This is a genomic window from Streptosporangium sp. NPDC002721 (genome assembly GCF_042888905.1).
In the GTDB taxonomy this organism is placed as follows: domain Bacteria; phylum Actinomycetota; class Actinomycetes; order Streptosporangiales; family Streptosporangiaceae; genus Streptosporangium.
In genome coordinates this window covers 1-57,671 of record NZ_JBIAQI010000045.1, presented here as the reverse complement: position 1 = coordinate 57,671, position 57,671 = coordinate 1, and the positions used below count along the sequence as shown (strand labels likewise).

The window sequence follows — 57,671 nt, the reverse complement described above, 5'->3', positions numbered from 1 at the left end:
GGAGTCCGACGACATCGACGCCTCGGTGGCGGCCAACTCCGAGCTGCACGCGCTGGTCACCGAGCTGTCCGGCAACGCGGTGCTGGCGGAACTCGCCTCGCAGGTCTCCCGCCGCGTACGGTGGTACCACACGCCGGTGGCCCGCCAGCGCGGCCGCGACTCCTGGGAGGAGCACGCCCAGCTGATCAACGCCATCGAGGCGCGCGACGAGACCAGGGCCGCGGAGATCATGCGCGAGCACACCGAGCACACCCGCTCCTCCTACCTGGACCAGCGAGCCTCCGAACCCGCCGAGCCCGAGGAGCCCGTGCCCGCCGCCCGCCGGCGGCGCCCGCGCTCGCTCAGCGCGAGCTGACCCTCCCTCCCCTCGGCGCACGGCACGAGCCGCCCCTCCGCGGCCGGCGCTGACCGATCACGACCCCTTCCCCTCCCGCTCGCGCCGGTGTCCGATCCGGCGCGAGCCCTTCTCTCCCGTACGGACCCGGCACCGGTCGGAGATCACCCCGATCCGGTACGGGCCGCCCTGATCCGGTACGCGACGATCTCGCACGCCCCGATCCGGGAGGGCAGGCCCCGATCCGGGAAGGCACGTCCGGGCGGGCACCTTCGGGCAGGCGTCTCCGGGAAAGCGCGGACGAACCCGCGCGGACCGGCACCCGAACCCCCCGGAGACCGGCGCCGACGAATCACACGAACCGGCACCGGGTAATTCGTACGGCCCGGAACCGGCTGATTCGTGCCAGCCGGGAAAAGCGCGGGGATCCCGCGCGGGCCCACACGAGATAGGCCCTTCTATGCCGTTCCCGCACGGTCCGAGCAGCTCACGGACCAGTTGACACAGAATTCACGGGTGACCCGTTTGGGGGAAACACCCGGGGCAGATACTTGACGAAAGAATTGGTGGTGATGATCGATGAGATCATTCTTCAGGAAGTTCCGATTTCTCACCTCCGCACCGGCGGGCTATTCCGCCGACGGCCGGATGATGGGGCTCGGCCTGGCGACGGCCATGCGGAAGTACGGCTCGGCGGAGAACGCCGAACGCCATCTGCGCCGCTGGGCGACCGAGCAGCGGACCGACGGGATCGACGTTCCCAAATGAGCGAGCGGGAGGTCTCCGCCGGGGAGACCACCCGCTCGCGACGGCCGGCCGCGCCTCAGCCGTCCGCGTGCGCCTCACTCCGCCTCGCGGCGGGGTCGGCGGGATCGGTGACGTCGGGAGAACCGGAGGGGCCGGTCGCCGGGCCGGAGGGACCGGTCTCCGGATCCCCTGCGGAGTCGTTCTGGCCCACCGGGGCACGACCGCGGTCGTTCCTCGACTTGACGAGGCTCGCCACGGTGGTGATGGCCAGCGTGCCGACGATGACCCCGAGGGAGACCAGGATGGGAATCTCCGGCGCCCAGGAGACGCCGTCGTGGTGGAGCGCCTCGAAGATGAGCTTGACCCCGATGAAGGCCAGGACGATCGACAGGCCCTTGCTGAGATAGACCAGGCGGTCGAGCAACCCTCCGATCAGGAAGAACAGCTGCCGCAGCCCCATCAGCGCGAAGGCGTTGGCGGTGAACACCAGGTAGGGCTCCTTGGTCAGCCCGAAGATGGCCGGGATGGAGTCGAGGGCGAACAGCAGGTCCGTGGTCCCGATCGCCACCATCACGATCAGCATCGGGGTGACGGCGCGACGGCCGTTGACCATCACCGAGAGCGACGAGCCGTGGTAGGTCTCCGTGGTGGGGACGAACCGCCGGACCGTGCGCAGCGCGATGTTCTCGGAGAACTCCGCCTCCTCGTCCTCATGGCCGATGAGCTTCCACGCGGTGTAGATGAGGAAGGCCCCGAAGATGTAGAAGAGCCAGTCGAAGCGGGCCACGGCCTCCGCCCCGGCGGCGATGAAGATGCCGCGCATGACGAGTGCCAGGACGATGCCGATCAGGAGCACCTTCTGCCGGTAGCGGTCCGGCACCGAGAAGCGGCTCATGATCAGCAGGAAGACGAACAGGTTGTCGACGCTGAGGGAGTACTCGGTGATCCAGCCGGCGAAGAACTCGCCGCCGTGCGACGGCCCCGTGACCACCAGCAGCCCGATGCCGAAGGCTATGGCGAGCGACACGTAGAAGATCACCCAGAACGTGCACTCGCGGAACGTGGGCTTTCGCGGGTTACGCGCCACGAGGTAGAAGTCGATGGCCAGCACGAGGCCGAACCCGGCGATCGTGACCAGCCACACCCAGGTGGGAATGTTCAACGCGCTCCTTTCCGTGCGCGGCGGCGTTCCTTGGCGAGCCACAGCGCCTCAGCGTGCTCAACGTAGGCGGCGAGTAGTTCGCGCGCCCGCGGATTGCGCTCTCTCAGGCGCATCAACCAGTGGGGCATGAGCCTCTCGTGCAACCAGAGGAAGCCAATCGCGAAGCCGAGGCTCACCATGGCCTGGTAGGCCAGGAATCCCGCCACCCCTCCGGGCAGGCTGACGTGACCGAAGACGGCCAGGCCGGTGATCGTCTCCTGGAACAGCCGGGCGAGGGGGAAGCCGGCCAGCCAGTACAGACCCGCGGGGGCGAACAGCCCCGGTCTGAACAGGTTCCGGCTGAGCAGGATGGAGTATCCGGTCCCGAGGAGGCCCAGGGGGAGGGCCAGCGTCAGCGCGGAGATCGCGGCCCAGCCGGCGGACTGCCCTGCGAGCAGGGTCAGCCCACCGGCCACGGCGCCGGCGACGATTCCGATCAGCGCCCCGGGAAGGGCGAGTTCAGCTTGTCGCATCGGCACGGTCTCAGCCCACGACCACACCGAAGGCGAACAGGCTGTAGAGCAGCATCCCCAGATAGAAGACCGCCCCGAAGCCGATGATCAGGTTGGTCCAGATCTTCGGCCGGATCGGTTTGGGCAGCATCCGGTTGTTCACCAGCAGGAGCGTCACGCAGTAGGCGCCCATGGCGAACGTGGACAGGAACGCCAGCGTGTCGAGGATCCCGCTCGGGCCGTCGGCCGGGCCGAACAGCAGGATGAGGATGCCGAACGCGATGACGCCCCACAGGAAGGCGGCGTACAGGCGGGACATGCCGAGCTTCTTCGCACCGCGCACGAAGTGGAAGCTCATGTCCGCCTGCCCCCGGGAGAAGGAGTCGAACAGGCCCAGCGTGGCGTTCAGACCGATCAGCGCGATGAAGCCGAGGAAGACGACCCCCAGCACCGAGCTGCCCGCCGAGGCGAAGGAGTCGGCCATCGCGTACAGCGCCGCCTCCCGCTCCCCGGACTCGATCACGTTGCGGACGTTGGGGGTGTTTCTCGTCGCCGCCTGGGCGATCACGGTGAAGGAGACGGTGACCAGCATCGTGATGCCCCAGAAGAGCAGGAGCGCGTCGAAGGTGACCCAGCGCCGCCACCCCTTCCACTTGCGCATCTCCTCGGGGTTGTCCGTGTCGAACATGAAGCCGCGCGAGGGCATGGCCTCTTCCTCGCCGGCGTGCCGGAGACCTCGGACGGCCGGGATGTGGGCTCCCATGCCGGCTCCGGAGTCACGCAGGTGCAGGGTGTACCACATCTGCTGCATTCCGGACGGCCCAGCGAAGGCGATCGCTCCCACGATCACCGGGAACCACGCCTCCGACATCGCCTCCTGCGGCAGGTAGCCGAAGGCGAACATCCCGGTGACCGTGCTCACCACGTCGCCCCAGGTGCCGACCATGGCCGCGACCACGGCGGTCCCGACGACGAGCGTGCCGATCAGGATCGACAGCACGCTCTCCAGCAGGCTGTAGATCACCTTCGCCAGGCTGAAGACGACCCCGACGAGTATCAGGCCCGCGACCGCTGTTATCACCCATGGGATGCCGGTGATCTGCTCGAAGGCGGCGGCCCCCGCGGACAGATGACCCGGCCAGATGTAGACGAGGATCGCGACGACGAAGAAGAACCACATCAGGGGCTTGAAGACCCGGGCGGCGCCGAAGAAGATGCTCTCCCCCGTCGCCATGGCGTAACGGGCCATCTCCAGCATGACCACTGCCTGGAGGGTGACGCCGATGAGGAACAGCCACCGGATCTCCGGCCCGAACAGCAGGACCAGCCGAGGCCACATGTACGACTCGCCCATGCCCACGCCGAGCGCGACGAGGAACACCGTCGGCCCGAGGATGTGGATCGACGGGGGAGCGTCGGGCAGGGTGCGTATGGGCATCGGCTCCAGCCCGCCCGCCCGCCATACTTTTTCTTCCTGGCCGGATGCGGCGGCGGCTTCGCCGGGCTCCGCTGTATCCGGTGTTCTCGATGTGTCCACCTGCGGACCTCCTGGGGGGTTGGTTGATCCTGCGAGTGCCCCGATTCGCCCCCTCGCTCATGAGACGCGGCTCAGCCGCGCAGCAACCCTGCGGCCCTCGCCCAGCGATACTTGGCACCGAGCACGGCCACGGGCTTCTCCGTGGTGTACGGGTAGGCGATCACCCCGTTCGCGAACAGATGGTCACAGGCCTGCTCGACCTCGACGTCGCCGGCGAGCGAGGCGACCACGGGCTTGTCGTTGCCCTTGGCCCGCTCCTCGGCCACCACCCGCGCCACCAGCTCGGCGAAGACCATCGGCGGGGTGACGATCGTGTGCCAGTAGCCGATCACCAGCGCGTGCACGCGGGGGTCGGCCAGGCCCAGCCTGATGGTGTTCTCGTAGGTGCTCGGCGGCTCGCCACCGGTGATGTCGACGGGGTTGCCCGCCGCCCCGAAGGGCGGGATGTAGGCACGGAAGGCCTCGTCGAGATCCGGCGGGATCTCCATGAGGCTCAGCCCGTTGTCGACGCAGGCGTCGGAGAGCAGCACGCCCGAGCCGCCCGCCCCGGTGATGATGACGACGTTCTCGCCCTTGGGGGCGGGCATCAGCGGCAGCGCCCTGGCGTACTCGAGCATGTCGTTGAGGCCCGGGGCCCGCACGACGCCCGCCTGGCGGAGGATGTCGTCGTAGACCTTGTCGTCGCCGGCCAGCGCCCCGGTGTGCGAGCCCGCGGCCCGCGCGCCCATCGCGGTGCGCCCGGCCTTGAGCACGATCACCGGCTTCTTGGCGACCATCCGCTGGGCCGCCTCGACGAATCCGCGCCCGTCCTTGAGGTCCTCCAGGTGCATGGCCACGCAGTTGGTGTTGTCGTCCTGCTCGAAGAAGGTGAGCAGGTCGTCCTCGTCGACGTCGGCCTTGTTGCCGACCCCGACGATCGCCGAGACGCCCATCCCGGTGGTGCGGCTGAAGCCGAGGATGGCCATGCCGATGCCGCCGCTCTGGGAGGTGAGCGCGACCCCGCCCTTCACGTCGTAGGGCGTGCAGAACGTGGCGCACAGGTTTTCCGGCGTGTAGTAGTAGCCGTAGATGTTGGGGCCGAGCATCCGCACGCCGTGCTTGCGGGCGATCTCGACGATCTCCTGCTGGCCCTCGACGTTGCCCGTCTCGGCGAACCCCGACGGGATCATGATGGCTCCCGCCACCCCCTTGCGCCCGGCGTCCTCCAGCGCCGCTGGCACGAACTTGGCCGGGATGGCGAAGACCGCCACGTCGACCTCGCCCGGCACGTCGGCGATGCTGGGGTAGGCGGGCAGCCCGAGGATCTCCGGGGCCTTGGGGTTGATCGGGTAGATGTGGCCCCGGTAGCCGCCGTTGATCAGGTTGCGCATGACCGAGTTGCCGATCTTGCCGGTCTCGCCGGAGGCCCCGATCACCGCGACGGCGCGCGGCTTGAAGATCCGGTTCATCCCGGCGAGGATCTCCTCGCGCGAGAGCCGGGCGGGCGCGGCGACGGGGTCGGCGTCCAGGATGATGCGCACGTCGGCGGCCGTCGCGCCCTCGGCGGTGGCGAAGACGGGGTTCAGGTCCACCTCCGCGATCTCGGGGAAGTCACCGACGAGCGCGCCGACTCGCTCGATCATGCTCGCCAGCGCCCCCCTGTCGGCCGCCTCCGCACCACGGACACCGCGCAACACCTCGGCCGCCCTGATGTCGTCCAGCATCCCGAGTGCATCATCACCCGAGAGGGGGGCCAGCCGGAAGGTCACGTCCTTGAGGACTTCGACGAGCACCCCGCCGAGACCGAAGGCGACGACCTTGCCGAAGGTCTGGTCGGTGACCGCGCCGATGATCACCTCGTGCCCGGCGCCGACCATGGCCTGCACCTGGACGCCGTCGATCGACGCCTCGGGGTCGTAGGCGCGGGCGGAGGCCAGGATCCGGTCGTAGCCGGCGCGCACCGCGTCGAGGTCGGCCACGCCGACGAGCACCCCGCCCGCCTCGGTCTTGTGCAGGATGTCGGGAGACACGATCTTGAGCACCACCGGCAGGCCGATCTCCCCGGCGAGCGACACCGCCTCCTCGGCCGAGGTCGCCACCCCCTCACCGGGGGTCGAGATGCCGTACGCCTGGCAGATCCTCCTGCCCTCGGGGGCGGTCAGCGCGGTGCGGCCCTCGGCACGGGCCTTGTCCAGCACCTCGCGTACGGCGGCCTGGTCATGCGCCATCAGATGACTCCGTTCGTCTTCAGCTCGGCCAGCTCCTCGACGGACAGGCCGAGGCCGGCGTAGATCTCGGTGTTGTGCTCGCCGAGCAGGGGCGGCGCGGTGACGTCCACCGGCGAGTCGGACAGGTGCAGCGGGCTGCCGACCGTCACGAAGGAGCCGCGCTGGGGGTGGTCGACCTCGACCAGCGCGCCCTCCTGCCGCAGGCTCTCGTCCTCCAGCAGCTCCTTGGTGGACAGGATCGGGCCGCAGGGGATGTTGGCGGCGTTGAGCAGGTCGAGGACCTCCCACTTGTCGCGGGTGATGCTCCACTCCTCGATGAGCTGGAACATCTTGTCGAGGTTGGGAAGGCGCGCCTCGGGGGTGGCCCACTCGGGGTCGTTGGCCAGCTCCGGGCGCCCGATGATCCCGGCGAGCGGCGCCCAGCCGACCGGCTGCACGATGACGTAGATGTAGTCGTTGGGACCGCCGGGGGCGCACCGCACCGCCCAGCCGGGCTGGCCGCCGCCCGAGGCGTTGCCCGAGCGCGGCACCTCGTCGCCGAAGGTCTTGTTGGGATACTCCGACAGGGGCCCGTGGCCGAGCCGCTGCTGGTCGCGGAGCTTGACCCGGCACAGGTTGAGCACGGCGTGCTGCATCGCCACCTGGACGCGCTGGCCGCGCCCGGTCTGCTCGCGCTGGTAGAGGGCGGCCAGGATGCCCGCGACGGCGTGGATGCCGGTGCCGGAGTCGCCGATCTGGGCGCCGGTGGCCAGCGGCGGGCCGTCCTCGAAGCCGGTGGTGCTCATCGAGCCGCCCATCGCCTGGGCGATCACCTCGTACGCCTTGAACTTGGCGTAGCGTCCCGGGCCGAAACCCTTGATCGAGGCGTAGACCAGCCGCGGGTTGAGCTCCTGGAGGCGGTCCCAGGAGAAGCCCATCCGGTCGACCGCGCCGGGCCCGAAGTTCTCCACCAGGATGTCGGAGTCACGCACCAGCTCGGTGAAGAGCTGCTTGCCGCGATCGCTCTTCATGTTGAGGGTGATGCTGCGCTTGTTGCAGTTGAGCATCGTGAAGTAGAGGCTGTCGACGTCGGGGACGTCGCGCAGCTGCTTGCGGGTGATGTCTCCGGAGGGCGCCTCCAGCTTGATCACGTCGGCGCCGAGCCAGGCCAGGAGCTGCGTACAGGACGGACCCGACTGCACGTGGGTCATGTCGAGGACGCGGACACCTTCCAGTGCCTTCATGGGGTCCCCCTCACTTGTACATGGTCTGGTTCATGGTTCCGGGCGCGTAGACGTCCGGATCGACCCATACGTTGATCAGGGCGGGCTTGCCCGACTCGCGGGCGCGCTCCAGCGCGGGCCTGATGTCGGCGGGGTCCCTGACCTCCTCGCCGTGACCGCCCAGCATCCGGGCGAACTCGTCGTACCGGACGTCGCCGAGGGTGTTGCCGACGCGGCCGCGGTTCTCGCCGTACTTGGCGGCCTGGCCGTAGCGGATCTGGTTCATCGAGGAGTTGTTGCCGATGACGCCGATGAACGGCAGGTTGAAGCGGACCATCGTCTCGAAGTCCCAGCCGGTGAGGCTGAACGCCCCGTCCCCGAAGAGGCAGAGCACCTCCTTGTCGGGCCTGGCGTACTTGGCGGCCATGGCGAAGGCGACGCCGACGCCGAGGGTGCCGAGCGGCCCGGGGTCCATCCAGTGGCCCGGCGACTTGGGCTGGACGACCTGGCCGGAGAAGGTGACGATGTCGCCGCCGTCGCCGATGTAGATGGTGTCCTCGGTGAGGAACTCGTTGATCTCGTGGACCAGGCGGTAGGGGTCGATCGGCTGCGAGTCCGACAGCTGGCGGGGCAGCCGCTTCTCGTAGGCCGCGGTCTCGACCGCGCGCAGCTCCTCCAGCCACTCCTTGCGCCGGGTCGCGCCGTTCTCGACGCGGCCGGAGGCGGCCTGGGTGGCCGCGGCCAGGATCAGCCCGGCGTCGCCGACGATGCCCAGGTCGACGTCGCGGTTCTTGCCGACGGTGCGGTAGTCGAGGTCGATCTGGACCACCGTCGCCGAGGGCGACAGGCGCTTGCCGTAGCCCATCCGGAAGTCGAACGGGGTGCCGACGATGATGATCAGGTCGGCGTTGGTGAAGGCGTAGCGCCGGGAGAGCTGGAAGTGGTGCGGGTCGCCGGGGGGCAGCGTGCCGCGGGCCGAGCCGTTCATGTAGGCGGGGACGTTGAGCGCGCGGACGAAGTCGATCGCGTCGTCGGTGCCCCGGGTGGTCCAGACCTGGCTGCCCAGCAGGACGCAGGGCTTCTCCGCGTGGGCCAGCAGGTCGGCGAGGCGCTCGACGGCCTCGGGGTCGCCGGCCTGGCGCACCGAGGCGCGGTAGCGGCCGGCCTCGGGGATGCGCGCCTTGGAGACCGGGACGCTGGCGTCGAGGACGTCGCGCGGGATCTCCAGGAAGGACGGCCCCGGAGCGCCGTGGTAGCACTCCCTGAAGGCCATCGAGACGATGTCGGCCACCCGCTCGGTCGAGGGGACCGTGGCCGCGAACTTGGTGATCGGGGTCATCATGTCGACGTGGGGCAGGTCCTGCAACGAGCCCATCTTGTGCTGGCTCAGAGCCCCCTGCCCCCCGATGAGCAGCATGGGGCTCTCCGCCCTGAAGGCGTTGGCCACACCGGTCACCGCGTCGGTGGTGCCCGGCCCGGCCGTCACGACCGCGCAACCCGGCTTGCCGGTGATCCGGGCGTAGCCGTCGGCCGCGTGCGCCGCCACCTGCTCGTGGCGGACGTCGATGACCTCGATGCCCTCGTCGATGCAACCGTCGTAGATGTCGATGATGTGGCCGCCGCAGAGCGTGAAGATCACATCGATCCCCTCCGCCTTCAGCGCCTTCGCCACCAGGTGGCCTCCGGAGATGGTTTCCGGCGCCGTGTCCGCTGGCTGCGTCATTCTGATGGTCCTCTCGATTGTGTTCTCCATACTGCATACCGTATGAGGGCAATGGTTACCCCCGGGGTCCGAGGATGTCTAGACCCTTTGTGCGGGCAGTGGGACGAGCTCGACCGGCTCGCCCCCCCATCCGGGCGGGACGACCGCGAGCGCGTCGGCGAGCGCGGCCCCCCACAGCGATCCCGGCCGGTCGTGCCCGACGGGCACCGCGCCGCGCCCGCCGCGCCGCACCGCGACCATGCGGGTGTCGGCGTGGTGCGGCCGTACGTGACCGGCCAGCGCGGACCGCTCGCGCGGGGCCTCGGGACCTCCCGCGAGCGCCCGGACCGCCGGGGCGAGCAGCGTCAGCGCGGCGACCAGCGCGGCGTACGGATTGCCCGGCAGCCCGGCCACCAGGCGCCCGCCGGGAAGCCTGGCGAGGAGCTGCGGGTGGCCGGGACGCACCGCGACGCCGTCGACGAGGATCTCCGCCCCGAGCCCGGCGAGCACCGCCCGCAGGTGGTCGGCGGGGCCCTTCGACGAGGCGCCGCAGACCACGACCACCTGGCCCGGCGGGCCGTCCGCGGCCCCCGAGAGCGCGTCGGCCAGCGCCCGCGCCCCGTCGGGCAGCCACCGCGGCGCCTCGGTCACCCCGCCCGCCCATTCGACGAGCCCCGGCAGCATGGGACCGATCGCGTCGCGCACCCGCCCCGGGCCCGGCAGCCCGCGCGTCACCACCTCGTCGCCCGTGACCAGCACGGACACCAGCGGTCTGGGCCGCACGCGGAGCACGTCGTGCCCGAGCCCCGCCGCGAGGCCGAGCACCGCGGGCGTGACCGCCGAACCGGCGGTGAGCACCACGGCCCCCAGCGGGCAGTCCTCGCCGCGCCGCCGGATGTGCCTGCCGGGCTCGACCGCCCCCGGCGCGGCCGACACCCATTCGCGGGCCGGCTCACCGGCCGGCCGGGGCTCCCCTCCCGGGGGCGCGAACCGGCCGAGCGGCGGCGTGAACCGGCCCGGCGGCGCGGACCGCCCTCCCGCCCCGCCCTCCCGCGCCCCGCCGGTCCGTACGGCCCGTACGGCTCGTACGGCCAGCTCGTAGGGCAGCACCGCCTCGGCGCCCTCGGGCACCGGGGCGCCGGTGGCGATCTCCACCGCCGTGCCGGGCGCGAGCGCGGCCCCGAAGGGCGCGCCCCCGGCGAGCACGAGGCCCGCGATCCGCCAGGGCGGGTCGCCCGCGACCGCGTAGCCGTCCATCGCGGCCACGTCGGCCCCCGGCACCGGGACGAGGGCGTGCAGCGGCGCGGCCAGGCGGCAGCCGTACGCCAGATGCAGGGGGAGGTCGACCGGGGCGAGCGGCCCGGCGGCGGACGCCGCGATCTCGCGGGCCGACTCCCAAGGGAGGGCCCCCGCGTGGGCGCCGTGGCGCGAGGCTCCCGGCCCCGACGGGGGCGCGGCGTCCGGATCGCGAGACGGCGCTTTATGGACGGCTTCGTGGACGGCTTCGTGGACGGTGGATCTGGGGACGGCCATCGGCGGCTCCTTGACCGGATTTTTTCCATACTGTATACCGAATGCACTATGGACGCGAGGACGGAGCCTCTTGTGAAAGTCGCTGTTCTTGGCGCCGGCGCCATAGGCGCCTACGTCGGCGCCGCCCTGTGCAGGGCAGGCGCCGAGGTGCATCTGATCGCCCGCGGAGAGCACCTCGCGGCGATGCGCGAATCGGGAGTGCGCGTGCTCAGCCCGCGCGGAGACTTCACCGCCCACCCCCACACCACCGACGACCCCCGCGAGATCGGGCCGGTGGACCACGTCTTCCTCGGCCTCAAGGCCAACTCCTACGCGGCGGCCGGGCCCATGATCCAGCCGCTGCTCCACGAGACCACCGGCCTCATCGCGGCCCAGAACGGCATCCCGTGGTGGTATTTCCACCGGCTGCCCGGCCCCTACGAGGGCCACGTGATCCAGAGCGTCGACCCCGGCGGGGCGGTCACCTCCGCGCTGCCGCTGGAGCGCGCCATCGGATGCGTCGTCTACGCGGCGACGGAGATCGAGGCGCCCGGCGTGATCCGCCACCTGGAGGGCACCCGCTTCTCCATCGGGGAGCCCGACGGCTCCCTCTCCTCGCGCTGCGTCGACTTCAGCACCGCCATGGTCGAGGGCGGCCTGAAGTGTCCCGTCGAGACGGACCTGCGGCGCGACATCTGGATCAAGCTCATGGGCAACATCGCCTTCAACCCGATCAGCGCGCTCACCCGGGCGACCATGGCGGGCATCTGCCGCCATCGCGGGACCCGCGACCTCGTCGTCACCATGATGCGCGAGACCGTCGACGTGGCCCGCCGGGTGGGCTGCGAGCCCGACATCTCGATCGAGCGCCGCATCGCGGGCGCCGAGCGGGCCGGCGAGCACAAGACCTCCACCCTCCAGGACCTGGAGAAGGGCAAGCCCCTGGAGCTCGACGTGCTCCTCGCCGCCGTCGTGGAACTCGCCGACCTGACCGGGGCCGAGGTCCCCACGCTGCGGGCGATCCACGCCGTCGCCGACCTCCTGGACGAGCGGGCCAGAGAAAATCTTGCCGCCGCCAGCTGAGGCGACATACCGTAGACTGTATACAGGACTGTCGAAAGGATGCGGCAATGAAGAGGGACCGCGGGGACCGCGCCGAGCACTACGACCGGCTCACCCATCCCCTTGTCCGTGAGAACGGCGTGCTGCGCCGCGCCACCTGGGAAGAGGCGTTGCAACGGGCCGCGGAGGGCTTCCGCCGCAATGTCGAGCAACACGGACCCGACTCCTTCGCGATGCTGTCGTGCGCCCGTTCCACCAACGAGATGAACTACGTGGGCCAGAAGTTCACCCGGGTCGTGATCGGCACCAACAACGTCGACTCCTGCAACCGCACCTGCCACGCCCCGAGCGTGGCGGGCCTGTCCGCGGCCTTCGGCAGCGGCGGCGGCACCTCCTCCTACCAGGAGGTGGAGGACGCCGACGTGATCGTGATGTGGGGCTCGGCGGCGCGCAACGCGCACCCGATCTTCTTCCACCACGTGCTCAAGGGGATAAGGAAGGGCGCCCGCATGTTCGCGGTCGACCCCCGCCGCACGGGCACCGCCGAGTGGGCCGACCTCTGGATGGGCCTCAACGTGGGCACCGACATCCCGCTCGCGCACGCGGTGGCCCGGGAGATCATCCACGCCGGGCTGCACAACACCTCGTTCATCGAGCGCGCCACCGAGGGCTTCGCGGAGTTCGCCGCCTCGGTCGAGCCGTGGACGCTCCCGGTGGCCGAGCAGGTCACCGGCGTGCCCGCGGCCGCCATCCGGGAGCTCGCGCACGCCTACGCCAGGGCCGACCGCGCCCAGCTGTGCTGGACGCTCGGCATCACCGAGCACCACAACGCCACCGACAACGTGCGCGCCCTCATCAACCTGGCGCTGCTCACCGGCCACGTCGGGCGCTACGGTTCGGGCCTGTCCCCGCTGCGCGGCCAGAACAACGTGCAGGGCGGCGGCGACATGGGGGCCATCCCCAACCGGCTGCCCGGCTTCCAGGACATCCTCGACCCGGAGATCCGCGTCAAGTTCGAGCAGGCGTGGGAGAAGCCCATCCAGCCGCGCTACGGCCGCAACCTCACCGAGATGCTGGAGGGGATGGCCGAGGGCGAGGTCACCACCTGCTACCTCATCGGGGAGAACCCGGTGCAGTCCGAGGCCGACTCGCTGAGCTGCGTCAAGCGGCTCAGCATGCTCGACCACCTGGTCGTGCAGGACATCTTCCTGACCAAGACCGCCCAGATGGCCGACGTGGTGCTCCCGGCGGGCGCGGCCTGGTGCGAGAGCGAGGGCACCTTCACCAACAGCGAGCGGCGGGTGCAGCGGGTCCGCAAGGCGCTCCAGGCGCCGGGCGAGGCCCGCGACGACATCTGGATCCTCTGCGAGCTCGCCCGCCGCCTGGGCCACGACTGGAACTACACCGGCGCCGAGGAGGTCTGGGACGAGCTGCGGGCCCTGTCCCCCGCCCACACCGGCATGACCTACGAAAGGCTCGACAAGCTCCAGGGCATCCAGTGGCCCTGCCCGTCCGAGGACTCCCTCGAACCGCCCTTCCTGCACGGGCGGCTCTGGGAGAGCGACCCGGCCCGGCGGGGCAGGGCCGCGCCGTTCGCGGTGCTCGAGCACTCCCCGCCGGTCGACCTGCTCGACGACGAGTATCCCCTGCGGCTCACCACCGGCCGCCGCCTCGACTCCTACAACACCGGCGTGCAGTCGTCCGGGTTCGCCTCCCCGCTGCGCAGGGGCGAGAACATCGAGCTCTGCCCCGAGGACGCCGCGCGGCTGGGGGTGAGTCCTGGCGAGGAGGTGAGGATCAGCTCCCGGCGGGGATCGGTCGTCGCCCCCGTCCACATCGACCCGGCCCTGCGTCCCGGCCTGGTCTTCATGACGATGCACTTCCCCGACGAGGTCGACACCAACGCCCTCACCATCGAGGCCACCTGCCCGATCGCGGGCACCGCGGAGTTCAAGGCCGCCGCCGTGCGCGTCGACAAGCTCGTACCCGCGAAGGCCGGGTGACGGGGGCGTGGATCTGCGGTTCAGAGACGCCGAGCCCTCGGCCGAGGAGCGCGCCGCCGTCGACGCGTTCCTCGGTGCCCCTCCCAGCGGCTGGGAGGGCGGCGCCCGCTCCGACGACGACCTGCGGGTCGCCGTCGGCGGGCACGGGGCCCGCGAGCGGCGCGACCTCCTGCTCCCCGCGCTGCACGCGGTCAACGACAGGATCGGGTGGATCAGCGAGGGAGCCCTCGACTACATCTGCCGCCGCCTCACCGTGCCGCCCGCCGAGGCGTACGGGGTGGCGACGTTCTACTCGTTGTTCTCGACGAAGCCGCGACCGGCGCGGGTGCTGCACGTCTGCACCGACCTGGCCTGCCAGGCGCGCGGCGCCGACGCGGTGCGGCGGAGCACCGAGGAGCGGCTCGGCCCTCCGGGCATGTCCTGGCAGCCGAGCCCCTGTCTCGGCCTGTGCGAGCGGGCCCCGGCCGCGCTCGCCCTGCAGGCCGGCGAGTTCCCGAGCGCGACCGTGTACGGCCCCGCCGAACCGGCACCGGCCCCCACCGGCGGCGCGGACGCGAACGGCGCCGCGAACGGGACCGGCGGAGCGGACGACATCGGCGGAGCCAACGGCAACGGCGCCAACGGAGCCGGCCGGGTCCACGGCGCCGTCGGTAATACGGGCGGCGCGAGCGACACAGGCACCGTCGGCGACGCGGGCGGCGCGAGCGGCACGGCCGGCGCGAGCACCGTCGGCGACGCGAGCACCGTCGGCGGCGCGAACGACACGGGCGGCCTGAGCGGCACGGGCGGTGTCGGCGACGCGGGCGACACCCGCGCCGCGGAAGGCACGAGCGGCACGGGTGGCGGCGGGGCGGGCCGCGGGGATCTCCGCAGGCTCGCCGGCCTCAGCGGCATGGACGCCACCGGCGGCCCCCTGGCCGAGCGCGAGGAGCCCCCCGCCGAGCACGCCGTCCCGCAGGCGGGCGACCCCTCCCTCGTGCTGCTGCGCCGGGTGGGGCTCGTCGACCCGGCGAGCCTGGACGACTACCGGGCCGCGGGCGGCTACGCCGCGCTGCGCGAGGCGGTCAGGATCGGCCCCGCCGGCGTCATCCGCGAGGTGCTCGAATCCGGCCTCGTCGGGCGGGGCGGGGCGGCGTTCCCCACCGGGCGCAAGTGGGAGGCCACCGCCCGCCAGCTCGACCATCCCCACTACCTGGTCTGCAACGCCGACGAGAGCGAGCCGGGCACCTTCAAGGACCGCGTGGTCATGGAGGGCGACCCGTACGCCCTGGTGGAGGCGATGACCATCGCCGCGTACGCCACCGGCTGTCCCAAGGGTTACCTCTACATCCGCGGGGAGTATCCCCGGGCGATCGGCCGGATGGCGCACGCCATCGACGTCGCCCGCTCGCGCGGCCTGCTCGGGGCCGACGTCATGGGGCAGGGCTTCGCCTTCGACATCGAGATCAGGCGCGGCGCGGGCGCCTACATCTGCGGCGAGGAGACCGCGATCTTCAACTCGATCGAGGGCTTCCGCGGCGAGCCGCGCAGCAAGCCGCCCTTCCCCGTGGAGAAGGGCCTGTTCGGCAAGCCCACCGTGGTCAACAACGTCGAGACCCTGGTCAACGTGCTGCCCATCCTGTCCGGCGGGGCCGCCGCCTACGCGGCGACCGGCACGGAGGGCTCGACGGGCACCAAGCTGTTCTGCGTCTCGGGCACGGTCGCCAGGCCGGGCGTCTACGAGCTGCCGTTCGGCGCCACCCTGCGCGAGCTGCTCGACCTGTCCGGGGGCGCGACCGGCAGGCTCCGGGCGGTGTTGCTGGGCGGCGCGGCCGGCGGGTTCGTCCGCCCGGACGAGCTCGACATCCCGCTCACCTTCGAGGGCACCCGCGCGGCCGGCACGACCCTGGGCTCGGGCGTGGTCCTGGTGCTCGACGACAGCGTCGACCTGGCCCACATCCTCCTGCGCATCGCGGAGTTCTTCCGCGACGAGTCGTGCGGTCAGTGCGTGCCCTGCCGGGTGGGCACCGTGCGGCAGGAGGAGGCCCTGCACCGGCTGAGCCGCAGGCCCACCGCCGGCGACATCGCGCTGCTGCGGGAGGTCGGCCAGGCCATGCGCGACGCCTCGATCTGCGGGCTCGGCCAGACCGCCTGGAACGCCGTCGAGTCGGCCATCGACCGGCTGGGCGTCTTCTCCCCCTCGGAGGCATCATGAGTGTTCCCCTGCAGCCGCCCCGGCGGCTGATCGAGATAACCGTCGACGGCGACCCGGTCCGCGTGCCGGAGGGCTCGACCGTGCTGGACGCCTGCTCGGCGGCGGGCAAGGACATCCCGACCCTCTGCTACGGCGACACCCTCACCCCGAAGAACGCCTGCCGGGTCTGCGTGGTCGAGGTCGAGGGCGCCCGTACGCTCGCGCCCGCCTGCTCGCGCCGGGCCGAGCCCGGCATGGTCGTCGGCACCGCGACCGAGCGCGCCCGGCACAGCCGCAAGATCGTCCTGGAGCTGCTGGCCTCGACGGCCGACCTGTCCACCACGCCGCGCGCGGCCGAGTGGATCGAGGAGTACGGCGCGCGACCGGACCGCTTCGGCGAGGAGGCCGCCACGGTCGCGCAGCCCGCGAAGGTCGACAACGACCTCTACGTGCGCGACTACTCCAAGTGCATCCTCTGCTACAAGTGCGTCGACGCCTGCGGCGACCAGTGGCAGAACAGCTTCGCCATCTCGGTCGCCGGGCGGGGCTTCGACGCGATGATCTCCACCGAGCACGACGCCCCGCTCACCGACTCGGCCTGCGTCTACTGCGGCAACTGCGTGGAGGTCTGCCCCACCGGGGCGCTGTCGTTCAAGAGCGAGTTCGACATGCGCGCCGCGGGCAGCTGGGACGAGTCCCGGCAGACCGAGACGACGACGATCTGCAGCTACTGCGGGGTCGGCTGCAACCTGACCCTGCACGTGCAGGACAACCGGATCGTCAAGGTGAGCTCGCCGCACGACAACCCGGTCACCCACGGCAACCTGTGCATCAAGGGCCGCTTCGGCTTCCAGCACGTCCAGAACGTGGCCACCTCGGAGGACACGCTCCCCCTCTCCGGCCCTGGTTCCCGGCCCGCCTCCGAACCGGTCTCCGGCGCGCGAACGGCCTCCGCCGATGGGTAGGGTCACCGTCAAGCGCCGGGTCCTGCGGCTGCGGGAGGCCGCGGCCGCCCACCGGGTCGACGTGCTGGCGGCCGAGGAGCCGCTGGAGATCCGGCTCGACGGGAAGCCGCTCACGATCACCATGCGCACGCCGGGCGACGACTTCGACCTGGCGGCGGGCTTCCTGGTGAGCGAGGGCGTGGTCACCTCCGCCGAGGAGGTCACCGCGATCCGCTACTGCGCGGGGGCCACCGCCGACGGTTCCAACACCTACAACGTGCTCGACGTCAGGCTGGCCGCGGGCACCTCTCCCCCGGCCACCTCGCTGGAGCGCAACTTCTACACCACCTCCTCGTGCGGGGTGTGCGGCAAGGCCTCGCTCGACGCGGTCCGCACGGTCGCCAAGTGGCGGGTGGACGGCGACCCGGCGCCGGTCACGGCCGAGGTGATCGCGGCGCTGCCCGACCGGCTCCGCGCGGCCCAGCGGGTGTTCGACCGGACCGGCGGGCTGCACGCCGCGGGCCTGTTCACGCTCGGCGGCGACGCGCTCTGCGTGCGCGAGGACGTGGGCCGGCACAACGCGGTGGACAAGCTGGTGGGCTGGGCGCTGCGCGACGGGCGCCTGCCGCTCGCCTCGACCGTGCTCATGGTGTCGGGACGCGCCTCCTTCGAGCTGGTCCAGAAGGCGGTGATGGCCGGCATCCCGATCCTCGCCGCCGTCTCGGCCCCCTCCTCGCTGGCCGTGGAGCTCGCCGCCGAGACGGGGCTGACACTCATCGGGTTCGTCAGGGGCAGCTCGATGAACGTCTACACCGGGGAGGGACGCGTCGATCTGGTCCCCGGCTGAGCCCGGGCCGCACCTCCCGGCCACCAGCAGGGCCGAGCGCCCACCCCCTCGGGCGTGGCGGCCCGCCGGGAGCCGGGAGGTGCGGCCCGACCTCCCTCACCGAACCGGAACCGCCGCGTTCGCCCCCACCGACCGCCGGGCCGGGGAGCGGCGGCTCCCCAGCCCGGCGACGAGAGCCCGGCCCGCGATACTCGCCCCCTTCGCCGGCCGGGCTCTCTGACGTCCGCGGCCCGGAGGTCCCGGCTCTCGGACCGTCCTGTCCCGGGGTGCCGTACGGTGCCTCCCCACGCACGGAACGGTGGTCGTCCAGGATGACCGCGACCTTCATGTCGGGGGTGCCTCCCCGCGCGCGGAACGGTGCCTCCTCGCACGGAACGGTGTCTTCCCGCGCGGAACGGTTTCTTCGGCGGGCGTCGCACGGACCCCGATTTTGACAACCGTTTTCATTTACGCGCATACTAGTTGGCATGATGTCCGAGTCCTCCCGACGTATCCGCATACGTAATGCCAGCCTGGCTGCGTCCGCCGCCCTTCTCGCCACCATCACCGCCTGTGGTACCGAGACCGGCTCGACCAGCGGCGGCTCGCCCGGGGGGGCGTCGAGCGTTTCCACGGACGGGAAACCCGCCGTCACCGCGGCCATCTATCCCCTGCAGTGGCTCGCCGAGCGGGTGGGCGGCCCCGACGCGACCGTCACCGGCCTGACCAAGCCCGGCGTCGAACCACATGATCTTGAGCTCTCCCCCCTCCAGGTCGCCGGGCTGGAGAAGACGAGGCTCGTCGTCTACATCAAGGGCGTCCAGCCCGCGGTGGACGAGGCCGTCGAGCAGCACGCCGCCGACCGGGCCTTCGACGCGGCCACCGCGGTCGCCCACCTCCCCGCGGCGGCGGAGGAGGAGCACCACGAGGAGGAGGAGGGGCACGGCCACGAGGAGGTCGACTACGATCCCCACCTCTGGCTCGACCCGGCCCGCTTCGCGACGGTCGCCACCAAGCTCGGCGAGACGCTGGCCGGCGCCGACCCCGCGCACGCCCAGGGCTACCGCGACCGCGCCGCCGCCACCGCCGCCGACCTCACCACCCTGGACCAGGAGCTGACCAAGGGCCTGGCCACCTGTTCCTCGGACGCGATCGTCACCAGCCACGCCGCGTTCGGCTACCTCGCCGACCGCTACAAGCTGCACCAGATCGGCATCAGCGGCCTCGACCCCGACGCCGAACCCTCTCCCGCTCGCCTCGCCGAGGTGGCAAAAGTGGCCAAGCAGGAGAAAGTAACTACGATTTTCACCGAAACCCTCGTCAGCCCGAAGGTCGCCGAGATTCTCGCCCAGGAGGTAGGTGCGAAGACCGCGGTCCTCGATCCGGTGGAAAGCCAGCCGTCGAACGGCGACTACCTGTCCGCCATGCGCCAGAACCTCTCCACACTCCAGGCAGCGCTCAGCTGCTCGTAAAGGTCACATGTGACGTCCAGCAAAACGGTTTTCACCATGAACGGCGGCCAGGTCAGCCTGGACCGCCGTCCGGTGCTTCGCGGGATCGACCTGTCCGTCGAACCCGGTGAGGCGGTGGCGGTGCTCGGCGCGAACGGGTCGGGGAAGTCGACCCTCATCCGCGCCCTGCTCGGTCTCGTCCCCCTCTCCGGCGGCGAGACCCTCCTGTACGACAGGCCCCCCGCCCGGTTCCGCGAGTGGTGGCGGATCGGCTACGTACCCCAGCGGCTCTCGGTGGGCGGGGGCGTGCCGACCACGATCCGCGAGGTCGTCGCCTCCGGCAGGATCGCCAGGCAGCGCCGCCTGCGCCCGACCGGCGCGGCCGACCGCGAGGCGACCGACAGGGCCCTGGCGGCCGTCGGCCTGACCCACCGCGCCTCCGACCCGGTACAGGCGCTGTCCGGCGGGCAGCAGCAGCGGGTGCTGATCGCCCGCGCCCTCGCCGGGGAGCCCGACACCTTCGTCATGGACGAGCCCACGGCGGGCGTCGACTCCGAGAGCCAGCTGCTCCTCGCGGAAACCCTGTCCGCGCTCGTCGCGCAGGGCAAGACGGTCCTGCTGGTCGCGCACGAGCTCGGCCCGCTGGAGCCCCTGATCACCCGGGCGGTGGTCCTGCGGGACGGGTACGTCTGCCACGACGGCCCGCCGCCCCGGGCGGTCGGCACGCACGCGCTGCCCGGCCACGACCACGTGCACCCGCACGCCGAGGAGGAGCCCGTGAGCCCGCTCGACTGGAGGCCCGTCTCGTGATCGAGCTTCTGCAGTTCGACTTCATGCAGCGGGCACTGATCGCCGCCCTCCTGGTCGGCCTGGCCGCCCCCGCCATCGGCACGTTCATGGTCCAGCGCCGCCTGGCCCTGCTGGGCGACGGCATCGGGCACGTCGCGCTGACCGGCGTGGCCCTGGGCTTCCTGACCGGGACGGCCCCGGTGCTGACGGCCGTGCTGGTCTCGATCCTGGGCGCCGTCGCCATCGAGCTGGTCCGCGAGCGAGGCAGGACCAGCGGGGACGTGGCGCTCGCCCTGCTGTTCTACGGCGGCATCGCCGGGGGTGTGCTGCTCATCTCGCTGGCTCCCGGGGGGAGCAACGCCACGCTGATGTCCTACCTGTTCGGCTCGATCAGCAGCGTCGCCGTCGAGGACGTGTGGGTGATCGGCCTGCTGGCGGTGGCGGTGCTCGGCGTGGTGACCGTCTTCGGGCGGGAACTCTATGTACTGTGCCAGGACGAGGAGGTCGCCAGGGCCAGCGGCCTGCCGGTCCGCTTTCTCAGCCTGCTGATCGCCGTGACCGCCGCGCTGACCGTGGTCATCGCCATGCGCGTCGTAGGATTGCTTCTGGTGAGCGCGCTGATGGTGGTGCCGGTGGCGACCAGCCAGCAGCTCACCCGGGGGTTCGTGAGCACGATGTTCCTTTCCATGCTGTTTGGGATGATCTCTACGGTCGGCGGTCTGACGTCCTCCTTCTACATCGAGGTCCCGCCGGGCGCGATCATCGTCATCGTCGCTCTCGCGGGGTTCGTCCTCGCCCTCGGGCTCGGTAGATTCGTACGTCGAAGCCGACCTCAGGAGTCCAGCCCATGAGCAACAGGCGTGACGCCGTCCACGCGATCCTCCGCCAGAGCGAGGGTTTCCGCAGCGCGCAGGACGTCTACGCGGAGATGCGCGCGGAAGGCGCCAAGATCGGACTGACCACCGTCTACCGGGCCCTGCAGGCACTCGCCGACACCGGCCACGTCGACGTGCTGAGGACCGACGACGGCGAGTCGGTCTACCGGGCGTGCGCCAGCGGCGACCACCACCACCACCTGGTCTGCCGCAGGTGCGGCCGTACGGTGGAGGTGGCCGGGCCCGCGGTGGAGCGCTGGGCCGAGGCCATCGGTTCCGAGCACGGGTTCACCGAGATCACCCACACGCTGGAGATCTTCGGGACCTGCGCCTCCTGCTCCACCGCCGCCAAGCCGCTCCGCGAGCCGAGCCGAGCCGAGCCGAGCCGAGCCTGAGCGGACATCCCGGCGAACCGCTCCACGCGCCGAGCCGCACCCGAGCGGGCGTCCCGGCGCGACGGAACACGTACGAGAAGAGCGATTTCAGGACGCGACGCGCACATCACGGCTCACCAGGACACGCTTCGCGGAAAACCTTGTCGCCCGGGGACGCGCCACGATGACGGGCCCCCGGGAGGGGGCGCCGGAGGTCCACGGGAGAGATACGCTTCCGACACGGCGAGCCGCCGTACGCGCCTCCACGTTGCAATCGCTTCTACAGGAGTCAACATGCCATTCGGACATGACATGGTGCACTCACTCGCCACCGCGGTCGACCTGGTGAACACCTCCCCCTCCACCGGAGGCGAGGACACCCTGACCGACCTGCGGAAACTCGGCGACTTCGTGGCGCGCTGGGAGGTCAGCGGGATCGGGGAGCTGGACGCCGCCGACCTGACCCAGGTGCGCGCGCTGCGCGAGGCCTTCCACAAGGTCTTCACCGCCCCCGACCAGCCCACCGCGGTCATCCGGCTGAACACCCTGCTGAGCGGGACCCGCATCACCCCGCGCCTGGCGGAGCACGACGGCCACCCCCTGCACGTCCACTACTTCGCGCCGGACGCCTCGCTGCACGAGCACCTCGCGGCCGACATCGGGGTCGCCCTGGCCCACCTGCTCGTCGAGGGCGAGTGGGAGCGCCTGCGCACCTGCTCTGCGCCCGACTGCGACCACGTCTTCGTGGACGAGTCGCGCAACCGCTCGCGGGTCTACTGCGACAGCCGCACCTGCGGGAACCGGATGCACGTCGCCGCCTACCGCGCCCGGCGCCGGGCCTGACGTCACTCTCCGCTAATACCTATTGACTGAGTAGGTAATGCCGGTAGGTTGTGAACGTGATGCCACCTACCCCCGAGGAGAGCCCATGAGCGTCACCGACGAGCTGCTCGCCAACGCCGAGCGTTACGCGGAGACCTTCACCAAGGGGCATCTGCCCCTGCCGCCCGCGCGCGGGGTCGCCGTGCTGGCCTGCATGGACGCCCGCCTCGATCCGTACGCCCTGCTCGGGCTCTCGGAGGGCGACGCGCACGTCATCCGCAACGCGGGCGGCGTGGTGACCGCCGACGAGCGCCGCAGCCTGGCCATCAGCCAGCGCCTGCTCGGCACCAGGGAGATCATCCTCATCCACCACACCGACTGCGGCATGCTCACCTTCACCGACGACGACTTCAAGCGGCAGATCCAGGCCGAGGTCGGGGTGAAGCCCGACTGGGCGGCCGAGGCCTTCACCGACCTCGACGAGGACGTCGTCCAGTCCCTCCACCGGATCAGGAACGACCCCTTCATCCCGCACACCGACTCGGTGCGCGGCTTCGTCTACGAGGTGGAGACCGGCCGCCTGCGCGAGGTCAAGGCCTGACGGCCGGGGCACCTGGACGACGCGGGAGCGGGGCCCGGCGCGTCTGGTCCCGACGGTCGCCCGGGAGGCGTCCCCCGGCGTGGGACGTCACCCGGAACACGACATCACCGCGTGGCGGCGCCCGGGAGACCGGAGGTGTCCCGGGCGGACGGGACCGCGTTCGGCACCGCTCCCCCGTACCTCCTGTCGCGCTTGGCGTACGTCTCGCAGGCCTCCCACAGGTCGCGGCGGTCGAAGTCGGGCCACAGCCGGTTGAGGAAGACCATCTCGGCGTACGCCGTCTGCCAGATCAGGAAGTTGGAGATCCGCTGCTCGCCCGAGGACCGTACGAAAAGGTCGACGTCGGGGATCTGCGGCTCGTCGAGGTATCGGGCGAAGGTCTCCTCCTTCACCCGGCCCGGCTTGACGCGCCCGTCGGCGATGTCCTGGGCCAGGCGCAGGGCGGCGTCCACGATCTCGGCGCGGCCGCCGTAGTTGACGCAGAACTGCAGGGTCAGCGTGGAGTTGCCCTCGGTCATCTCCTCGGCGTCGCGCAGTTCCTGGATCACGCTCCTCCACAGCCGCCCGGGGCGGCCCGCCCAGCGGACCCGTACGCCCATCGCGTGCAGCTGGTCCCTGCGGCGGCGGATGACGTCGCGGTTGAAACCCATCAGGAAGCGGACCTCGTCGGGGGAGCGCTTCCAGTTCTCCGTGGAGAAGGCGTAGGCCGACAGGTAGGGGATGCCGAGCTCGATCGCGCCCTCGATCACGTCGAAGAGCGACGCCTCGCCCGCCTTGTGGCCCTCGGTGCGGGGCAGGCCGCGCTGCTTGGCCCACCGCCCGTTGCCGTCCATCACGATCGCCACGTGCCGGGGCACGAGGTCGCGCGGGATCGGGGGCGGGGTGGCGCCTGAGGGGTGCGGGACGGGTGGGCGGACGTTCACGTGGCGAGCTCCCTTTCTACGTGTCTAAGAGAGCGTATGCCGTGTTCGAGGTGCCACTGGAGGTATGCCGCGACCAGGCCGCTGCACTCGGCGCGGTGCCGGGCGACGGAGGCGTCGGCGGTGAGCCAGTCTCCCTTGAGCAGCGCCGCCATCAGGGCGAGGGTCTCCCCCTCGGGCACCGCCGCGCCCGCGGGACGGCAGGCCCCGCACACCACTCCCCCGGCCACGATGGCGAAGGCCCGCACCGAGACGGCCTTGCACCGGGCGCAGGCCTCCAGCGCGGGGGCGTAACCGGCGACGGCGAGGGAGCGCAGGAAGTAGGCGTCCAGGACGAGCCTGGCCTCGTGGTCGCCCGAGCCGAGCGTGCGCAGGCCGCCGACGAGCAGCAGGAACTGGCGCAGCGCCGGCTCCTTCTCCCCCATGACCAGGCGGTCGGCGGTCTCCAGCATCGCGGTGCCCGCCGTGTAGCGGGGGTAGTCGGAGACGAGCGGCTCGCCGTAGGGCCGGATGGTCTCGGCCTGGGTGATCATGTCGAGCGTGCGGCCGGTGTGGAGCTGGAGGTCGACGTGAGTAAAAGGTTCGAGCCTGCCCCCAAATCGTGATGTTGTCCGCCGGACCCCCTTCGCGACCGCCCGGATCTTGCCCAGCCGCCGGGTCAGGACGGTGACGATCCGGTCGGCCTCTCCCAGCTTGTGGGTGCGCAGCACGATTCCGTCGTCACGGTACAGACTCACCCGGACAGTGTAGTGGGACCATCCGCTTGGCAGAGGTGGAAGCATGATCAAACGACACGGACAGATCACCGGTGCGTGTTGTTCACCCAAAACTCACTAAACTTTGGCCTCTGGCGAAATGCCACCCCCGCTTACACCGCCCCACACCCGCCTTCCGCACGAAAGGGTGCCATGCCCCGCGTGGTCCTGCTGGGCTCATCGCCCGGCCCCGATGCCGCTCCCGGCCAGGCGACGCCCGCCGCGTTGACCCTGCCCGCGCTTCCCGGCTGCCCCACGGTGATCGGCAAGCTGCACGGCCAGCTCGCCTCACTCGACCCCGAGCCGGTGACGATCGTCCGCTCCGGCGACGCCGCCGCCCACCGGGGCTTCCCCGGCAGCCTCGTCGAGACCTCCGACCTGGCCGGCGACCTGCGTGCCGTGGCCGACGCCGTCGAGGGCGCCACCGAGAACCTGCTCTTCCTGCCGGCCAACTCGCTGATCCACGACGAGCTGATCTACCAGATCACCAAGTCGAAGCGCGGGGCCCTCGCGCTGATCACCAAGGAGCCCCGGGAGGAGGACGAGAACGGCGACGTCATCGTCCCCGACGTCCCGATCGACGAGGCGCTGCCGGAGATCGGCGACCGCAGGCTGGAGGGCCTGCCCGTCCGGGTGCGTGCCCGCAAGTCCCGGGTCATCTCGGTGGGCTCGGCCTACCACGGGGTGACCAGGCCCAACTCGGTCCTGCTCGGCCCGCTGCACCTGCACCACAAGCACGCGCCCGTCCTCGCCGAGGCCGCCCGCGAGCTGGCCGACATGGCCCACCTGCTGGGCCCTGACGACGACCTGGTCCAGCTGCTGGTCCTGGGCCTGGTGCGCAAGGGCGTCTCCGTCGGCATCCGCGGCCGCCGCGACCTGTTCTTCCGCCGGGTGTCCTCCCCCGAGGAGGCCGCCGAGGCGCTGGCCGAGATGTCCACGTTCGACGAGGACAAGGCCCGGCTGAACAACGCGGTGAAGGGCGCCGACGGCTTCTTCACCACGTACTTCGTCAGCACCTACTCCCGGTTCATCGCCCGCTGGGCGGCCAGGCGGGGGCTCACCCCCAACCAGGTCACGCTGATCTCGATCGCGCTGGGCGTGGCGGCGGCGCTGTGCTTCGCCACCGGCGAGCGGGCCGGGATGGTCGCGGGCGGCGTGCTGATCTACTTCGCGTTCGTGTTCGACTGCGTGGACGGCCAGGTCGCGCGCTACGCCCGCAAGTTCGGCGTGCTGGGGGCGTGGCTGGACGCCACGTTCGACCGGTTCAAGGAGTACGTGGTCTTCGCCGGCCTGGCGGTCGGCGCGGCGGTCTCCGGGGTGGGCGACGTCTGGACGCTGGCGCTGATCGCGCTCGGCGTGCAGTCCATCAAGCACCTCCTCGACTTCTCCTACGGCGCGGCCAACCGGCGCAAGCCCCCCTCGCCGCTGCCCTCGGTGTCGCTCTCGGTCAGCGCCGACACCGGCCTGCGCCAGGCGCTGGAGGAGCGCAAGAACGCCAGGACCGGCGGGATCCGCAACCTGCTGAAGATGTGGGGCAGGGCCGGCAGGTACCGCTCCGTGCACTGGGCCCGCAAGATGATCGTGTTCCCCATCGGTGAGCGCTTCGCCGCCATCGCGATCGTCAGCGCCCTGTTCGACGCCAGGATCACCTTCCTGACCCTGATCATCTGGGGCGGCATCGGGGCCGCCTACTCGCTCACCGGACGCCTGATGAGGTCTCTCGCATGATCACCCAGCCGCAGACGATCCCCGCTCCGGATCCGTACGAGGAGCGGCTGCGCGTGCAGACCGCCCGGCTGCTCGCCTACCGCGACGACGGCCCGCTGGTCACGCTGCTGCGTGACAAGGTCGGCCCCGGCCTGCCCCCGGTGCCCGCCTCGCTCGCCGCGCTACTGGCGATCATCGTGATGGCCGTGACCGGGATGCTGGTGAACGGGCCGATCCTGCTCGTCCCGGTGCTGGTCATGATCGTCCTGGTGCTGCCCACCGCGGCCCGCGACCACCTGGGCAAGCTCGACTGGCTGACGCCGCCGCTGATCCGGGCGGCCGAGTTCCTCACGATCATCCTGATCGGCCTCGCGGCCGACGCGCCCAAGTGGCTGCTGTACGTGCTGATCTACGTGATCGGCTACCACACCTACGACACGGTGTACCGGACGCGGCAGAGCATCTGGCCGGCTCCCTGGGTGTTCCAGGCCGGGCTGGGCTGGGAGCTGCGGCTGCTGCTGGTCGGCGCCGGCGCCGCGCTGGGCGTGCTGACGTGGGTGCTGGCCGTGCTCACCCTCTACCTCGGCGTGCTGTTCGCGGTCGAGAGCGTGACGAGCTGGGTCGGCCTGGACAAGCAGACGGCGAACGCCGCCCAGGCGAGCGACGACCTGGAGACCTCCCCCGAGGAGGCCCAGGAGCAGGCCACCGGCGAGGCCGACCAGACCTGACCGGAGTCCTCCCCCCGAGGAGGCTCAGGAGCAGGCCGACCAGACCGCACCCGAACCTCGCGAACGGCGAACGCCGCCGGACAGATCGTCTGTCCGGCGGCGTTCTCGCGTCCGGGCTAGCGCGACACCCCGCCTGCCGCGAGGCCGGGCCGATCCAGGCGGTATACAGGTCTGCGTGGAACTGGACAGGCTGGATCGCGACATCATCGGGGCCCTCGTCGAGGACGCCCGCGCCACGTACGCGGAGATCGGGCAGCGGGTGGGCCTGTCGGCGTCGGCGGTGAAACGCCGGGTGGATCGGCTGCGCGAGACCGGCGCGATCACCGGGTTCACCGCCCGGGTGGAGCCCGCGGCGCTCGGCTGGACCACCGAGGCCTACGTGGAGCTGTTCTGCGCGGGCAAGACCTCGCCGTCGGAGATCGGGGTGGCCGTCGGCCGCCACCCCGAGGTGGTCTCGGCGTGCACGATCACCGGCGAGGCCGACGCGCTGCTGCACATCAGGGCCACCGACGTGCGGCACGTGGAGAGGGTGATCGAACGCATCGCCGCGGAGCCGTTCGTGGTGCGGACCAAGAGCTCCATCGTGCTCTCCCGCCTGATCGAGGCGCCCCTGGTCACCTCGCGCAGCGAGCCGTTCGTCGCGCCGCACAACGAATCGACGTTCCTGACCTGAAGTGCGCAAGAAACCCGCGTCAGGACGCAAACGCACCCTCTTGGCCTGCGAGAACGCCGTTCCTAGGCTGATGACGCCGCCGTCGGGACCCTGACGGCGGCTGTCACCACGACCTTTACCTGCGGGGTTACCCATGACGAGGCACTACCTCATGTGTCGGCCCGACCACTTCGCGGTCGAGTACGCGATCAACCCGTGGATGCATCCCGAGGCCGGTGCCGACCGCGAGCTGGCGATCAGGCAGTGGGAGACCCTCAGGAGCGCCTACGAGGAGCTCGGGCACCGCGTCAGCCTCATCGACCCGGTCGAGGGCCTGCCGGACATGGTCTTCGCCGCCAACGGCGCGCTGGTCGTGGACGGCCGCGTGTACGGCGCGCGCTTCACCCACCCGCAGCGCGCGGCCGAGGGGCCCGCGTACCTGAGGTGGTTCCTCGACAACGGCTACGAGCGGGTCCGCGAGGCGGCCTTCACCAACGAGGGCGAGGGCGACTTCCTCACGCTGGACCACCTGGTCCTGGCCGGGACCGGGTTCCGCACCGACATCACCGCGCACAAGGAGGCCCAGGAGTTCCTCGGCCGCCCGGTGGTGACGCTGCAGCTGGTGGACCCCCGGTTCTACCACCTGGACACCGCGCTCTTCCCGCTGAACGGACATAACGTGGCATACTTCCCAGGGGCCTTCTCTCCGGGGAGCCAGGAGGTGCTCCGCCACCTCTTCCCGGACGCCGTCGTCGCGACCGAGGACGACGCGGCCGTACTGGGCCTCAACGCCGTCAGCGACGGCGTCAACGTCGTGATCAACGCCGAGGCCGCCGACCTGCAGCTCGAACTCAAGCGCCGCGGCTTCGAGGTCGTCCCGGTGGACCTGTCGGAGCTCCGCAAGGCCGGCGGCGGCCCCAAGTGCTGCACGCTGGAGATCCGGGGCAGTGCCTGACATGACGTCCACACACCAGGGAGGAGCGCGGATGACCGGCACCGACGACTTCATCGAGCTGAGCGAGCGCCGCAGCGCGCACAACTACCACCCCCTGCCCGTCGTGATCCGCGAGGCGCAGGGCGCCTGGGTCGTCGACGTGGAGGGCAGGCGCTTCCTCGACTGCCTGTCCGGCTACTCCTCGCTGAACTTCGGGCACGGCAACCCGAAGATCATCGCAGCGGCGCAGGATCAGCTGTCGCGGCTCACCCTGACCAGCCGCGCCTTCTTCCACGACCAGTTCGCCACCTTCGCCGCCGGGCTGGGCGACCTCACCGGCAAGGACATGGTCCTGCCGATGAACACCGGCGCCGAGGCCGTGGAGACCGCGATCAAGGTGGCCCGCAAGTGGGGCTACGAGGTCAAGGGCGTGGCCGCCGAGCAGGCCAACATCATCGTGATGGAGGACAACTTCCACGGCCGTACCACCACGATCGTCGGCTTCTCCACCGACCCCGACGCCCGCGGCGGCTTCGGCCCGTACACCCCCGGCTTCAGGATCGTGAAGTACGGCTCCGTCGAGGCGATCCGCGAGGCCGTCGACGCCAACACGGTCGCGGTGCTGCTGGAGCCCATCCAGGGCGAGGCCGGGGTGCTGGTGCCACCGGACGGCTACCTCACCCAGGTCCGCGAGCTGTGCACCGCGGAGAACATCCTGATGATCGCCGACGAGATCCAGTCGGGCCTCGGCCGCACCGGCGAGACCTTCGCCTGCGACCACGAGGGCGTCGTCCCCGACATCTACGTGCTGGGCAAGGCCCTGGGCGGCGGCGTCGTCCCGGTCTCGGCGATCACCGCGAACGAGGACGTGCTCGGCGTGATCAGGCCGGGGCAGCACGGCTCCACCTTCGGCGGCAACCCGCTCGCCTGCGCGGTCGCCAACGCGGTCATCGAGCTGCTCGGCACCGGCGAGTACCAGGCGCGGGCCAGGGAGCTCGGCGAGGTCATGCACGAGAGGCTGCGCGGGCTGATCGGCCACGGTGTGGTCACCGTGCGCGGGCGCGGCCTGTGGGCGGGCGTCGACATCGACCCGTCGCTGGCGAGCGGCCGGGAGGTCTCCAAGGCGCTCATGGCCCACGGCGTCCTGGCCAAGGACACCCACGGCTCGACCGTCCGCCTCGCCCCGCCGATCGTCGTCTCCGAGGAGGACCTCCTGTGGGCGGTCGACCAGCTCGGCGCCGTCCTGGCGGAACTCGCGAGGTGAACCCTCCGGCGCGGCCGTCGTCCCGGAGGGACGGCGCCGCACCGGAATCCCGGTCCCCTGTTAGCGGACGGCGGACTCCTCCAGCTCCACGACAGTGATCTCCGAGACCTCGGTGCCCGCGGCGGTGTCCCAGCGGACCGACGTGGGGGCGGTGTCCAGGGAGAGGATGGCCACCGCGTTGGAGAACCACGGGCCGTTGGTGATCCGCCACTTGAACGGCGGCTTCCTGATCTTCGCCATGCGGGAGAGCGAGCGGCCGACCAGGCTGGCGATGCCGAACTGGGCGACGATGTTGGCCAGGCGCAGGGTGCGGCTCAGCGGGTTGCGGATCGGGGAGCAGACCAGCTGGTAGATGGGGAGCCCGTGGGCCTTGGCCACGTAGGAGTAGTGGACGTCGCCGGAGAGCATGATCACCGGCTTGCCCAGCCCCATCAGCAGTTTCGACAGGTCCTCGAACGAGCGGCGGAAGGCCGCCCAGTGCTCCAGGTCGACGGCCTGGCGCAGGGCCTCCGACCAGCGGGCCACGGTCTTGCCCCAGGCGCCCTGGGCCAGGGCCTCGTTCCAGTTCTGGATGTGGTGGATGCCCGCCGGGAGCAGGAACGGCACCGAGGAGCCGATCACGAAGCGCTTCGCGCCCTCCTTCTGGAGCTGCTCGGTGAGCCACTCCCACTCCACCGGGTCGATCATGCGCCGGTCGCCGGGGTCGAGCTGGCGGGAGCAGCGGGAGTCGAGCATGATCAGGCGGGTGTCGCCGAGGTCGCGGGCGTAGCTCCACCGGCTGTCGGCGGGAACGTCGTAGGCGTGCTCGGCGAAGACGTCCAGGACCTCGGCGCCGTCCCCCTCCGCCGCGTACACCTTGCTGAGCACCTCGTCGGAGGCGCGTTCGGCGGGCGACATGTTGCCCAGGTGCTGGTAGACCCAGTAGGCGCCGATCCCGGAGACCACCCGGTGCCGCCACCACGGGACCTCCTCCATCGCCTTGCGCCAGGAGATGGAGGTGTTGAAGTCGTCGCGCAGGTCGTGGTCATCGAAGATCATCGCGGTGGGCACGGTGGACAGGAGCCAGCGGATCTCCGGGTCGGTCCACGCCAGGCGGTACAGCTCGGCGTACTCCTCGAAGTCGGCGATCTCCTTCTTCGGCTCGGTGTCCCTGCGGTCCGCGATGAACTTCAGCATCTCGGCGGACGGCTCGTCGGCGTAGACCTGGTCGCCGAGGAGCAGCAGCAGATCGGGCCAGCGCTCGTCGGGCGCGTCCGGCAGGGTGCCGCCGTACGCGCGCAGCACGTCCACCCCGTGCGAGATCGTGTAAACGAGGTCGTGCGGCACGCTGGTCCGGCAGGAGCCGAACATCACCCGGTTCGGACCGTCCGGTCCGAGCAGCCGGATGCGGCTCGGCGGCTGGTCGGGCAGCGGCCACACGGTCTCCCCGCCCAGGCGGACCTCGTAGGTCCCGCCGCTCTCGACGTCGACGATCGCGTAGTGGTGGCCGTGGACGGTGAACGTCCTGGCCTCCGAGCGCACGCCGCCGACCTCGACCGTCACCTCACACGGCTCGCTCGTCTCCACCCACACCGACGCGCTCGTCTCGTCGACGTAACGCAGCATCGGCCCGACCACAAGTTCCGGCACTTTCATCCCCTCAGCCACTGCAAAACGGCAAGAATCCTTGACCGGAGACTGCCATATCTGCGTGTTACCTCCAGATTGCCCAACAGAACTGGCAGATAACACGCTCCTCCTGGCCGCGAGCTCGCAGACAGGCCCGGTGATCAGTCATCAGAACGAAACACGGCCCGTCCCTGCGGGCAAAGAACCACACCTAGTCTGATCGTGACCATGTGCCCCGAGCGGAGCAAGGGCGCTCCGCTCACCGTACGGAGGTTCGCCTTGACAACGCCAACGGTGCCGTCGACGACGCCGGCCACCACTCCCGCCGGTCCGGGCCGGCAGGCCCTCGACTCCGCCCTGTTCCGGCTCGGCCAGGCGGCCGACCGGCTGGAGCTGGACGACAACCTGCGCGCCATGCTCGCCACTCCCCGCCGCTCGCTCACCGTCTCGGTCCCGGTCCGCCGCGAGGACGGCCGGATGGACGTCGTGCAGGGTTTCCGGGTTCAGCACAACACTACCCGCGGCCCGGCGAAGGGCGGCATCCGCTTCCACCCTCACACCGACGTCCACGAGGTCACCGCCCTGGCCATGGGCATGACGTGGAAGTGCGCGCTGGCCGGCATCCCCTACGGGGGCGCCAAGGGCGGCGTCTCGGTGGACCCCGCCTCGCTGTGTGCCCTCGAGCTGGAACGGGTCACCCGGCGCTACGTCAACGAGGTCCTGCCGATCATCGGTCCCGAGCGGGACGTCCCGACCCCCGACGTCGGGACCGACGAGCGGACCATGGCCTGGATCATGGACACCTACTCGGTGAACGCGGGCTACCCGGTGCCCGGGGTGACGATCGGCGGTCCGGTGAACCCCGGCGCGCCCGACCGGGCCGGGGCCACCTCCCGCGGCGTGCGGGTCGCCGCGCTCAGGGCCCTGGGCGGCTCCCCCGAGGGCCGTACCGTCGCGATCCAGGGCTTCGGTAAGGTCGGCGCCCCGGCCGCGCGCTACCTCGCCGACGCGGGCTGCCTCGTGGTCGCGGTCTCCGACCGCACCGGGGCGGTGATCGACCGCTCCGGCCTGGACGTCGACGACCTGCGGGCGTGGTCGGAGGAGACCGGCGGGGTACGCGGCTACCTCCGGGCGGACGCGCTGTCGCAGAAGGAGTTGCTGGAGCTCGACGTGGACGTGCTCGTCCCCGCCGCGATGGCGGGGGCGATCACCGAGGAGAACGCCCCCCGGATCAGGGCGGGCCTGATCGTGGAGGGCGCCAGCTCCCCCACCACGCCCGGGGCGGATCACGTCCTCGCCGACGCGGGCGTCACCGTGGTCCCCGACATCCTGGCCAACGCGGGCGGTGTGATCGTCTCCTACCTGGAGTGGCTGCAGGACATGCAGGCGCGCTCGTGGAGCGCGCGCGAGGTCGACGCGCGGCTGCGCGGCATCGTGGAGGACGCGTTCGACGCGACCGCGGCGGTCGCCGCCGAGCACGGGATCACCCTGCGCCAGGCGGCCCACGTGATCGCCGTCGGCCGCGTCGCCGAGGCCCACCGGGCGCGCGGGACGCACCCCTGAGGCCGTACGGGGAGGTGCCGGGGATCTTGAGGGCGCGGATCGGGGCGTGTCATGAACCCGGAGGCCGCCGACCGGGGCACGTCACGAACTCAGCGACCGTCGAGCGAGACGTGTCACGAGCTCGGAAGGCCGTTCACCGGGGTAGGCCACGAGCTCGGAAGACCCCTGACCAGGGCAGGCCACGAGCTCGGAAGGCTCTTGACCGAGGCAGGTCACGGGCTTGAAAGCGGGCGACCGGGGCGTGTCACGAGCGGCCGGGGCCGCCCGGGGCGCGCTCCGGGACCGCCGGAGCGCCGTCCAGGGCGGTGACCAGCCCCTCCAGGTCCCGCATGAGCCGTTCGGTGCGCTCGGTGCCGTAGACCGCCTCGATCAGCCGGTGGTGCTCGGCCACCCCGCCCTCGACCCGGGCCAGCAGCTCGGACCCGCGGTCGGCGAGGAAGACGGCGACCTTGCGGCGGTCGCCCGGATCGTGCCCTCGGTAGACGAGGGAGCGGTCGATGAGCCGGTCGATGGCCTTGGTCAGCGTCGGGTGCGGCATCAGCACGGCCTCGGCCAGGTCGCCCATCGAGTGCCCCCGGCCGTCGGCGAGGGCGCGCAGGATGCGCCACTGCTCGACGGAGACGTCCTGGGCGGTCACCGCGGCGGCGAGGCCCCGGTTGACACTGCGCTCGGCCCTGCTGAGGAGGTAGGCGAGCGAGGATCCCAGCCCGGTCGTCACCACATGGAGCTCCCGTCTGCGTCACGATTCGTGTCCCGTCCAGGTGACGGGAGTGCCGTACCCATCCATTCGGGAGGATACTCGTCCTCGTGGCAGAAGCCATCACAGCCATCACAGCCGTCATAGAACCCCTGGAGGCCCGGCTGCTCCCGGGGGGCGCGCTGCGCGTCGGGCTGGTCGTGCCGGTCTCCGGGGTGCTCGGCCTGGTGGGGCCGTGCGCGATCAACTGCGCGGTCCTTGCGGCCGACGAGGTGAACCTCGCGGGCGGGATGCTCGGCAGGCCGGTGGAGCTGGTCCTGGTCGACGGCGGCCGTCCCGCGGCGCAGGTGGCCGCCGAGGTGGCGGGGCTCGCGCGCTGGGGCGCGATCGACGCCGTGGTCGGCACCCACGGCAGCGACGTCAGGATCGAGGTGGTGCGGGCGCTGGCCGGGAGGGTGCCGTTCGTCTACGCGCCGCCGTACGAGGGTGGCGGTCACGCGCCGGGCGTCTACTTCCTGGGCGAGACCCCCGGCCGCCAGCTGCGGCCCGGCCTCGACCTGCTGATCGACCGCCGCCGGGCGCGCAGGTGGTTCCTGCTCGGCAACGACTACGTCTGGCCGCGCCTGGTCCACGGGGCGGCCAGACGCCACCTCGCCGCGCGGGACGCCGGCGTCGTCGGCGAGCTCCTGGTGCCCTACGGCACCCGCGACTTCTCCCCGATCCTGGAGCGGCTGGTGGCCGACCGGCCCGACGCGATGCTGCTCAGCCTGGTGGGCAGCGACCTGGTCGCCTTCAACCGGGCCTTCGCGGCGGCCGGGCTGTCGTGGCCGCGGCTCTGCGGCGCGCTGGAGGAGCACGGCCTGCTCGGCATCGGCGGTGACGCCACCGGCGAGCTGTACGGGGCGATGGGTTACTTCGCGAGCCTGGGCACCGACGACAGCCTCAGCCTCGGCGAGCGCTACGCCCGCCGGTTCGGCTCGACCGCCCCGCTGCTCAACGGGCACGGGCAGGGGTGTTACGAGGCGGTGCTGATGCTCGCCGCGCTCGGCTCGCGCGCCGGGACGCTCGCCGTGCCCGAGGTGGACGCGATCGCCGACGGCACCTCCATCGTCACCGCGCGGGGACGGCTCACCCTGCGGGGGCACGGGGTGCGGCGCCAGGCCCACATCGGCCGGGCCGACGGCCTGGACTTCTCCATCGTCCGCTAGGGAAGCCGCAGGGCAAAGCGAAACAAAAACTTCCGATCGAAAACTTTTCCTTTGCAAAGAAAAGTTCTAATGTACGGCTGCGCCCACTTCAAGGAGCCGTACATGACAACCGAGCCCTCACTGGAGCAATTCGGTTACCGCCAGGAACTCCGCAGGTCGTTGAGCTTCACCGACCTGCTCGTCTACGGCCTGATCTTCATGGTCCCGATCGCGCCGTTCGGCATCTTCGGCGGTGTCTTCCAGGCCTCGGGCGGCATGGTCGCCCTCGCGTACGCCATCGGCATGGTCGCGATGGCCTTCACCGCGCTCTCGTACGCGCAGATGGCCCGCGCGTTCCCGATGGCCGGGTCGGTCTACACCTACGCGGGCCGGGGCATCGCCGCGCCCGTCGGCTTCCTGGCCGGGTGGGTGATCCTGCTCGACTACGTGCTGGTGCCCGCGCTGCTCTATCTCATCGCGAGCGCGGCGATGGCCTCCTTCGTGCCCGCCATCCCCGTCTGGGGCTGGCTGATCGTGTTCGTGGTGCTCAACACGGTCGTGAACTACACGGGCATCCAGATGACCGCGCGCATCACGAAGATCATGCTGGTCGGCGAGCTCGTCGTGCTGGCGATCTTCATGGTCGTCGGGGTGGTCGCCCTGGCCCAGGGCAGGGCCCAGGCGGGCGCGCTCAGCCCGCTGTTCGACTCCTCGACCTTCTCCTGGTCGCTCGTCTTCGGGGCGGTCTCGATCGCGGTGCTGTCCTTCCTCGGCTTCGACGGCATCTCGATGATGGCCGAGGAGAGCCGGGAGGACTCCCGGCGGCTCGGCAAGTCCATGGTCGCGGCGCTGGGCCTGGCCGGGGTGCTGTTCATCGCGCAGACCTGGGTGGCCGCGCTGCTCACCCCCGACCGGGCCCGCCTGCTGACCGAGGGCGACCCGGCGGGCACCGCCTTCTACGACATGGCCGCGTTCGCCGGGGGCCACTGGCTCAGCGTGCTGACCGCGGTCGCCACCGCCATCGCCTGGGGCTTCGCCAACTCCCTGGTCGCCCAGGCCGCCACCTCCCGCCTGCTGTTCGCGATGGCCCGCGACCGCCAGCTCCCCTCCTTCCTGGCCAGGATCGACCCCAGACACCGGGTGCCCGTCAACGCCACCCTCGTGGTGGCCGCGGTCTCCCTGGTCGTCGGGCTCTACCTGACCACCCGCGAGGACGGCATCACGCTGATCAGCGGGCTGGTCAACTTCGGCGCGATGACGGCCTTCCTCGCGCTGCACGTGTCGGTGGTCGTCCACTACGTCGTGCGCCGGGGCAGCCGCGACCTGTGGCGGCACCTGGTCGCCCCGGTGATCGGTTTCGCGATCCTGCTCTACGTCGTGATCAACGCCAGCATCGCGGCCCAGACGCTCGGCATCGTCTGGTTCGGCATCGGCCTGGTGGTGCTCGGCGTCTCCTACGCCACGGGCCGCCGACCCACCCTGGCCGGGCTCGTCGACACCCCGGAGGCACCCGGCACGACCGCGGCGCCCGGCGGCGCGACCGGCAAGCCCTGAGAAGCCGTAACAAGCGGCACCCGGCGGCGTGACCGGCGAACCACTGAGAAGCGGCGCCCTGCGCGACCGGCGAACCGCTGAGAACCGCCCCCCGTCCCATCGGCCCGACAGCATGCGAGGACAGAACCGTGTTCGACATCTTCCTGGAGGTCGGGGAGGGGCCCGGCTCCTTCCGTACCCCCTCCTTCCCCTTCCCGGAGCTCGCCTCCCCGCGGCTCCCCGCCGGAGGCTCGCGATGAACGTCCTCTCCTACCGCCCCGCGCCCGAGGACCTCAGCTACACCTTCGGCGGGCGGCCCGCGGTGGCCAGGGTCGCCCCGGGCTCGATCGTCGAGACGTACACCGAGGACTGCTTCGGCGGCCTGGTGACCTCGGTCGACGACCTGCCCTCGCGCGTCTGCGAGTTCCCCTACCTCAATCCCGTCACCGGCCCCTTCCACGTGGAGGGGGCCGAGCCGGGCGACACGCTCGCGCTGCACTTCGTCTCCATCGAACCCGCCAGGGACTGGGCCGTGTCGGCCACGTTCCCGCACTTCGGCGCGCTGACCGGCACCCACACCACCGCCATGCTCACCCCCGCCCTGGAGGAGCTGGTGTGGCGCTACGACATCGACGCGGCCGCGGGCGTGGTCCGCTACCACGCGCGCAGGAGCGACTTCACGGTCGAGCTGCCGCTGGACCCGATGCACGGCACGGTCGGCGTCGCGCCCGCCGCGTCCGAGGCCCGCATGACGATCACCCCCGACGCCCACGGCGGCAACATGGACACCCCCGAGCTGCGCGCCGGGGTCACCGTCTACCTCGGCGTCAACGTCGAGGGCGGGCTCTTCGCGATCGGCGACGGGCACGCCAGGCAGGGGCACGGCGAGGTGTGCGGCACCGCCGTCGAGGCGGCGATGAACACCGTCGTCGCCGTGGAACTGATCAAGGGGGTGAGCACCCCGTGGCCCCGTCTGGAGGACGACGGCCACCTGATGTCCACCGGCTCGGCCCGCCCGCTGGAGGACGCGTACCGGATCAGCCAGCACGACCTGGTCACCTGGGCCGCCGAGCTCACCGGCCTGGACCAGCTGGACGCCTACCAGCTGGTCAGCCAGATCGGCGAGGCACCGGTCGGCAACGTCTGCGACACCAACTACACGATGGTCGCCAAGCTCCCCAAACACGCCCTCGGCCGCCCGGCCGTCTACGACTCGGCCCACGACCGCCTGCGCGCCCTCGGCCGGAGATACCTGACCGAACGCTGACCGGGGTCGCCCCGGCCGGGAACCCGGCAGGGCGTGCGAGGTGGGCGGTCAGGCCACGGCGGTGACGATGTCCTCGCAGATCGCGTGGGTGGCGAGGGCGTCGGCGGCGTCGAGGACGGTGCCGGAGCGGACCGCGTCAAGGAACTCCAGGCAGACCTGTTCGATGCCCCGCTGCCGGGAGACCGGGGTCCAGTCGCCCCGCCTGGTGAGGGTCTCGGTGCCGGTGTGGTCGATCACGTCGGCCAGGTTGACCACGCGGCGCTTGGAGTCGCCTCCCATCACCTCCACGGTCTCCTCGGCCGAACCGCTCACCCTGTTCATGATTCCGAAGGCCGTGAAGCCGTCCCCGGACAGCTCCAGCGTCACGTGCTCCAGCAGCCCGTCCCTCACCCTGGCCCGGATGCCGGTGTGCTCGACCTCGCCGGGCACCAGGAACCTGAGGGTGTCCACGACGTGGACGAAGTCGTCGTAGACGACGGTCCGCGGGTCGGCGGCGAGGCGGGTGCGGTTCTTCTGCATCACCACCAGGTCGCGGGGGAGGTCGCGCAGCGCCGCGTAGGACGGCGCCCTGCGGCGGTTGAAGCCGACGAGCAGCGACCGCTCGCTCTCGCGCGCCAGCCCCACCAGGCGCTCGCACTCGGCGAGGGTGTAGGCGATCGGCTTGTCCAGGTAGACGTGGACGCCCGCCCGCAGCAGCGGCTCGACGACCTCCGCGTGCGCGGCCGTCGCGACGTGCACGAAGGCCGCCTCGACCCCCGCGCCGAGCAGCTCGTCCACCGAGGAGAAGCGGCGCTCGACCCGGTAGGCGTCGCCGAGGCGGTCGAGCGTGGCGCGGTCGCGGGTGCACAGGTGCAGGTCGAGGCCGGGAGTCGCGCCGAGAACGGGCAGGTACGCCTTCTCCGCGATGTCCCCGAGGCCGATGACAGCGATCTTCATACCCGAAGCGTACGGCGTGCCCCCGAGCCTCACCCCGACGCACTGTCCGGGCATGCGGGCCCCGATCCCGAGCTCGCCCTGGCGTACGGTCCCGGCCCGGCGCGTACGGCACGGAGCCTCTCACCTAAGCCGCCGCGGCCAGGCGGTCGCGCCACCACGCGAGCGTCGCGGCCAGCGCCTCGTCCATCGGGGTCGGCGCGACGCCGAGGACGGCCTGGGACTCCTCGGAGTCGAGGACGAAGGGGCGGACGAACTGGTAGCGCAGCTCCTCCAGTTCCCCGAGCATCGGCGAGAAGAGCGCGGCGGCGCGCAGCATCACGTGGGGCATGGCCTTGACCCCGGGGTCGGGGACCCCGGCGAGCGCGCACAGGCGGGCGGCGACCTCGCGTACCGTCATCGGCCCGGTCGTCGGGACGTGCCACGCGCGGCCCCAGGCGCGGTCGCCCTCGCCCGCCGCGACCAGGGTCCGCGCGACGTCGGGCACGTAGGTCCAGCTGTGCGGCTGGGCGGGGTCGCCGGCGAAGCGGACGGTCCTGCCGGCCAGGAGCCTGGGGACGAACCTCTCCCCCAGGTGCGACTGGTCGAGGCAGCCGGGGCCGAAGTAGTCGGATCCGCGCACCTCGGTCACCCTGACCCGGCCCGCCTCGTGCGCGGCCAGGGCGTCCTGCCACACCTTGACCCGGATCGCGCCCTTGGCGCTGGGCGGGTCGAGCGGGTCGTCCTCCCGCATCGGCTTGTCGGGCGCCGCGTAGACGTAGAGGTTGCCGAGGATGACGTACCCCGCGCCGGTGGTCTCGGCGGTTTCCAGCAGTGACGCGGCGAGCGGCGGCCAGTCGCGCGCCCACTCGTGGTAGCGCGGGTTGACGCAGTTGTAGAGGACGGCGGCGCCCCCGGTGAGGGCGGTCAGCCTCTCGCGGTCGCTCACGTCGGCGGCGACCCTGCGGATGCCCGGCAGGTCCGGCCCCGAGCCCGAGCGGCTGACGAGGACGACCTCGCGTCCCTGCCCGGCCAGCAGCCTGGCGACCTGGGAGCCGACCTGACCGGCTCCCGCGATGACGTGCTTGGCCATGGTTTCTCATTCCCTCGTGTCGGTTACCTGTTCCGTTCTGAGAGCAATGCTCTCGCTAGAGAGCATCGATCGTCAAGAGCAGTGCTCTCGTTTTTTGTCGGTGCTCTGGTAAGGTCGGAGCATGAGTTCGAGCCTCACCGCACGCGAGAGGGTCAGAGCCGAGCTGACCCGCGAGATCACCGACGTCGCCCGGCGGCAGCTCGCCGTCGACGGCGCGAGCGGCCTGTCCCTGCGCGCGGTCGCCCGCGAGATGGGCATGGCCTCCTCGGCGATCTACCGCTACTTCCCCTCCAGGGACGACCTGCTCACGGCCCTGATCATCGACGGCTACAACGCCGTCGGCGAGGCCGTGGAGAACGCCGACGCGGCCGTGCCGCCCGAGGACCACGGGGGCAGGTGGCTCGCGGTCTGCCACGCCGTACGGGACTGGGCGCTGGCCCACCCGCACGAGTACGCCCTGCTGTACGGCTCACCCGTCCCCGGCTACCGGGCACCGCAGGACACCGTCCCCGCCGCGCTCCGCGACACCGTCGTCTACGGCCGGATCGTCTCCGACGCCCACCGCGCCGGGGCGCTGAACCCGCCCGGCCCCCAGCCGCCCGTCCCGCCGTCCTTCCCCGAGGACGCCGCGCGCGTGCGCGAGCTGATGCCCGGCGTCCCCGACGACGCGGTCGTCCGCGGCCTGATCGCCTGGACCGGCCTGTTCGGCTGGGTCGGCTTCGAGCTGTTCGGCCAGTTCGACAACGTGATCCTCGACCGCGCGGCGGCCTTCGACCACGCCATGCGCTGCCAGGCCCGCACCCTGGGGCTGCCCATCTGATACGTCACGACTTGGCCGCGATGAGTAACATTCGCCGGTCTGAAGTGATAAACGAGGTGAAAGGCAGTGAAATGAGCCGTTTCCTCGATGAACGAAAGGCACCTCAGACTTCATGGTGGAAAGTCCTATTCACGGCGAAGGTGTGACGGTCCGCGCGCTGTTCGAGCGGAATTCCTTCGCGCTGGACTACTACCAGCGGGAGTACACCTGGACCCGCCACGAGGTCGGCACGCTCATCGACGACCTCGGCCAGCGCTTCCTCGGCCAGTGGAACCCCCTGCACGACCGCGAGGAGGTCGGCCGCTACGCCCCGTACTTCCTGGGCCCCTACGTCTACCACGAGCACAGGGGCCGCACCTTCCTCGTCGACGGCCAGCAGCGCGTCACCACGCTCCACCTCGTGCTGATCTACCTCCGGCAGCTGCTGCTCGACCAGGAGAGGTGGATCGACGCCGACGAGCTGGAGCGGCTCACCTACACGGCGCGGCACGGCAAGCGGAGCTTCAAGGTCGGCAGCTCCGAGGAGCTGTCCCGCGCGCAGCTGCTCAACTCACTGGTCACCGACTGGAACGGTCTCAAGGGGTTCACGCTGCCCGAGAACGCCCACGTCTCGGTGCGCAACCTGCACGACCGGAGCAGGGAGATCGACGGGGAATTCCCCGAGGTGCTGCGCGGCGAGGCCCTGGTGCCCTTCGTCCACTGGCTGCTCGACCGCGTCTGCCTGGTCGGCATCCGGGCCCTGGACCAGGAGAACGGCCGCGAGATCTTCGTGTCGATGAACGACCGGGGGCTCCGGCTGAGCCACGTGGACCTGCTGAAGGGCCACCTCTTCCGGCGGGTCGACGTGAAGGCGCGCGAGGACCTGGGCGGGGCCTGGGCCGACATGCTGGCCCGCCTCACCACCTCCGAGACCGACTCCCCCGAGGCCAACACGCCCAGCGCGTACGTCCGCTCGTTCCTCCTCGCGCAGTACGCGGACCTCGGCGAGGGGTCCGCGGACGCCGCCGAGATCGGGCGGGCGGTCCACGAGTGGATCCTGCGCAACGACGTCCAGCTCGGCCTCGGCCGGGTGGCCGAGGCGCAGGCGTTCGTGCAGCGGCTCACGAACGTGTCCAAGCGCTACTGCGAGCTGCTGCGCGCCTGCCGGGAGTTCACCCCGGCCCTGGCCGGGGTCTACTTCAACGGCCACAACGGCATCGACAACCAGTTCACGCTGTTGCTCTCCGTCGTCTCGCCCGACGACTCCGACGAGGTGTTCACCCGCAAGTGCTCGATGGTCGCCTCGTTCCTCGACCTCGTCTACGTGCGCAGGTCCGTCAACAACCTCCCCGTGCAGCGCCGCGACCTCGACGAGATCGTCCACCGGCTCATCCCCCTCCTGCGGATGTGCCGGACCACCGACGACGTGGCCACGGTCCTCGGCCGGGAGACCTCCCTGCTCGAACACGACTTCCGCGAGCTGGCCTCCTTCGGGCTCCGGGCCAACAACCGCCGCCTGGTGCGCTACCTGCTCTCCCGGATGACCGCCCACGTCCAGCGCGAGTGCGAGGGGGGAAACCACGAGTACGCGTTCCTGCGGGGGAAGCGCGAGTACGAGATCGAGCACGTCTGGGCCAACCGCTTCGAGCGGCACCGGGCCGAGGTCAAGACCACCGCGGAGTTCTACATCCGGCGCAACCGCCTCGGCGCCCTGCTGCTCCTGCCCAAGTCCGTCAACGCGAGCTTCCGCGACGACCCCTACGAGCGGAAGATCGAGCACTACTACGCGGAGAACCGGCTCGCGGCCTCCCTGCACCCCAAGAGCCGCCTGCGCAACACCCCGTTCACCCACTATCTCAGGGACTCGGGCCTGGACAGGGCGTTCCTGCCGTGCCCCACGTTCGGCGTACGGGAGATCGAGCAGCGGCAGAACCTCTACCGGCTTCTGTGCGAGGAGATCTGGAACCCGGTCAGGCTCGGCTACCGCCTGCCGGCGATCTCTTATCCGGAGCGTGTCCCCGAGCAGGCCGGGTCCCGCCGGCACTACGGCATCGAGATCGTCGACCTGATCAGATTCGGCCTGATAGCGCCGAACGCCAAGATCTTCCGTACGGTCAGGGGCGAGATGCACTTCGCCACCGTCGAGGAGGGCGGGACGATCAGGGTGGTGGCGACAGGCCAGGCCTACCACTCCCTGTCGGCCGCCGGAGCCGCGGTCGCCGGGACGAAAGCCTGCGCCGGGTGGGACGTCTGGCGCGTCGACCGCGACGGCACCGCGCTGCCGCTGAAACGCCTCCGCGAGGAGGCCATCCAACGCGGCCTGACGCCCAAGGCCTGACGCGCCTGGATGGAGGGGAGAACCTGATCCGGGTGAGGCGATCGCCGACTCCTAGACACACTTCTTCTCCTTTGGCACAGTCATCTCCCCAGCCCCCTCTTTCCGGAGAACCAGTGCAGCGTTCATCGACTCGCAGGCAGCTCCCTCGTGACCCTGAGCCTTCGACGCCAAGGCTTGTCACCGTCGCCGATGACGTCCTCGCGGGCCGCATCGTGCTCCCCAAGTTCCAGCGAGCTTTCGTCTGGACGCGTCAGCAGGTTCTGAACCTGCTTGACTCCGTGGCGAAGAACTATCCGATCGGCAGCGTCCTGCTGTGGGAGAGCAATCAAGAACTGGCCAGCGAGAGAGCGATCGCAGACCTGGAAGTCGGTTCGCTGCCTCGTGGTCACCACGTCAGTTATCTCCTCGACGGCCAGCAGCGGCTGTCCACGATCTGCGGCGCGCTCAACTGGGAGCCCGACGGAGACCCCAAAAGCCCGTGGAATATCGTCTACGACCTCACGGAAGCTGCCTTCCGCCACCGAGACGACCTCGAAGAGCCACCACCGACTCAACTACCACTGCGTTTCCTTCTCGACGGAGCGGAATTCGTCGTACGGCTGGAGCGACTCACCAACGATGAGTGGAAGGAGCGCGCAAGACTGCTCTACAACCGTTTCTTGAACTATCAGATCGCGACCGTGACGCTACGGGACATGTCGATCGAAGAGATCGGCCTTGTATTCGAGCGCATCAACACCACGGGCACAGATCTAACACTTGTGGAGTTCATGAGAGCTGCCACCTGGACACCCGACTTCGACTTGCTTGACTCGATCGACGAGATCAAAGACGTCCTGCATCGAAAGCGCTACGGAGAGCTCGACCCGAAGGTGATGCTTCGCGCTATAGCCGTGACCGCCGGGTTCGGCTACTCACGTGGAGACATCGAGCAAATTCGAAAGCTACCCAAGCCCGAGCTCAAAGAAGTAATCAAGAAGACTCGGGAGGCCGCCAGTCGCGCGGTCGATTTTCTAGTAACGGAGATCAGGACCCCCTCGTCCAAGACCCTCCCCTACGAAACACAGTTCGCCATCCTGGTTGATGTCTTCGCCCGGATAGACCGGCCAACTTCCGCACAGTACGAGGCGATCCGGCGCTGGTTCTGGCGTACCACCCTCGGCAGCAGGTTCCAGAATTGGAATCTGGCCCAGATGGTGGCGGACCATACAGCTGTCACCGACTTCGCCTCGGGCAAGAGCAGCGAAATCGATGTGCCCTTCTCCGTGCCTCGAAGCTATATCTGGCGTCAGAGCAAGTTCCGTGTTGAGAACGCCGTCTCAAAGATGGTCGCTCTCATGCTCGCCGACGCGACCCCTCTCGACATTCGCACGGGTGTGAAACTGGACACCGGCAAAGCGCTGTCCTGGGCCAACGACAAGGAGTGGCACCACTTTTTCCCCAAGGATTATTTGAAGCGACATCAGGGCGTCGACTATGACGGCGCGAACGTCCCGGCCAACATTGTCATGCTGAGCTCGGCCACCAATATCTTCATCTCCAACCAACCGCCCGGCGGCTATCTTCGGGACTTCGTCGACGAGAGCGGCGAAGAAAAGATTCTCAGCTATCTGGCCAGTTGTTTGGTGACCAAAGAGGCCTTTGAAGCCGCAAGGCGTAACGACTACGAAGAGTTTCTACGGATTCGGTCAGAAACTTTGCACAACCGGGCCCTGGAACTCGCCGGGCTGAATTCCACTCCTTGAGCATCTCAGGACTATGAGCCCGACTGAATATCTTTACGGCACTGCGGCAAGTGACGTATCGCCTTCTATCACGCCCAGCATCGCCGGTTCCGGACAGAGGCGGATCTTGGTCACCGCACGAACGTGAGCGGCGAGCTTTTGGAGGGTGGCGGCGAATGTCGTAGCGGTGACGCCCTCTCTCGCGACGAGAGTGAGAGCGCGGAGGTCCGAGCAATACACACCGGGGGCGAGAACCTGTCCTGGGCTGTAGCCGACGTGTTGCAGAAGCCACCCTGCGCTACCACGTACGACGCCGTCGGCGGTTTGGTGTAGTGCACCACCCACTGCACGCAATGCCTCGGCCTGGCGCGGAGTGAGGGGTGGATTGAGGAACACGGAACCGACCTGGCGGGCATCCGGACCGCTCGATGGAAGGGTCAAGCCGCGTTCGCGACGGTTGACCATAACGGCTTCGGTCGCCGTAGCCAGGAGCGGCGTCGTTCCCAGCGGCACACCCAGCGCGTCGGCGAGATGCTGATAGGTGACCGGTGACGCGCGATCGCTGCGGCGCAGGCGAAGGGTCACTTCGAGAATGGTCCAGCGTGCGGGGTAGACCTTGAACGAGCTGGTGCGGTAACCGAACCCGCACTGTCTTGGAAGCAGGTGAACGACCTCGCGCGTGAGCCAGTCGTGCACGGTGAGGCTCACCAGAGTGTCGCTGATCTGTCGGCCGTAGGCACCGGTGTTCTGGATCGGAGCCGCGCCAATCGTGCCAGGGATACCCGCGAGATATTCGAGCCCGGAAAGCCCTTCGGCCACGGTGAAGTCGATGAGCTCGGCAAGAGAATGACCCGCCTGGACCGTGAGGTCGACCTTGTTTTCCGGTGCCGACCGGGCGGTGATGCCCTGCGTGGCCATCCGGATCACAGGACCGGGGTAACCCGCGTCAGCAGCCAGGATGTTGCTGCCGTGACCGAGCACCATAGGTATGCCGTGCTGCCGAGCCACCGCGTGACTGATGTCCGGCCACGCCATGGGATCGGTATGGGTGAGCAACCAGTCGGCTGGCCCTCCGAGCCTGAGGGTGGTGTGGTCGGCCAGATGCTCACCCATCGGTGATCCTCCTTGTGGGTCAGAAGGTGGCGGCAATCGTCTTTTTGGCAAGCGCACGGAGCGGGGCGATGCGGTCGCGAGCGGGTCCGTGGTAGACGGCGTTTGTGCACACGACCACGTAACGGCCGACATGCGGGGCGAGATAGAGGCTGGTACCGGTGAAACCATGGTGGTAAGCGGTCTGGTGACCGTCGGCGAGAATCCAGGACAGGCCACGCTGAAGGCCGGGCTCGATGTCCGCCTGCGGCACGAGGCTCGCCTCCAGCCATGTACCGGTGACCGTATCGAGCCCGGCGAGCAGATGATTCGCGTAGACGGCCAGATCCGAAGGAGTGGAGAACACCCCGGCATGTCCGGCGACGCCACCCAGCAGGGCGGCGTTGTCGTCATGAGGTGCACCCCAGATTCGGGGAGCTCCCGTCAGACGCTGCTCGGTGGGAGCTACATGTCGGGCACGGGCGACAGGCCCATAGGTGGTGTGCCTCATGCCCGTTTCCGCCCATAGGTCTTCAGCCAGCTGTTGTAGAGGCAGGGCGTGGACGTGGGCGAGCGCCAGCCCAAGAAGGATGTAGCCCCGGTTGATGTACCGGTGGGTGCCAGGCGCCTGTTCGAGTGGTTCTCGGCACATGAGTTCGGCCAGTCCGGTGGGCATGTTGCGGTAACGGTCGAGACGAGTCTCGGCACGCAGTCCGGATGAATGCGCGAGCAACTGCCGGACGGTGACGTCACCGCTTGGAGCATCCCCGTCGATGAATGGCAGGTAGGTACGAATGGGCGCGTCGAGGCCCATCAGGCCCTCGGTCACGGCACGACCGACCAGCGGCCAGGTGGCGACCACCTTCGTCAATGAGGCGACGTCATACATGGTGTGCTCGTCCGGTGGACTTTCACCGCACTCGGGGGCGACAACTCCCGCAGTGAGGACATGCCTGTCTCCGCTCGTCGAACCACAGATGATGACACCCCCCGGTGAACCGCCGCTGTGCACCAGCTCGTGCAGGGCCTCACCCAGCCGTTGGGTATCTTCTGCCGCGAACGGCCGAGAAGCGCGCATCAGGTCTCCTGATCGATGGATATATCGGCCCCCAGCGTGACGAGGTTGTCCAGTAGCCGGCCGTAGCCGCGCCGGAGGTGGTACATGCCGCGGATCGTAGAGGGTTCCGGTGCGATGAGAGCCGCGATCACCAGAGCGGTGACGGCACGGATGTCCTCGGCCTGGGCGTCCGCACCGTGCAGACGGGTAGGACCGTGCACGCTGATCCCGTGGTCCCCCGAGGAAAGAACGGCGCCGAAACGGCGAAGTTCCGGTACGTGTGTGTCACGGCGAGGGTAGACGCGTTCCTCGATCCGGGAAACGCCACGAGCCTGGGTGAGCAGAGCGGTGAGTTGCGGCTGAGTATCGGTGGGCAAGCCGGGATGCGGGCCTGTCGCCGCCCGCACTCCGATCAACTCGCGGATCGGCAGCGCACGCGTGCCGCTTGGTGTCTCGTGCAGGACGATGCCCGCGTCCGCCAGGACGGACACCAGTCCGTCCGGGAACTCAGCCGGGCTGATGCCTTCCAGATGCACGTTGCCGCCGGTCGCGACGGTGGCCATGACCATGGTCGCGGCCTCGATACGGTCCCCTGCGACGGTGAACACACCACCGCCGATCCGGTCCGTTCCCGCGACGTGCAGACCTTCATGATCCCAGGCGACACCAACGCCGCCGGAGGCGAGAAACTGAGCGGTGTCCAGGACTTCGGGCTCGATGCTCGGACGGACGATGAGGCTGGTGCCCGGCGTGCGGGCCGCCAGCAGCAGAGCGCTTACTGTCGCCCCCAGACTCGGCCCGTACGGAGTGCCGACGTCCGTACGGAACGGACGCGGACCACCAGCGCCGAACCACGCTCGAACGCAACCGTCCCCGACGCTTACCTGGGCCCCGGCCGCGTTCATCGCGTTCAAATGCCGATCGATGTGGCGGGGACAGAAAGCGTCTCCACCGGGCAGTGGAAACGTCGTGTGCCCGGCACGCGCCAGCACAGCGGCGCCCAGGACAGCGGAGGTCCGCACCCGGCGGCCGAGCTCCACGTCGACGATCGGGTCCACGATTCCGGCCGGAGTGACAGCGAGCCGTTCGTCCCCTTCCTCCACCTCGGCACCGATGCGCCGGAGGATACGGGCGCACACCTGCGTATCGGTGATGTTCGGGGTCCGGCGCAGTATGACCGGCTCGTCAGCCAGCAGAGTTGCCGCATACAGGTGCAGAGCGATGTTCTTGCTGCCCTGCACGGTGATCCGGCCCGACAGCGGTCGTCCGCCGACGATGCGAACAGCGGCCGTGGCGGGTGAAACGAGAAGAGGTGACGTGGTCATGAGAGCCTCACCTGACTCTGCTGCCGGACGGCAGGAAACCACCGATGTGACTACGGGGATACACCACCGTGCCGGAGCCGATGAGGGTCCCAGGCGCCAGGACCGTACCCGCGGGCAGCGCGACCTGATCACCGATCACGGCTCCGAACTTCGTCTGCCCGGTGCCGACACGCCGCCCGTCGAGATTCACCGTGATCTCTTCGATTGCCGGTTCGACGACCGGCCCCCGGTCACAGCGCAGGCCGGTGGTGGAGCAGAACGCGCCCAGGTTGACGCGTTGGCCGATCACCGAGTCACCGATGAACGAGGGATGCTTCATGAGAATGCCACCGGTCAGCAGACTCCGGGTGATCTCCGCCCCGAAGCCGATGCGACAACCGGGTCCGATCACGCTGTGGTCGCGTACCAGCGCCCCGGCGGAAATGACCGCGCCTTCGCAGACCAGAACAGGCCCGCTGACGGTGGCTCCGGCCTCGATGCGGCCTCCGTACTGAACCACCACCCGGCCGGTGAGCAGAGCCCCCGGCTCCACGATCCCCGGTCGGAAGGACACCGGTTGCGTCTGGTCCAAGCGGTCCAGCTCACCCGTCATCACCGGCTTGATGTCGAACACCGACGGGCACTTGTTCAGCAAGTCGGTGATGTACGGGCTGCCTATGTCATCGAGAGTGAAGTAGTACCCCGGAGTGAGCCGGGCGTCGATGACACCGGTGAAGCCGGCGGTCGAAGCAGGAAGTCGCACGTGGGCCTCCTTTCCCGGTCAGGCATGGTCGTCCTGAGCGGGATGGTCAGTGGGTTACGGGGATTCGCCCATGCGGTCGGCGGCTCGCGAACCCGAGTTGGCGATCGAGGGGCATGACAGTAAGTGAACCCGCGATCACCCCGGACGAGTACGGTTATGGGGAGGCGGATCGGTATACGAGGTATACGGGGTTGGCCATGACGCAGCGCGCACCGAACAGCCGGCTGAAAGACGTCGTCGCGGAGTCCGGATGGACGTACGCGGCGCTCGCACACGCGGTGAGGAAGGTGGCCTCGGAGAACGGCGAGTCTTTACGGACCAACAAATCGGCCGTCGATCATTGGATCGCCGGAACCCTACCTTCAGGCCAGACCGGACAATATCTGGCTGAAGCGCTGTCACGCCGTTTGGGACGTGTCGTAACTTTGGATGACCTCGGTTTGCATTCCCCTGCAAGCCGCGAGGAAGACGACAGCATTGGACTGTCCATCGGTCCCGACCCGTTGGGCGTCCTGGCCTGGATGTGGAGAGCGGATTTGGACCGACGACGCTTCTTGTCAGCCTCCGCGTACTCCGTGGCCGCCGCTGTCCTGCCTCTGGAACACGTCCGCGACATGGCGGCCCGTGCGGCAACGGCCCGTGCGGGAGGCATCGCCGGGAACGCGGAGGTGGCAGCGGTCAGGGACATGGTGAGGATGTTCACCGAGATGGACGAGCGCCACGGCGGTCAACACGGCCGCTCCGCGCTGGTCCAGTACCTCATGAGCGATGTGGCGGCCCTCTGCAAAGGTCGCTTCCGTACCGAAGAGGCGCGCCAGAACATGGTCTCCGCCGCCGCGTCCGGTGTGCACCTGGCGGGCTGGAAGGCGTACGACGCCGGAGAGCAGGGCCTCGCTCAGCGCTACTACCTGCAGTCCTACGCCTTGGCCACCGATTCCGGAGTCCTCGGGCACGACGCGTTCGTCATGCGGACCATGGCTCAGCAGGGAATGAAGCTACACCGGCCCGAACACTGCCTGGCTCTCGCCGAGAGCGGTCTTTCACGGGTCCACGGAAAGGTGGACGCGCAGACCGAGGCGCTGTTCGCGGTCACGCACGCACATGCCCTAGCGAAAACCGGTAAACGCCGCTCGGCCATCCAGGAAGTGGAACGTGCGCGTGTCTGCCTGGCCGCCGAGCAGGGTGACGAGATGCCGTTCTGGGCTTTGGCATGGGGGCCGGCCATCGCGACCGTCCATTCGCGCACCGCCAAGGTCTTCGAGACTCTCGGTGACCGGCGCGGAGCCGCCGAGCAGTACGCCATGGCGGCGGCGAGCCGATCCCCCGGAACGTACGCGCGGATAGTCGCCCTCGACCTGGTCGCTCAAGCCGAGATGCAGGCGGCCCAGGGCGGTGTCGAGCAGGCGTGCGCGACCTGGAGGCGGGCGATGGACGCCATGGATGGAGTGCACTCCGTCCGCACGCGCAAAGCCGTGACAGCCATGCGCCGCAGCCTGACGCCGTTTCGTGCCAGGGGGTTACGCTGCGCCCAGGAACTGGACGAACGCGCGATCGACTTCCTCAACGGCTGAGTTGCCCCGAACGCATAGGAGTGAACAACTCCTGCGGAACCACACCTCTGACAAGGAGAACCCCCGATGAGCCGGATGGCTCATCGGGGGCCGATCCGGCCGGAGTACGGGGGAAGGCTCCAGCCGGATGTCTGGTGTCGTCTCCTATCCGGAGACCGATTTGGGAATGGGCGGATTCTCGGGGAGCGGTGTGGCGCGAACAGCGCACCAGACCGTACGCCCCAAGCCGTGGCCGTGCTCGCGCGTTCCCCATTCCAGGGAGATCTCGCGGACGATCAACAGCCCTCGGCCGTCTTCGGCATCCATCTCTTTTCGGACGTGAGGTCCCGAAAACATTGATCCCGGATCATTCACCTCTACGTAGATGATTTCATCTGTCGCAGCGACGGTGAGACCGATGAAATCCCCGACCTTGGAGTCGGAATGCTTGATCGAGTTCGTTACCAGCTCGGAGACCGCCAGCAGGACGTCGTCGATCGCAGGATGGTTGACACCAAGCCATTTGCGCACTTCAGAGCGGGCTCGTGAGACGGATTCACGAACACTGGGAAGATCGATACTGCCGATGACTTTCGGCTCCGGACTCGCCGTTTCCATGATTTCACCCACCTGAAGCATTCGTCCTCGACCGACCTTCCGACGATCCCAAACTCCCGATACAGTCGGTAGTCAAGCGACTTCGATTGGCTATCAACGGTTTCAATGAAAGGTCTGTTGAAACGTTGACTCTCCGGGGAGGCCGAATGCCGAAGGAAAGTGATCTCTCTCCCACCGACTCACCGACAGCCCTCTTCGGCTTCGAGTTGCGGCGGCTCCGCAAAGCCCGAGAATGGTCCCAGATCAAGCTGTCGAAGACGGTGCCCTACTCGGTAGGGACGATCAGCATGATCGAGACGGCCAAGCGATCACCGTCGGAGGAGTTCGCCCGCTACTGCGACGAGGCCCTGGAGGCTGACGGCGCCCTGATGCGACTCTGGCCGATGGTCAGCCACGCGTCGGCTCCACCGTGGTTCCGGCCGTGGCTCGACGTCGAAGCCACAGCTGAGGCGTTGCGGACATGGGAGCCGCTGATCGTGCCCGGCCTGCTCCAAACGGAGGACTATGCCAGGGCCATCCTCCGCGGCGATGTCGGCGTGACATCCGAGCAGGTCGAGGAGCAGGTGAGGACTCGAATGGAGCGACAGTCCATTCTCAGCCGCCCCAAGCCACCCCTGTACTGGGTCGTCATCGATGAGGCGGTCCTTCATCGTCCAATCGGCAGTCATGCCGTGATGGCAGCACAACTCACCCACCTTCTCGAAGCCGGTCAGACTCCCCGGACCACCATCCAGGTCCTCCCTCTCAAGGCATACTCCACTACCGGTCTTGCTGGCGGATTCGCCATTGCGCAAACACGAGGCACCTTCGACACCGCATACGTGGAGTCCGCCGGAGTCATGAGTCGAGTAACGGAACGACCAGAAGACGTCAGCGTCCTAGCATATAGATACGAGGGGATTCGGTCCGAAGCACTGCCCCAGCGCGAGTCCCTAGAACTGATCAAGGAGACGCTGCAGCGATGGACGAACTGACCCAGGAACTCAAGGCCGCTACATGGCGCAAGTCCACGCTATCAGGGCCTGACGGAGGAAACTGCGTTGAAGTAGCTGAAGTGTCCGGCGGCCGTAAAGGTATTCGCGACAGCAAAAACCCTTTTGGCCCAATACTGGTCTTCACTTCCGTCGAATGGAAGGCTTTCATCAACGAAATAAGGGGAGGTGCGTTCGACTAATTTCTCAAACCCCCAAAAAGGCACCGCCTCCTTGAAGCTTTTTTCCTGCAAAGGAAAGAGGAGTAGGGCAATATTGATTAAATTGCAAGCTTACAAAAAATCGCCAAATGCCTTATTTAGCAAAGACGCCTTTAGTGCAGTTACGCGTTTATCAACTTCAAGGGAGCGTACAATAACCTCTTGCATTCCGTCAATGAGTTGCGCCGTTTTCTTTTGAACCGAAAGCCTGGGAAGCGCCATTTTCTGTTGAGCAAATGACTTGATACCCAAAGTCTTGTTTCGTCCGGCGGATCCAGGTGACGATCTTCTGATCATCTCAAGTCCAACGCTACTTGTAAAATATGAGAACAGATAGCGCAAGTCCGCATCTTCGGACTCTACCCGGTAGGTCATAAAGCGGTGGGAACCAATCATCCCTTCTTCTTCTTTTGAAGCTACACCCACCGCACCCTCCCAGGCAAAAATGTTACTGAAGATTAGATCGTCCGGCTCAATCCAAAAAACCCTCTTTCCGTTTAGCTCAATGCCTGTGGTCGACGGCTTATGAAATACGCCTTTACCAAAGGATCGGATGCCAATCTCTCTATACATTTTTGACTCTACGACCTCGACCGGACGGCGCTTAAGCTTGATTACATCGTCTACCAAGTATTCAGATGTTGGCCCACGCAACGAATCGACAATAAGTGATTCCTTAATTGCCGCCGCCAGTTGATATAGGTCAGCGCGAAGAACGAGCACTTGGTCGAGCTTTGCGAAAGATGACGACAAGTGAGTAGAGATACGACGCTGTTCTTCGAGGTCCGGCAGTGGAACTTTTATCGACTCAAAATCCTTGATAGACAGTGTCTGATTTCGCAAGACCGTTCCAGTCGATGTGCCTTGGATCAAAGATCGCCCCATTTCACTTTGAAAAAAGTAATTTATGTAAGGTAGATCAATTTCACCAATAGGTGCATAAGTCAAGAATCGACTGGACCCGATGCAGCCTTTCTCGGCATCTCCAGATATTGCTATAGCACCCTCCCATGCCATGATGTTACTAACGACTAGACGATTAGGCTTTAACTCAAAATAGCGAAGCTTACTTAGATTTTCCCCCTTAGTGGGAACGCGATGAAAAATACCCTTCCCGAAAGAGCGGATCCCGATCTGTACGTATTCTGTATCGAGATCCACCTCCAAAGGAATCCTTTCAAGACCTAAAACTGAGCCCAACGCTACATAACTCACCTTCACTTCAATCCCTCCAAGTTGACGGCGAGCTTCTCCAATAGGCCCAAGATCTCCCGTTCAATAGCGACCAAGTCGGAGATTAGCTCGTATGGAGGCCGGTGAATGAGATCGTCCCCATTGGCGGGATTGGTTAGATCAAGGTTGAACCCATTCGCCGTGATGTCGGCGACCGGAACCCGCCATGCACGCTCGTTCTCCTCGCGCCCTTCGCGCTCTCTGTCACCCCACCATTTGACACACTCTTCGAATTCATCGTCTCGCATGGGTTTGGTTTTGCTATAACCCTTGCGTCCGTCTGGCGGAACGATCTCGTAAAACCAGGTCTCCTTCGTCGGACCGGTCTTCTCGAAGAAGAGGATGTTTGCCGGGATTTGCGTATAGGGCGCGAAGACACCCTGCGGTAGCCGTACGATCGTATGAAGATCACACTCACGGAGAAGTCGTTCCTTGATACGGGTGCCCGCGCCCTCTCCGAAAAGCACACCATTAGGCAGGACGATCGCGCACCGGCCTCCGGGCTTGAGTTTGTCGAGGATCGCCACGAGGAACAGCCAGGCTGTCTCTCTTGTCTGTACTCCCTTGGGGAAGCGCTCTAGGATCGAGGCCTCCTCCTCCCCTCCAAAAGGTGGGTTGGTGAGAACCACGTCGACCTTGCTTCCCGGCCCGTACTCGCTGGTCATCTGTACTAGAGCGTTGTTGCGCACGATGGTCGGAGAGTCGATCCCGTGCAAGATGAGGTTCATCATGCACAACAGATACGGAAGCGGCTTCTTTTCGATGCCGCGCAGATCTCTCTGAAGCTGCTGCCTCGCCTCGGTGCTGTCGGCCCTGTCGACCAGCTCCTCCAGGCTCTCGACCAGGAAGCCTCCCGTCCCGCAGGCCGGGTCGAGGATGCTCTCTCCCAGTGACAGGAACGACTGCTTGACCGCAAACCGGATCACCGGCCTTGGAGTATAGAACTCTCCCGAGTCTCCTGCCGCGTCGCGCACCTCACGGAGAATCGACTCGTACAGGTACGCCATCGTATGAATATCGTCGCTGGAGGCGAAGTTGATCTCGTTGAGCTGGCGGACGAGGTCGCCAAGGAGATATCCGGAGAGCATCCGGTTATGAATGTCTTTGAACAGGTCGACGAGGACGGCATCACGAGGGGTCGCGCCTTCGAGGTTTCCCTTGAGGTAGGGCAGCAGCTCACCGTTGACGAAGTCGCGGAGCGCGTCGCCATAAAGATCAGGGTCTCCTGCCCAGTCCCTCCAGCGGTAGGGCTTGTCGATCGCAGGGCGGTAGTCCTCCTCAAGAAGCTCCCTGCTGTCTTCCAGGGCGTCGAAGGCCCGTAGGAACAGCAACCAGGACAGCTGCGGCAACCGATCGAGGTCACCGTTGAGACCCGCGTCCTTGCGCATCGTGTCGCGCGCGGACTTGATGACCGCGCTCAACCGGGCGCGAGAGGTCTTGTCGGCGGTCTTGCCGGCCGCTGCCATCAAGAGAAGCCTTCCGTATTGTCAGTGGGCAGCCGAGGTAGGGAATCAGAAGATTCCATCGGCTTGCAGGCCGCGACGTGAGCAGCGTTGAAGCCGATCACGAACGAGGGTTCATCGTAGTAGACGGCTGTGACGGTTGAGCTTTGGTTCGGCAGGTGAGACACACCGGAACCAAAGCCCAACCGCTGTCACGCGACGTCGTAGACGTACTGCCCCAGCCGGTCCAGGACCTCGTGGAGCTTCTGACCTCCACCGAAACGGGCAGCCAGCTCAGCGGGACTGCCCAGATCCCTGAGCGGCGGCAGGGTCAGCACCTTCGCCCTCAGCTCGATCGGGCCGTGCTCGACATATTTGTCCAGCACGAGCTCCAGGATCTCCCTGGCATCCGCCGAGAAGGATTCGAGGAACTCGCGATGCTCCCGGCGCATCCGGCGGGCCCGCTCCCTGCGGGTCATGGCGGGAAACTCCCAGGCCGCCGAGAGGAGCAGGTCGAGTGGATCGGCGTCCTGATCGCCCATCTGCTCGGCCAGGAGTTTGAAGTCGATCCCCAGATCGTTCTTGAGCACCCGGATGATGTCCGACCGCGACCTGGCCCTCGCCCACTGGCCGCGCAGCTCCATCGGGCTGAGGTTCAGCTTGAGAACCTGGTCACCGACGAACCTCCGGTATTCGATCATTACGGGACGACCGCTGTCGGAGTCCATGACGTAGAGGGTGTCGTTCCAGATGAACACCTCCTGCCCGTCCACGTAGTAACGGCGCCCCCGCGTGGTCAACGCTGAGATCAGCTCGTCGTCACTCATCTCCTCAGCGGGATCAAAGGAGCCCCCTTCCTGCTCCTCATAGGCTTCTGCGGGCTCGGCGACGTGTGACCGCTCCTCGGTGAGATCATCCTCGGCGCTCTCGATCGGGTGTCCCTCGTCGTCCAGCTTGATCTCATAGCGGCTGACAGGAGGGCCGTCGAACTCCGGGTCGTTGAACTTCCTGGTCGCGTAGACGAAGTCGATGATGTCGAAGCTGAACTTGCCCTTGTCACCGAACAGCCTCGTCCCGCGCCCCACGATCTGCTTGAACTCCGTCATCGAACCGATCGGACGGAAGATGACGACATTGCGGACCATGGGCATGTCCACCCCGGTCGAGAGGAGTCTCGATGTCACGGCGATTACTGGGGCTTCGGAGTCAACCTTCTTGAACTCATCCAGGTGTGCGAGACCGGGGTCGCCGTCCTTGGCCGTGATCCGTACGACGTAGTCACCGCCGTACTGTCGCGACAGGTCCTGGTTCAGGTTGTGCAGCGCGATACGCATCCGGCTGGCGTGCTCGGAATCGACGCAGAAGACGACGGTCTTGCCCAGCCGGTCGGTGTCGCGCAGCATGTCCGTCAGATACTGGGCTGCTACCTCGGTGCGTTCCTTGATCGCCAGCACCCGCTCGAAATCGGGCTGGTTGTACTCACGTTCGGGGATGAGATTGCCGTAGTTGTCGACCTGGCCCGGCTCCGGCTGCCAGCCGTTGACGTCCACGTTGATGTTCACCCGGCGGACCCGATAGGGGGCGAGGAAGCCGTCCTCGATGCCATCCTTCAGGGAGTACTCGTAGACAGGTTTGCCGAAGTACCCGTAGGTGTCGGCGTCACGCTTGCTGACCGGCGTCGCGGTGAGACCGATCTGTACGGCCGACTCGAAGTGCTTCAGAATCTGCCGCCAGTTCGAGTTGTCCTTCGCGCTCCCTCGGTGGCATTCATCGACGATGACCAGGTCAAAGAAATCCTTGTCGAACTTTTCGAACAGTGCCTTCCTGTCCCCGTCGTTCTCCACGCCCTGCTGGTCAAGGGACTGGTAGAGGGCGAAGTAGATGTGACGACCCAATTTGACCACCCCGCCGGCCAGTTTGTGGACGGCCTCGCCGAACCCCGGAGTGAAGTACTCGTCCTTCGGCTGGTCTATGAGGATGTTGCGATCCGCGAGATAGAGCACGCGTGGCGGATGCCCCTTCGGCCACTGCGCTTGCGAGAGCTTCTTCACGATCTGGTAGGCCACCAAGGTCTTACCGGTTCCCGTGGCGAGGACGAGGAGGAGGCGGTCCTCACCTTTTCCGATGGCCTCGACCGTTTTGTTGACCCCGAGCCGCTGGTAGTAGCGAGGGATCTTCGGTGAGTTGTCCCAGTTCTTCAGAGTCTGATCGAACGGGGTGAGCACGAGATCGGTGGCAAGTCTCTCGTCAAGCCCCTTGGCACGACGGTAGCGACCCCAGAGCTCGTCCGGCGAAGGATAGGTGTCGATCTCGGTGATGGTGCCTCTGTCGAGATCGATCTCCTGGATCTTGGTCCCGTTCGTCGCGTAGGCGAAGGGCAGCTCCAGCTTCTTCGCGTATCGCTTGGCCTGCTCGATGCCGTCGTCCGCATCGATGGACGTCCGCTTGACCTCGACGACTGCGATGGGCACGCCCGGACGGTATTCGAGCGCGTAGTCGGCACGAAGCGGCGTCCCTCGCCTCGGCTTGCCTCCGGCGGCGAGGATCCTTCCATGGGTGATGAGGTATTCGTCGACTAGCTGATCTCGGTCCCATCCCGACTGATTCAGTTGACGCTCGACGAGCGTCCGCCGGGTTTCGTTCTCGTTCGGGCTAGGAGTTCCAGTCGTCACAATCAATTGTTACCCGGCAAGACCGACAGAAGGGCTCAGCTCCACCAGACCGTGACTTTAGCACCGACCGGCTCATCCGCTTTTCGCACTTATTGTCCAAAGCTGTCCAACGAGCGTGGGGGGGGGGGGGGGGGGTGTGTGGGGGGGCCCCCGCCCCCCGCCCCCCGCCGGGGGGGGGGGGGGGCGGCCCACGCAAAAAAAAACAAGCACCGCCCCGGGTGGGTTGTGGGGGCCCCGCACAAAAAAAATAAGTTGG

49 protein-coding genes (1 of these 49 running past the window's edge) are annotated in these 57,671 nt (G+C 68.7%); 28 read left to right on the top strand and 21 right to left on the bottom strand.

The features are described from left to right. Window positions 1-355: the end of a GntR family transcriptional regulator gene (locus ACFYWM_RS41265; RefSeq protein WP_389926205.1), read on the top strand. Its footprint begins 395 nt before the window's first position; 355 of the gene's 750 nt are visible here — the last part of the coding sequence; its start codon lies off the left edge, out of view; its stop codon occupies window positions 353-355. A 558-nt stretch (window positions 356-913) separates the two neighbouring features. Further along, window positions 914-1,102: a hypothetical protein gene (locus ACFYWM_RS41260; RefSeq protein ID WP_389926203.1), complete on the top strand. Its 189-nt coding sequence runs from the start codon at window positions 914-916 to the stop codon at window positions 1,100-1,102. 55 nt (window positions 1,103-1,157) lie between these two features. Here ACFYWM_RS41260 and ACFYWM_RS41255 read toward each other — a convergent pair whose 3' ends face one another. The 7 genes from ACFYWM_RS41255 to ACFYWM_RS41225 all read right to left on the bottom strand — a co-directional run bounded on the left by ACFYWM_RS41255 (window position 1,158) and on the right by ACFYWM_RS41225 (window position 10,915). Continuing rightward, complete coding sequence (locus ACFYWM_RS41255; protein WP_389926200.1) at window positions 1,158-2,243, bottom strand: TerC family protein; 1,086 nt, start codon at window positions 2,241-2,243, stop codon at window positions 1,158-1,160. Next, window positions 2,240-2,755: a hypothetical protein gene (locus ACFYWM_RS41250; protein ID WP_389926198.1), complete on the bottom strand. Its 516-nt coding sequence runs from the start codon at window positions 2,753-2,755 to the stop codon at window positions 2,240-2,242. Before ACFYWM_RS41250 ends, ACFYWM_RS41255 begins: the two co-directional genes overlap by 4 nt. A gap of 10 nt (window positions 2,756-2,765) precedes the next feature. Next, window positions 2,766-4,172 carry an Nramp family divalent metal transporter gene (locus ACFYWM_RS41245; protein WP_362870875.1) on the bottom strand — a complete coding sequence of 469 codons (1,407 nt, stop codon included), beginning with the start codon at window positions 4,170-4,172 and terminating at the stop codon, window positions 2,766-2,768. A 170-nt stretch (window positions 4,173-4,342) separates the two neighbouring features. Then, window positions 4,343-6,478, bottom strand: a complete 2,136-nt coding sequence (locus tag ACFYWM_RS41240; protein WP_389926195.1) for an acetate--CoA ligase family protein — start codon at window positions 6,476-6,478, stop codon at window positions 4,343-4,345. Beyond that, window positions 6,478-7,701, bottom strand: a complete 1,224-nt coding sequence (frc, locus tag ACFYWM_RS41235) for a formyl-CoA transferase (RefSeq protein ID WP_389926192.1) — start codon at window positions 7,699-7,701, stop codon at window positions 6,478-6,480. Before frc ends, ACFYWM_RS41240 begins: the two co-directional genes overlap by 1 nt. A gap of 10 nt (window positions 7,702-7,711) precedes the next feature. Continuing rightward, window positions 7,712-9,403: a thiamine pyrophosphate-binding protein gene (locus ACFYWM_RS41230; RefSeq protein WP_389926189.1), complete on the bottom strand. Its 1,692-nt coding sequence runs from the start codon at window positions 9,401-9,403 to the stop codon at window positions 7,712-7,714. 78 nt (window positions 9,404-9,481) lie between these two features. Further along, a complete protein-coding gene (locus ACFYWM_RS41225) occupies window positions 9,482-10,915 on the bottom strand; it encodes a molybdopterin molybdotransferase MoeA (RefSeq protein ID WP_389926186.1) in 1,434 nt (477 codons plus the stop codon). Window positions 10,916-10,987: 72 nt separating this feature from the next. Between ACFYWM_RS41225 and ACFYWM_RS41220 the strand changes: the two genes are divergently transcribed. From ACFYWM_RS41220 to ACFYWM_RS41170, 11 genes are all read left to right on the top strand, one after another. After that, entirely contained in the window at window positions 10,988-11,977 is a 990-nt protein-coding gene (locus ACFYWM_RS41220) for a 2-dehydropantoate 2-reductase (RefSeq protein ID WP_389926184.1), read from the top strand. A 47-nt stretch (window positions 11,978-12,024) separates the two neighbouring features. Continuing rightward, entirely contained in the window at window positions 12,025-13,959 is a 1,935-nt protein-coding gene (locus ACFYWM_RS41215) for a molybdopterin oxidoreductase family protein (protein ID WP_389926181.1), read from the top strand. A 7-nt stretch (window positions 13,960-13,966) separates the two neighbouring features. Further along, on the top strand, window positions 13,967-16,153 hold the full coding sequence (locus tag ACFYWM_RS41210) for an NAD(P)H-dependent oxidoreductase subunit E (protein ID WP_389926179.1): 2,187 nt from the start codon (window positions 13,967-13,969) through the stop codon (window positions 16,151-16,153). After that, a complete protein-coding gene (locus tag ACFYWM_RS41205) occupies window positions 16,150-17,097 on the top strand; it encodes a 2Fe-2S iron-sulfur cluster-binding protein (RefSeq protein ID WP_389926176.1) in 948 nt (315 codons plus the stop codon). Before ACFYWM_RS41210 ends, ACFYWM_RS41205 begins: the two co-directional genes overlap by 4 nt. Then, the gene (fdhD, locus tag ACFYWM_RS41200) at window positions 17,090-17,923 is read left to right on the top strand and encodes a formate dehydrogenase accessory sulfurtransferase FdhD (RefSeq protein ID WP_389926174.1); all 834 of its coding nucleotides are present in this window, start codon (window positions 17,090-17,092) and stop codon (window positions 17,921-17,923) included. Before ACFYWM_RS41205 ends, fdhD begins: the two co-directional genes overlap by 8 nt. 470 nt (window positions 17,924-18,393) lie before the next feature. Continuing rightward, entirely contained in the window at window positions 18,394-19,374 is a 981-nt protein-coding gene (locus ACFYWM_RS41195) for a metal ABC transporter substrate-binding protein (protein WP_389926171.1), read from the top strand. A gap of 36 nt (window positions 19,375-19,410) precedes the next feature. After that, entirely contained in the window at window positions 19,411-20,163 is a 753-nt protein-coding gene (locus ACFYWM_RS41190; protein WP_389926212.1) for a metal ABC transporter ATP-binding protein, read from the top strand. After that, the gene (locus ACFYWM_RS41185) at window positions 20,160-20,993 is read left to right on the top strand and encodes a metal ABC transporter permease (protein WP_389926169.1); all 834 of its coding nucleotides are present in this window, start codon (window positions 20,160-20,162) and stop codon (window positions 20,991-20,993) included. Before ACFYWM_RS41190 ends, ACFYWM_RS41185 begins: the two co-directional genes overlap by 4 nt. Next, window positions 20,990-21,412 (top strand): transcriptional repressor, encoded by a 423-nt coding sequence (locus ACFYWM_RS41180; protein ID WP_389926167.1) that lies wholly within the window; start codon window positions 20,990-20,992, stop codon window positions 21,410-21,412. Before ACFYWM_RS41185 ends, ACFYWM_RS41180 begins: the two co-directional genes overlap by 4 nt. A 273-nt stretch (window positions 21,413-21,685) precedes the next feature. Then, window positions 21,686-22,234, top strand: coding sequence for a CGNR zinc finger domain-containing protein (locus tag ACFYWM_RS41175; protein WP_344748104.1), 549 nt, complete (start codon window positions 21,686-21,688; stop codon window positions 22,232-22,234). Between the two features lie 85 nt (window positions 22,235-22,319). After that, a complete protein-coding gene (locus ACFYWM_RS41170) occupies window positions 22,320-22,814 on the top strand; it encodes a beta-class carbonic anhydrase (protein WP_389926163.1) in 495 nt (164 codons plus the stop codon). Window positions 22,815-22,918: 104 nt separating this feature from the next. Here ACFYWM_RS41170 and ACFYWM_RS41165 read toward each other — a convergent pair whose 3' ends face one another. Continuing rightward, a complete protein-coding gene (locus ACFYWM_RS41165; RefSeq protein WP_389926162.1) occupies window positions 22,919-23,737 on the bottom strand; it encodes an isoprenyl transferase in 819 nt (272 codons plus the stop codon). Further along, a complete protein-coding gene (gene recO / locus ACFYWM_RS41160; protein WP_362867559.1) occupies window positions 23,734-24,471 on the bottom strand; it encodes a DNA repair protein RecO in 738 nt (245 codons plus the stop codon). The genes ACFYWM_RS41165 and recO overlap by 4 nt, the downstream gene beginning before the upstream one ends. Window positions 24,472-24,642: 171 nt before the next feature. Here recO and ACFYWM_RS41155 point away from each other — a divergent pair, with 171 nt between their 5' ends. From ACFYWM_RS41155 to rocD, 5 genes are all read left to right on the top strand, one after another. Then, window positions 24,643-26,217, top strand: a complete 1,575-nt coding sequence (locus tag ACFYWM_RS41155; RefSeq protein WP_389926159.1) for a CDP-alcohol phosphatidyltransferase family protein — start codon at window positions 24,643-24,645, stop codon at window positions 26,215-26,217. Continuing rightward, complete coding sequence (locus ACFYWM_RS41150; RefSeq protein ID WP_389926157.1) at window positions 26,214-26,924, top strand: DUF5941 domain-containing protein; 711 nt, start codon at window positions 26,214-26,216, stop codon at window positions 26,922-26,924. The genes ACFYWM_RS41155 and ACFYWM_RS41150 overlap by 4 nt, the downstream gene beginning before the upstream one ends. Window positions 26,925-27,099: 175 nt before the next feature. Next, window positions 27,100-27,597, top strand: coding sequence for an Lrp/AsnC family transcriptional regulator (locus ACFYWM_RS41145; RefSeq protein WP_362874379.1), 498 nt, complete (start codon window positions 27,100-27,102; stop codon window positions 27,595-27,597). Between the two features lie 133 nt (window positions 27,598-27,730). Then, window positions 27,731-28,531: a dimethylargininase gene (gene ddaH, locus ACFYWM_RS41140; RefSeq protein WP_389926154.1), complete on the top strand. Its 801-nt coding sequence runs from the start codon at window positions 27,731-27,733 to the stop codon at window positions 28,529-28,531. 31 nt (window positions 28,532-28,562) lie between these two features. Beyond that, the gene (gene rocD, locus ACFYWM_RS41135) at window positions 28,563-29,774 is read left to right on the top strand and encodes an ornithine--oxo-acid transaminase (RefSeq protein ID WP_389926151.1); all 1,212 of its coding nucleotides are present in this window, start codon (window positions 28,563-28,565) and stop codon (window positions 29,772-29,774) included. A 60-nt stretch (window positions 29,775-29,834) separates the two neighbouring features. Here the strand turns inward: rocD and ACFYWM_RS41130 are convergent, their stop codons facing one another. Next, entirely contained in the window at window positions 29,835-31,403 is a 1,569-nt protein-coding gene (locus tag ACFYWM_RS41130; protein WP_389926148.1) for an alkaline phosphatase D family protein, read from the bottom strand. 258 nt (window positions 31,404-31,661) lie between these two features. Here ACFYWM_RS41130 and ACFYWM_RS41125 point away from each other — a divergent pair, with 258 nt between their 5' ends. Next, window positions 31,662-32,945 (top strand): Glu/Leu/Phe/Val dehydrogenase, encoded by a 1,284-nt coding sequence (locus ACFYWM_RS41125; protein ID WP_389926146.1) that lies wholly within the window; start codon window positions 31,662-31,664, stop codon window positions 32,943-32,945. A 244-nt stretch (window positions 32,946-33,189) separates the two neighbouring features. Here ACFYWM_RS41125 and ACFYWM_RS41120 read toward each other — a convergent pair whose 3' ends face one another. Then, window positions 33,190-33,666, bottom strand: a complete 477-nt coding sequence (locus tag ACFYWM_RS41120) for a MarR family winged helix-turn-helix transcriptional regulator (protein WP_389926143.1) — start codon at window positions 33,664-33,666, stop codon at window positions 33,190-33,192. An 86-nt stretch (window positions 33,667-33,752) separates the two neighbouring features. Here ACFYWM_RS41120 and ACFYWM_RS41115 point away from each other — a divergent pair, with 86 nt between their 5' ends. From ACFYWM_RS41115 to ACFYWM_RS41105, 3 genes are all read left to right on the top strand, one after another. After that, window positions 33,753-34,850 carry a substrate-binding domain-containing protein gene (locus tag ACFYWM_RS41115; RefSeq protein WP_389926141.1) on the top strand — a complete coding sequence of 366 codons (1,098 nt, stop codon included), beginning with the start codon at window positions 33,753-33,755 and terminating at the stop codon, window positions 34,848-34,850. A gap of 102 nt (window positions 34,851-34,952) precedes the next feature. Continuing rightward, window positions 34,953-36,383: an APC family permease gene (locus tag ACFYWM_RS41110; protein WP_389926138.1), complete on the top strand. Its 1,431-nt coding sequence runs from the start codon at window positions 34,953-34,955 to the stop codon at window positions 36,381-36,383. A gap of 235 nt (window positions 36,384-36,618) precedes the next feature. Next, window positions 36,619-37,629 (top strand): acetamidase/formamidase family protein, encoded by a 1,011-nt coding sequence (locus ACFYWM_RS41105; RefSeq protein WP_389926135.1) that lies wholly within the window; start codon window positions 36,619-36,621, stop codon window positions 37,627-37,629. 48 nt (window positions 37,630-37,677) lie between these two features. Here the strand turns inward: ACFYWM_RS41105 and ACFYWM_RS41100 are convergent, their stop codons facing one another. After that, complete coding sequence (locus ACFYWM_RS41100; RefSeq protein ID WP_389926132.1) at window positions 37,678-38,565, bottom strand: Gfo/Idh/MocA family protein; 888 nt, start codon at window positions 38,563-38,565, stop codon at window positions 37,678-37,680. A gap of 124 nt (window positions 38,566-38,689) precedes the next feature. Further along, entirely contained in the window at window positions 38,690-39,634 is a 945-nt protein-coding gene (locus tag ACFYWM_RS41095) for an NAD-dependent epimerase/dehydratase family protein (protein WP_389926129.1), read from the bottom strand. 121 nt (window positions 39,635-39,755) lie between these two features. On the opposite strand from ACFYWM_RS41095, the gene ACFYWM_RS41090 reads away from it, so the two are divergent. From ACFYWM_RS41090 to ACFYWM_RS41080, 3 genes are all read left to right on the top strand, one after another. Next, window positions 39,756-40,454, top strand: coding sequence for a TetR/AcrR family transcriptional regulator (locus ACFYWM_RS41090; RefSeq protein ID WP_389926126.1), 699 nt, complete (start codon window positions 39,756-39,758; stop codon window positions 40,452-40,454). Between the two features lie 142 nt (window positions 40,455-40,596). Then, window positions 40,597-42,771 carry a DUF262 domain-containing protein gene (locus tag ACFYWM_RS41085; RefSeq protein ID WP_389926123.1) on the top strand — a complete coding sequence of 725 codons (2,175 nt, stop codon included), beginning with the start codon at window positions 40,597-40,599 and terminating at the stop codon, window positions 42,769-42,771. 113 nt (window positions 42,772-42,884) lie between these two features. Beyond that, window positions 42,885-44,516, top strand: a complete 1,632-nt coding sequence (locus tag ACFYWM_RS41080; RefSeq protein WP_389926120.1) for a DUF262 domain-containing protein — start codon at window positions 42,885-42,887, stop codon at window positions 44,514-44,516. 33 nt (window positions 44,517-44,549) lie between these two features. On the opposite strand, the gene ACFYWM_RS41075 is transcribed toward ACFYWM_RS41080, so the two are convergent. The 4 genes from ACFYWM_RS41075 to ACFYWM_RS41060 are packed head-to-tail and all read right to left on the bottom strand — an operon-like array spanning window position 44,550 to window position 48,708. Then, window positions 44,550-45,608, bottom strand: a complete 1,059-nt coding sequence (locus tag ACFYWM_RS41075; protein WP_389926118.1) for a UDP-N-acetylmuramate dehydrogenase — start codon at window positions 45,606-45,608, stop codon at window positions 44,550-44,552. Between the two features lie 19 nt (window positions 45,609-45,627). Next, window positions 45,628-46,662, bottom strand: coding sequence for a serine hydrolase domain-containing protein (locus ACFYWM_RS41070; protein WP_389926115.1), 1,035 nt, complete (start codon window positions 46,660-46,662; stop codon window positions 45,628-45,630). Beyond that, window positions 46,662-47,966: a UDP-N-acetylglucosamine 1-carboxyvinyltransferase gene (locus tag ACFYWM_RS41065; protein WP_389926112.1), complete on the bottom strand. Its 1,305-nt coding sequence runs from the start codon at window positions 47,964-47,966 to the stop codon at window positions 46,662-46,664. Before ACFYWM_RS41065 ends, ACFYWM_RS41070 begins: the two co-directional genes overlap by 1 nt. 7 nt (window positions 47,967-47,973) lie before the next feature. Then, window positions 47,974-48,708 (bottom strand): hypothetical protein, encoded by a 735-nt coding sequence (locus ACFYWM_RS41060; protein ID WP_389926109.1) that lies wholly within the window; start codon window positions 48,706-48,708, stop codon window positions 47,974-47,976. 197 nt (window positions 48,709-48,905) lie between these two features. Here ACFYWM_RS41060 and ACFYWM_RS41055 point away from each other — a divergent pair, with 197 nt between their 5' ends. Continuing rightward, window positions 48,906-50,279, top strand: a complete 1,374-nt coding sequence (locus tag ACFYWM_RS41055; protein WP_389926107.1) for a hypothetical protein — start codon at window positions 48,906-48,908, stop codon at window positions 50,277-50,279. Between the two features lie 144 nt (window positions 50,280-50,423). Here ACFYWM_RS41055 and ACFYWM_RS41050 read toward each other — a convergent pair whose 3' ends face one another. After that, window positions 50,424-50,888 carry an ATP-binding protein gene (locus ACFYWM_RS41050; protein ID WP_389926104.1) on the bottom strand — a complete coding sequence of 155 codons (465 nt, stop codon included), beginning with the start codon at window positions 50,886-50,888 and terminating at the stop codon, window positions 50,424-50,426. Window positions 50,889-51,022: 134 nt separating this feature from the next. On the opposite strand from ACFYWM_RS41050, the gene ACFYWM_RS41045 reads away from it, so the two are divergent. Both ACFYWM_RS41045 and ACFYWM_RS41040 read left to right on the top strand, forming a co-directional pair. Continuing rightward, window positions 51,023-51,850 (top strand): helix-turn-helix domain-containing protein, encoded by an 828-nt coding sequence (locus tag ACFYWM_RS41045; RefSeq protein WP_389926102.1) that lies wholly within the window; start codon window positions 51,023-51,025, stop codon window positions 51,848-51,850. Then, entirely contained in the window at window positions 51,838-52,050 is a 213-nt protein-coding gene (locus tag ACFYWM_RS41040) for a DUF397 domain-containing protein (RefSeq protein ID WP_389926099.1), read from the top strand. The genes ACFYWM_RS41045 and ACFYWM_RS41040 overlap by 13 nt, the downstream gene beginning before the upstream one ends. A gap of 90 nt (window positions 52,051-52,140) precedes the next feature. Here ACFYWM_RS41040 and ACFYWM_RS41035 read toward each other — a convergent pair whose 3' ends face one another. From ACFYWM_RS41035 to hsdR, 3 genes are all read right to left on the bottom strand, one after another. Beyond that, entirely contained in the window at window positions 52,141-53,283 is a 1,143-nt protein-coding gene (locus tag ACFYWM_RS41035) for a restriction endonuclease subunit S (RefSeq protein ID WP_389926097.1), read from the bottom strand. Between the two features lie 2 nt (window positions 53,284-53,285). Next, window positions 53,286-54,767: an N-6 DNA methylase gene (locus ACFYWM_RS41030; RefSeq protein ID WP_389926094.1), complete on the bottom strand. Its 1,482-nt coding sequence runs from the start codon at window positions 54,765-54,767 to the stop codon at window positions 53,286-53,288. A 188-nt stretch (window positions 54,768-54,955) separates the two neighbouring features. Then, window positions 54,956-57,415 carry an EcoAI/FtnUII family type I restriction enzme subunit R gene (gene hsdR, locus ACFYWM_RS41025; protein WP_389926091.1) on the bottom strand — a complete coding sequence of 820 codons (2,460 nt, stop codon included), beginning with the start codon at window positions 57,413-57,415 and terminating at the stop codon, window positions 54,956-54,958. Window positions 57,416-57,671: the final 256 nt, after the last annotated feature.

Coding starts and splice junctions, on each gene's coding strand:
- ACFYWM_RS41260 (WP_389926203.1), top strand. CDS start 914: ATGAGATCATTCTTCAGGAAGTTCCGATTTCTCACCTCCGCACCGGCG.
- ACFYWM_RS41250 (WP_389926198.1), bottom strand. CDS start 2,755: ATGCGACAAGCTGAACTCGCCCTTCCCGGGGCGCTGATCGGAATCGTC.
- ACFYWM_RS41245 (WP_362870875.1), bottom strand. CDS start 4,172: ATGCCCATACGCACCCTGCCCGACGCTCCCCCGTCGATCCACATCCTC.
- ACFYWM_RS41240 (WP_389926195.1), bottom strand. CDS start 6,478: ATGGCGCATGACCAGGCCGCCGTACGCGAGGTGCTGGACAAGGCCCGT.
- frc (WP_389926192.1), bottom strand. CDS start 7,701: ATGAAGGCACTGGAAGGTGTCCGCGTCCTCGACATGACCCACGTGCAG.
- ACFYWM_RS41230 (WP_389926189.1), bottom strand. CDS start 9,403: ATGACGCAGCCAGCGGACACGGCGCCGGAAACCATCTCCGGAGGCCAC.
- ACFYWM_RS41225 (WP_389926186.1), bottom strand. CDS start 10,915: ATGGCCGTCCCCAGATCCACCGTCCACGAAGCCGTCCACGAAGCCGTC.
- ACFYWM_RS41215 (WP_389926181.1), top strand. CDS start 12,025: ATGAAGAGGGACCGCGGGGACCGCGCCGAGCACTACGACCGGCTCACC.
- ACFYWM_RS41205 (WP_389926176.1), top strand. CDS start 16,150: ATGAGTGTTCCCCTGCAGCCGCCCCGGCGGCTGATCGAGATAACCGTC.
- fdhD (WP_389926174.1), top strand. CDS start 17,090: ATGGGTAGGGTCACCGTCAAGCGCCGGGTCCTGCGGCTGCGGGAGGCC.
- ACFYWM_RS41195 (WP_389926171.1), top strand. CDS start 18,394: ATGTCCGAGTCCTCCCGACGTATCCGCATACGTAATGCCAGCCTGGCT.
- ACFYWM_RS41190 (WP_389926212.1), top strand. CDS start 19,411: ATGAACGGCGGCCAGGTCAGCCTGGACCGCCGTCCGGTGCTTCGCGGG.
- ACFYWM_RS41180 (WP_389926167.1), top strand. CDS start 20,990: ATGAGCAACAGGCGTGACGCCGTCCACGCGATCCTCCGCCAGAGCGAG.
- ACFYWM_RS41175 (WP_344748104.1), top strand. CDS start 21,686: ATGCCATTCGGACATGACATGGTGCACTCACTCGCCACCGCGGTCGAC.
- ACFYWM_RS41170 (WP_389926163.1), top strand. CDS start 22,320: ATGAGCGTCACCGACGAGCTGCTCGCCAACGCCGAGCGTTACGCGGAG.
- ACFYWM_RS41155 (WP_389926159.1), top strand. CDS start 24,643: ATGCCCCGCGTGGTCCTGCTGGGCTCATCGCCCGGCCCCGATGCCGCT.
- ACFYWM_RS41150 (WP_389926157.1), top strand. CDS start 26,214: ATGATCACCCAGCCGCAGACGATCCCCGCTCCGGATCCGTACGAGGAG.
- ddaH (WP_389926154.1), top strand. CDS start 27,731: ATGACGAGGCACTACCTCATGTGTCGGCCCGACCACTTCGCGGTCGAG.
- rocD (WP_389926151.1), top strand. CDS start 28,563: ATGACCGGCACCGACGACTTCATCGAGCTGAGCGAGCGCCGCAGCGCG.
- ACFYWM_RS41110 (WP_389926138.1), top strand. CDS start 34,953: ATGACAACCGAGCCCTCACTGGAGCAATTCGGTTACCGCCAGGAACTC.
- ACFYWM_RS41105 (WP_389926135.1), top strand. CDS start 36,619: ATGAACGTCCTCTCCTACCGCCCCGCGCCCGAGGACCTCAGCTACACC.
- ACFYWM_RS41100 (WP_389926132.1), bottom strand. CDS start 38,565: ATGAAGATCGCTGTCATCGGCCTCGGGGACATCGCGGAGAAGGCGTAC.
- ACFYWM_RS41095 (WP_389926129.1), bottom strand. CDS start 39,634: ATGGCCAAGCACGTCATCGCGGGAGCCGGTCAGGTCGGCTCCCAGGTC.
- ACFYWM_RS41090 (WP_389926126.1), top strand. CDS start 39,756: ATGAGTTCGAGCCTCACCGCACGCGAGAGGGTCAGAGCCGAGCTGACC.
- ACFYWM_RS41075 (WP_389926118.1), bottom strand. CDS start 45,608: ATGGGTGAGCATCTGGCCGACCACACCACCCTCAGGCTCGGAGGGCCA.
- ACFYWM_RS41070 (WP_389926115.1), bottom strand. CDS start 46,662: ATGCGCGCTTCTCGGCCGTTCGCGGCAGAAGATACCCAACGGCTGGGT.
- ACFYWM_RS41065 (WP_389926112.1), bottom strand. CDS start 47,966: ATGACCACGTCACCTCTTCTCGTTTCACCCGCCACGGCCGCTGTTCGC.
- ACFYWM_RS41055 (WP_389926107.1), top strand. CDS start 48,906: ATGACGCAGCGCGCACCGAACAGCCGGCTGAAAGACGTCGTCGCGGAG.
- ACFYWM_RS41045 (WP_389926102.1), top strand. CDS start 51,023: ATGCCGAAGGAAAGTGATCTCTCTCCCACCGACTCACCGACAGCCCTC.
- ACFYWM_RS41040 (WP_389926099.1), top strand. CDS start 51,838: ATGGACGAACTGACCCAGGAACTCAAGGCCGCTACATGGCGCAAGTCC.
- ACFYWM_RS41030 (WP_389926094.1), bottom strand. CDS start 54,767: ATGGCAGCGGCCGGCAAGACCGCCGACAAGACCTCTCGCGCCCGGTTG.